Source organism: Burkholderia torrens, from assembly GCF_984668525.1.
Genome location: NZ_OZ480213.1, coordinates 115344 through 171874 on the forward strand (window position 1 = coordinate 115344; position 56531 = coordinate 171874).

Genomic DNA, 56531 nt, shown 5'->3' on the forward strand with positions numbered 1-56531 from the left:
AACAACGTGGTGCGCACCACGATCGAGGCAATGGCGGCCGTGTTCGGCGGCACCCAGTCGCTGCACACCAACTCGCTCGACGAGGCGATCGCGCTGCCGAGCGAGTTTTCGGCGCGCCTCGCGCGCAACACGCAACTGATCATTCGCGAGGAAACGCAGATCCCGAGCGTGGTCGATCCATGGGCCGGATCGTACATGATGGAATCGCTGACCCAGGATATCGTCACCCAGGTGACGCAGGTCATGGACGAGATCGAACAGCTCGGCGGCGTGATCGGCGCGATCGAATCGGGCTGGGCCAAGCGCAAGATTGCCCACGATGCGTCGCGCAAGCAGGCGCGGATCGACGCGAACGTGGATGTGATCGTCGGTGTCAACAAATACCGGTCCGACACCCCGGACTGCGAGACCGAGGTGCGCAGGATCGACAACAGCGCGGTGCGCGGCGAACAGGTCGAACGCTTGCGGCGCCTGAAGGCGACGCGCAGCCAGCGCGATGTCGATGCCGCGCTGGCCGCGTTGCGCGACGCGGCCGCACGCGGACAGGCAGACCGAGGCCGGCGCAACCTGCTCGATGCGGCGATCCAGGCGGCTCGCGTTCGCGCGACGGTCGGTGAAATCTCCGCCGCGATCGAGGCCGTGTGGGGCCGGTATTCGGTTCGGACGGAGGTGCTTGCGGGCGTCTACGAACGTGAGTTCGCGAACGATGCCGGATGGCAACGGCTCGTCGCGGAGATCGCACAGTTCTCGGCCACGCACGGTGGTCCGCCGCGCGTTCTGATGGCCAAGCTCGGCCAGGACGGACATGACCGTGGGATCGGCGTGGTGTCGGGCGCCCTTAAGGATCTGGGCTTTTCCGTCGTGACGGGAACACTGTTCCAGACCGCCGAGGAAGTGGTCCGGATCGCGTCCAGCGAGCAGGTTCACGCGATCGGCGTCTCATCGCTGACGGCAGGGCACGGGGTCTCGATTCCAGCCCTGATGGACGGCATGGACCGGCATCTGCCGTACCGGCTGCCCGTCTTTCTCGGCGGTGTGATTCCCGACTCGGACCACCCGGAACTCCGTCGTCTCGGCGTCGCGGACATCTTCGGCCCGGGAACGCCGATCGTCGATTTCGCTTCGATCATGCTGCGCCGGATCGAAGCCGAACTCGGCGCGCGCATGGCCCCGGACCCGCGCGCGGCCGGCCGGCCCGATTCGCTGCCCGTTACCGACACGATGTCCGGCTGATCCACGGTGGCCTGCCGGTTGCGGCGCCGGCGCCCGATCGATTCGTCATGACATCGGGCGTGGATCGTCGGGCCAGCCGAGGCCCTCCTTATCCCTTTACCACGATACGATGGAAATTCTTCTCTACGACACCTGGGAGCGCTCGCTGCGTCCGTTCAGTCCGATTCATGCGGACTGGGTCGGGTTGTATTGCTGTGGCCCGACCGTCTACGACCATGCCCATATCGGCAATCTGAGAACCTATCTCTTCGAGGATCTGCTGCGCCGGACCCTCGAATTCAACGGCTATACGGTTCGCCATGTCGTCAATATCACCGACGTCGGCCATCTGCTGTCCGACCAGGACGACGGCGAGGACAAGGTCGAGCGTCAGAGCCGGCGCAGCCGCGTGTCGGCCTGGGCCCTCGCTGAACGCTACACCGAGGCGTTCATCACTGATCTCGGTCTGCTCAATATCCAGCTGCCCACGATCTGGTGCAAGGCGACCGACCATATCAAAGAGCAGATCGCACTGATCGAAGCGCTCGACGAGCGCGGGTTTACCTACCGCACGCGGGATGGCGTCTATTTCGACACGTCGCGGCAGGAGGGTTACGGCTATCTCGCCAGACTCGACAAGGCAGGACTCGACGCCGGCGTGCGAGTCTCGATGGGCGAAAAGCGCAGCGCCACCGACTTCGCGCTCTGGAAGTTCAGCCGCGCGGACGAGCAGCGCCAGATGGAATGGGCCAGCCCATGGGGAACCGGGTTTCCCGGATGGCACAGCGAATGTTCGGCGATGTCGTGCAAGTACCTCGGACCATGGTTCGATATCCACTGCGGCGGCGAGGATCACGTTCCCGTCCACCATACGAACGAGATCGCGCAGAACGAGGCCCGTCACGGCACACGGCTCGCGAATTTCTGGTTGCACGGTCATTTCCTGCAGGTCGACAAGACGAAGATGTCGAAATCGAGCGGCGATTTCCTGCGATTGCGATCGCTGATCGACGAGGGCGTCGATCCGCTCGCTTTTCGCTATCTATGCCTGGGCGCGCATTATCGCGGCCACCTGAATTTTTCATGGAGCGCGTTGCAGGGTGCAAGCGCGGCGCTGAACCGGCTCCGTCAAAAGTACGTCGAGCTTCCGGCCGGTGGCGACGTCGATCCCGATTTCATCCGGCGATTCCGGGCAGAGGTGAATCGCGATCTGAGTACGGCAAACGGACTGGCAATGGTGTGGGACTTGTTGAAAGGCACGCTGCCCGATGCGCGCAAGAAGGCCACCCTCGCCGCAGTCGACGCCGTACTGGGCCTGGGCCTCGCGCAATGGAGTCCGGACGACGACAAGGCGCTTGCGGAGCCGATTCGCAAACTGCTGCGTGAACGGACAGCAAGTCGAGCCAGTAGGGACTGGGGACGATCAGACGCCTTGCGGGCGGAAATCGAGGCGCTGGGTTACGCGGTCGAGGATTGTGGGACGGACACTCGGATTCGGCGCCGGTAGACCTCCTCCGGGGCGCAGTCAAAGTCTCCGCCGGTACAGCACGGCCCGGTTACCCGATTCCGCGACTTGCCTGGATATGATGGTTCTTATCCTTTGGAATCCTTGATTTTGCCTATTTAAAATTGCCGTCCGGCCGTGCCTTCGCGACTACGTGCATCAATTCAGATCGTCGACGAGCGTCTCGTTGATGTAAGCGTCTCAGGTCACGGGGCCTACGCGTCGTGCCGTCGCGACGCATTCCTCAGCACGAGCGTCATCAGTTGCCGCCGCGATTCGACGCCGAGCTTCGCGAATGCACGTTTCGCGTACGTATCGACGGTGGACGTCTTGAGCCCCATCGCCTGCGCGATCGCGGCTGACGTCATGCCCTGGATGAACGATGCGCACACATGCATCTCGCGCGCGGTCAGCCGCCCCTGCCATTCGGGCAGCCATTGCGCGACGAGGTCGAGATCGAGCTCGTCGCGCGGCGTGTCGTCGGCGGAGATCGCGCCGAGCAGGCGCTTGTGCGCGGACGCCAGCGGCAGCACGACCTGCGACAGCTGCTTCAGCAGGCTCAGCTCCTTCAGCGAGAACGGCGGCAGCCGCCGCGAGCGCGCGATCGAGATCGAGTAGCGCGTGCCGCCCGTCACGCCCGCGATCACGCATTCGTCGTGAATGTCGCCCGCGTCGAAGAACAGGTGCCGGAGTTCGCTCGCGACGCGCTGCGCGGACACCTGCAGCAGTTGCACGTCGCTTTCGGTTTCGATCGCCGCATACGTCGAATCGTCGCTCGCGTAGCTGCGGTAGTAATGCCGCATCACCTGCGCGACCAGCTCGGGCTCGCGGCCGAAGCTGCCGATCCAGCCGACGTTGCGCCGGCCCGCCGATGCGCCGCGTTCGTAGTCGAGATGCACGGCGTCGAAGTCGACGTAGCGCACGAGCGTGTCGTAGACGGCGCGCATGAACTGCGGCGTCCCGACCGCTTGCGCGATATCGCCCAGCGTTTCGGTGACGAAAGCGACGTGGCTCAGCGGGAGATCTGGGGCGGGAAGCGCAGCGCTCATGGCGTCGGGTGTCGAAGATTTCAGGTGGCGCTACAGGTATCACGAATAATTTCGACTGCCTACGCGGGAATCTACCCAAGCGGCCCGAAACGACGTCGCCGTTTGTCCCGGTTTGCAGGACTGACGGTGCGGGCCGCGATCTCTACATTGCCCCTTGTGCTGAACACCGCTCGACGGCGTTGACGCGAGTCCGGACCCGGACCGGGCGCAACGGCCGATCCCCATCACAAGGAGAATCCCCATGCGTATCCGTATCCGTCGTCATCCGGCCCTGCGCGCCACGCTCGTCGCGTCGGCGGTACTGGCCCTCGCGGCCAGCCTGTCGGCCCATGCGGGCGACACCAACCTGAACGTGTACAACTGGTCGGAGTACGTCGCGAAGGACACGGTGCCCACGTTCGAGAAGCAGTCGGGCATCAAGGTGCGCTACGACAGCTACGACAGCGACGATACGCTGCAGACGAAGCTGCTCGCGGGCAGCTCGGGCTACGACATCGTCGTGCCGACGTCCAACTATCTCGCGCAGCAGATCCAGGCCGGCGTGTACCAGAAGCTCGACAAGTCGAAGCTGCCGAACCTCGCGAACCTGGATCCGGTGCTGATGAAAATGATCGCGAAGGTCGATCCGGGCAACCAGTACGGCGTGCCGTGGGCTTGGGGCACGACCGGCATCGGCTACAACGTCGAGGCCGTGCGCAAGCGGCTCGGCGACAGCGCGCCGATCGACAGCTGGGCGCTGCTGTTCGACCCGGCGAACGCGGCGAAACTGAAAGGCTGCGGCATCTCGCTGCTCGACGCGCCGGACGCCGCGTTCGCCGCGACGTTGCAGTACATGGGCAAGGATCCGAACAGCAAGAACCCGGCCGACTACCAGGCCGCCTACGACGTGCTGAAGAAGGTCCGCCCGTATGTGACGCAGTTCAGCTCGGCCGGCTATTCCGACGATCTCGCGAACAACGACGTGTGCGTCGTGCTCGGCTGGTCGGGCGACGTGAGCATCGCGCGGCGGCGCACGCTGGACGCGAAGCGCTCGTACGAGATCCGCTACGTGAATCCGAAGGAAGGCGGCCTGCTGTGGTTCGACGTGATGGCGATTCCGAAGGATGCGCCGCATCCGGAGGCCGCGCTGAAGTGGATCAACTACATCGAGGATCCGAAGACCAACGCGGCGATCACGAACGAGATCTTCTATCCGAGCGCGAACAAGGCCGCGCGCGCGTTCGTGACACCGGCGATCGTGCAGGATCCGAGCGTCTACCTGTCCGACGCGACGATCGCGAAGACGGCCCTCGCGATGCCCAGAAGCGCCGAGATCGCGCGGATGCAGAACCGTCTCTGGCTGCAACTGAAGTCGGGCGGTTGAGGGAGACGACGATGATCCAGCCACTCCCCGCAGTGCCGGCCGCGGCCGGCGCACGCTTCGGCACGGACGCGTTCGTCCGCATCGAGAACGTCGTGAAGAAGTTCGGCGACAGCACGGCCGTCGACAACGTGAACCTGACGATCGCGAAGAACGAACTGTTCGCACTGCTCGGCAGCTCCGGCTGCGGCAAGTCGACGCTGCTGCGCATGCTCGCCGGGCTCGAAACCGCGACCTCCGGCAGGATCTTCGTCGACGGCGAGGACCTCGCGTCGCTGCCGCCGTACCGCCGCCCCGTGAACATGATGTTCCAGTCGTACGCGCTGTTTCCGCACATGACGGTCGAATCGAACGTCGCGTTCGGCCTGAAGCAGGAAGGCACGCCGAAGCACGAGATCAAGGAGCGCGTGGCCGATGCGCTCGCGCTCGTGCAGATGAGCAAGTACGCGCAGCGCAAGCCGCACCAGCTCTCCGGCGGCCAGCAGCAGCGCGTCGCGCTGGCGCGCTCGCTGGTCAAGCGCCCGAAGCTGCTGCTGCTCGACGAGCCGATGTCCGCGCTCGACAAGAAGATCCGCCAGAAGACCCAGCTCGAGCTCGTGAACATCATCGAGAAGGTCGACGTGACCTGCGTGATGGTCACGCACGACCAGGAAGAGGCGATGACGATGGCCAGCCGCCTCGCGGTGATGAGCGAAGGCAAGATCGTGCAGATCGGCGCGCCCGGCGAGGTATACGAGTTTCCGAACAGCCGCTTCTCCGCCGAATTCATCGGCTCGACCAACCTGTTCGAAGGCCGCGTGGTCGAGGATGAACCCGATCACATCTTCGTCGAGAGCGACGACCTCGAGGCGCGCATGGTCGTGAGCCACGGCGTCACGGGCCCGCTCGGGATGCCGGTCGGCATCTCGGTGCGCCCGGAGCGCATCCACGTGTCGCGCGAGAAACCGGGTTCTAAGCACAACTGGGCGCGCGGCGTCGTGACCGACATCGCGTACATGGGCAGCTACTCGCTGTACCACGTGCGCTTGCCGAGCGGCAAGACGGTCGTGTCGAACCTGTCGAGCTCGCACCTGATGAACGACAACGCACCGGCGTGGAACGACGACGTGTTCGTGTCGTGGTCGCCGGCCAGCGGCGTCGTGCTGACGCAGTGAGGGCGCCATGACGAAACCTTCCGCTTCCTCGCTGTCTCGCTTCCTGCCGTCAGGCCGCGGCGTTGCGATCGGCGTACCGTTCCTGTGGCTCGTGATCTTCTTTGCGCTGCCGTTCGTGCTGGTGCTGAAGATCAGCTTCGCCGACCAGATGCTCGGCATCCCGCCCTACACGGCGCTCGCGCGGCTGGAGGCCGGCACCGTGCAGTTGGTGCTGTCGCTGAAGCATTACGCGCTGCTGCTGCAGGACGACCTGTACCTGAACACGTACGTCAGCTCGCTGAAGATGGCCGCCGCGTCGACGCTGATGTGCCTGCTGGCCGGCTATCCGATCGCGTACTGCATCGCACGCGCGGCGCCGGCGCGCCGCAACCTGCTGATGATGGCCGTGATGCTGCCGTTCTGGACGTCGTTCCTGATTCGCGTCTATGCATGGGTCGGGATCATGAAGGACGACGGGCTGCTGAATCACGCGCTGGCCGCGCTCGGCATGATCGCGACGCCGCTGCGCCTGTATCACACCGACGCGGGCGTCTATATCGGGATGGTCTACTCGTACCTGCCGTTCATGGTGATGCCGCTGTACGCGCACCTCGTGAAGATGGACCTCACGCTGCTCGAGGCCGCGAACGATCTCGGCGCGATACCGTGGTCCGCGTTCTGGCGCATCACGCTGCCGCTGTCGAGGAACGGCATCGTTGCGGGCAGCCTGCTCGTGTTCATCCCGGCCGTCGGCGAATACGTGATTCCCGAACTGCTCGGCGGCGCGAACACGCTGATGCTCGGCCGTGTGATGTGGGACGAGTTCTTCAACAACATGGACTGGCCGATGGCGTCCGCCGTCACGGTGACGATGGTGCTGGTGCTGCTCGTGCCGATGGCGCTGCTCCACTACAGCCAGACCGAAGCGGAGGCACGGCAATGACCCGCGCGAATCGCATCCTGTCCGCGTGCGTGCTGGGCGCGGGCTTCCTGTTCCTGTACGTGCCGATCGTCAGTCTGGTCGTCTATTCGTTCAACGCGTCGAGGCTCGTGACGGTATGGACGGGCTTCTCGCTGAAATGGTACGGCGCGCTGCTGCACGACGACGAACTGCTGACGGCCGCATGGCTGTCGCTGAAGATCGCGCTGCTGACGGCCACCGCGTCGGTCGCGATCGGCACGTGGGCCGGCTTCGTGCTCGCCCGCATGGGGCGCTTTCGCGGCTTCACGCTGTATGCCGCGATGATCAACGCGCCGCTGGTGATTCCCGAAGTGATCCAGGGCATCTCGCTGCTGCTGCTGTTCGTCGCGATGCAGCAGACCTTCGGCTGGCCGGCCGGGCGCGGCTGGCTGACGATCTGGATCGGCCACGTGATGCTGTGCCTGTCGTTCGTCGCGGTGATCGTGCAATCGCGCGTGAAGGAACTCGACCGCTCGATCGAGGAGGCAGCACTCGATCTCGGCGCGCGGCCATGGAAGGTGTTTTTCGTGATCACGTTGCCGCTGATCGCGCAGGCGCTGGTGTCCGGCTGGCTGCTCGCGTTTACGGTGTCGATCGACGACGTGATCCTGTCCGCGTTCCTGTCCGGCCCCGGCTCGACGACACTGCCGCTCGTCGTGTTCTCGCGCGTGCGGCTCGGGTTGAATCCGGAGATGAATGCGCTGGCCACGGTGTTCATCACGGCCGTGACGATCGGTGTCGTCGTCGTGAACCGCGCGATGCTGGCCCGCGAACGGAAGCAGGCGCGCGACGCGCGTGCGTGGCATGCGGCGTCCGCGCCCGATGCGTCGGCTCCGTCTTCCGTCTTGTCGCCTGCGCGCCCGTCGCCCGCGCAGCCCCGGCATACCCCCGCACCGCATCCCGTGAAGTGAATGACGACAAGGAGACTTTCCGTGAAAAAGAAACTGCTTTGCGCGCTGATCGCCGGTGCGCTGCCGGGGCTCGCCGCCGCGAACTCGAGCGCCGACCAGATCAGGGCGCTGCAACAACAGCTCGCGGTGCTGCAGCGGCAGATGAACGCGCTGCAGTCGCAGCTCGCCGCGAAGCCGGCGGCGGCACCGGTCGCGTCGAATGCGATTTCCGCCGCAGCGGCCGCCGACCCGTCGGCGCCGGGCTACGGGCAGGCGCTGGCCGCGCTGACCAACGACGACGTGACGGAAATCCGCCAGCAGGTCGCGAACCAGCAGCTGAAGGTCGATTCGCTGACCGATGCCGCGCGCACGGGACCGATCGCGGGGCTGTCGGTGACGGGCTATCTCGACCCGACCTACGTGTACAACCGCGGCGGCGGCACGTCGTCGTTCCAGTTCGCGAATCATGAGAACGCGTACACCTATTACAACAGCACGTTCGGCGACGTGTTCCTCGACATCAAGAAGACCTTCGGCGTCGGCCCGACCGCGCCGTCCGCGGAAATCACGCTGATGCCGAACCGCGGTGCGGGCCTGTCGATGATGACGGGCAGCGGCGCGAGCGGGCTCGACATCGTGAACACGGCAATCGTCACGGTGCCGTTGTCGGGCACGACCTCGTTCATCGGCGGGCTCGTGCTCGGCTTCGGCGGCTATGAGTACCAGCAGTCGAGCCAGATGCTCACGCTCACGCACAACCTGCTGTACGACTTCTCCGATCCCGGCTCGTCGATCGGCGCCGGCATCAACTACCAGAGTGCGGACGGCCACTGGGCATGGAAGTTCTTCGTCGGCAACGAGCAGTTTCGCAGCGCGGGCGCGGTCACGCAGACGGGCGTCAACGCGCTCGGCGATCCGATCACGACCAGCAACAAGGTGCCGACGTTCACCGCGCGCATCGACTACATGCGCGGCAGCGCGCTCGACCTCGGCGGCTCGATCAACATCGGCCGCCAGACGCTGATGAGCGCCGTCGATCCGGCGACCGGCAACGTGCGCTATGGCGTGGGCGGCAATGCGCCGAGCGCGTACGGCGCGTTCTTCTTCGGTGAAGCCGATGCGACCTACACGGTGGCCGATGCGCAGTACAACGCGGAACTCGACTACGGCCAGCAGCAGCACGGCGCATTCAACGGCGGGCTCGCGCAATGGTTCGGGCTGTCGCTGCTCGCGCATCGCAAGTTCAATGCGCCGGTGGTCGGACGCATGGGTGCGACGTTGCGCTACGACCTGCTCGTGAACCGGAAGAACGGCGGTGGCGGATCGTCGATCGCCCTGAACGGCAACGGGATGGATCCGAACAACGGCTTCGGCATCGACGCGGATTGCCTCGCGCAGTCGAAGGCGAATGGCGGCGTCGGCTTCGAATGCAAGGGCGCGACGCGGCAGGCGGCGGCGTTCGACCTGCTGTTCTACCCGACCCAGCAGGTGACGGTGAAGGTCGAATACCGGCACGACTGGGCGAGCAACAAGGTTTTCCTGCGTCACGACGGGTCGTATGCGAAGTCGAACGACCTGCTCGCGACCCAACTCATCTACGCGTTCTGACGCGACGCCGATCGCGAGTCTTACCTATGCTCAAGTTCAAGAACCAGCAACATGTTCAGTCGTACTATGCAGCGACCGTCAACAACCGCGTGCGAAATCCGGCGCTCGACGGGGCCGTGAGCGCCGATGTATGCGTGATCGGCGGCGGGCTGACGGGCCTGTCGGCGGCGCTCGATCTTGCCGAGCGCGGTCATTCGGTCGTGCTCGTCGAGGCTTCGAAGATCGGCTGGGGCGCAAGCGGGCGCAACGGCGGCCAGTTGATCGCCGGTTACTCGTGCGACATCGATACGTTTTCAGCCCATCTGCGGGAGGACGACGTGCGGCGTATATGGGCGATGGGGCTGGAGTCGGTCGACATCGTCAGGCAGCGGGTCGAACGGCACGGCATCGATTGCGACCTGACCTTCGGCTACCTGACCGCCGCGAACAAGCCGCGCCATCTCGACGCGCTGCGCGCGTGGCGCGACGCCGCGGCGAGCCGCTTCGGCTATCGCGACTGCGACATCGTCGAGCGGGCCGACATGCAGCACTTCGTCGCGTCCGACCGTTACGTCGGCGGCCTGCGTCACGAAGGCAGCGGCCACCTGCATCCGCTGAACTACACGCTCGGCCTCGCGCGCGCGGCACGCGAAGCCGGCGTGACGATCCACGAGGACACGCCCGCGCTCGCGCTCGATCGCGCCGCGCCTTACCACCGCGTCCGGTGCGCGCGCGGGCACGTGGATGCCCGCTATGTCGTGCTGGCCTGCAACGCGTATCTCGGGCAGCTGGCGCCGTCGGTCGCGCGCAAGATCATCCCCGTCGCAACCTACTTGGTTGCCACGGAGCCGCTCGGCGACGCGCGTGCGGCGCAGACGATGCCGGCCGACGCGGCGATCAGCGACTGCAATTCGGCGCTCGACTATTTCCGGCTCACGCGCGACCGCCGGCTGCTGTGGGGCGGCAAGGCCAGCAGCTCGACGAACACGCCGCGCGACCTCGCGGCCGCGATGCGGCGCGACATGCTGAAGACGTTCCCGCAGCTTGCCGACGTGCGGATCGACTACGCGTGGGGCGGCCTGATCGACGCGACGATGAATCGCGCGCCGCATTTCGGCCGGCTCGAACCGACCGTGTATTTCGCGCAGGGCTTCTCCGGGCACGGCGTCAACGTGACGGGCCTGGCCGGCCGGCTGATCGCGGAAGCGATCGATGCGCAGGCCGCGCGCTTCGACCTGTTCGGCCGGATTCGGCATCGCGATTTCCCGGGGGGGCGCGTGCTGCGCACGCCGATGCTGGCGCTCGCGATGACGTGGCACCGGGCCATGGACCTGCTTTGACCCGCGCTGGCCGGCTCGCCAGGTCGCGCGGACCCGCGACGTTTCTGAACACTCACACCCTGGAGGCAACCATGACCGACATCACCCATCTCGTCGACCTGATGCGAGCGCCGGCGAAGCTCACGCAGAGCCGCGTGCCGAGCGGGCTGCTGCTCGACGGCAACCCGATGCAGACGCTGTCGCATCACTACATCAGCCCGTGCGGGCAGTTCAGTTGCGGGATCTGGGCATGCACGCCCGGCCGCTGGACGATCGAATACGACGAGTCGGAGTACTGCGAGATGCTGAGCGGTGTCGCGATCGTGCGCGACGCGGACGGCCGCGAACGCGTGCTGCGCGCCGGCGACCGCTTCGTGATTCCGCCGGGCTTTCGCGGCACGTGGGAAGTCGTCGAAACGTGCCGCAAGATCTACGCATCGCACGCACCCCAGGCTGCGCAGCCGGGCGCGTGACGCGGCCGAGTCAATCCAATCAGCGAGATCAACGAGGAGCAACCCATGACCCAGGAATTGTGGCGTCTCAGCGCAGCAGAAATGGCCGCGCATGTCGCGCGGCGCGACGTGTCGGCAACGGAACTCACACGCAGTTGCCTGCAGCGGCTCGAGCAGGTGAACCCCGTCATCAACGCGATCGTCGACGTGATGGCCGACAGCGCGCTGCAGGCGGCGTCGGAGGCGGATGTCGCGATCGCGCGCGGCGCGCCGCTCGGCCCGCTGCACGGCGTGCCGGTGACCGTGAAGATCAACGTCGATACGGCCGGACACGCGACGACCAACGGCGTGCGCGCGTTCTCCGACCTGATCGCGCAGGAAGACAGCCCGGTGACCGCGAACCTGCGCAAGGCCGGTGCGATCGTGATCGGGCGCAGCAATGCGCCGGCGTTTTCGTACCGCTGGTTCACCGACAACGAATTGCACGGCCGCACGTCGAATCCGTGGGATGCATCGCTGACGCCGGGCGGCTCCAGTGGCGGCGCGGCCGCGGCGGTGGCTGCCGGCATCGGCGCGATCGCGCACGGCAACGACCTCGGCGGCTCGATCCGCTACCCGGCCTACGCGTGCGGTGTCGCGGGGCTGCGGCCGAGTACCGGGCGCGTGCCGGCGTACAACCCGACGCAGTCGAAGGATCGCACGCTCGCGGTGCAACTCGCGTCGGTGCAGGGGCCGCTCGCGCGGACGGTCGGCGATCTGCGTCTTGCGCTCGACGCGATGTCGGCCGGCGACGCACGCGACGCATGGTGGATGCCGGTCGCGCCGGCTGCGCGCGAGGCTGCATTCCCCGCGCGCGTGGCCGTGTGTGCCGAACTGCCCGGCGTGCCGACCGACCCGGCGGTCGTCGACGCGATCCGGCAGGCCGCGCGCTGGCTCGAAGACGCCGGCTGCATCGTCGAGGAAGCGACGCCGCCGCGGTTCGCCGAAGCGTGCGAACTGTGGCTCGACCTGGTGACCAACGAGGCGCGCAGCGGGCTCGGCGACGTGATCATGCAGCACGGCGACGCGGCGATCCGCACCGCGTTCGCGAGCCAGCGCAATCTGGCCGCGCCGCTGGACCTGGCCGGCTACATGAACGGCCTTGCGCGGCGCACCGCGCTGCTGCGCGACTGGCAGCAGTTCTTCGCACGCTATCCGTTGCTCTTGATGCCCGTGTCGTGCGCGCGGCCGTTCGCGATCGACGCCGACTTGCAGGGCGACGCCGCGATGCGCGGGATCGTCGACCGGCAGGGGCCGCTGCTTGCAACCGCGCTGCTCGGCCTGCCGGGCCTGTCGGTGCCGACCGGCATCCGCGACGGCGTGCCGACCGGCGTGCAACTCGTCGCCGGGCGCTTCCAGGAGGCGCTGTGTCTCGCCGCGGGCGAAGCGATCGAGGCGCGCGCGGGCATCTTCACGCCGATCGATCCGGTTCGCGGATCGTGATGCGCCACTTTTCACGGGGAAACGCATGACTCAACCGACATTCGAAGACTGGCAGGCCCGCGCGGCCCTGCTGCGGATCGAAGGGCGCGCATTCATCGACGGCGAGGCGCGCGACGCACATGCCGGCGCGACCTTCGCCTGTGTGAGCCCGATCGACGGGTGCGTGCTCGCGCATGTGGCCGATTGCGGCACCGACGACGTCGACCACGCGGTCGCCGCTGCACGCCGCGCGTTCGATGCGCAGGTGTGGGCCGGCATGAATCCGCGCGCCCGCAAGGCCGTGCTGCAGCGCTGGGCGGCACTGATGCGCGAGCACGCGGACGAGCTCGCATTGCTCGAGACGCTCGACACCGGCAAGCCGGTCGCCGATACCACGGCGATCGACATCCCGGCCGCCGCGCATTGCGTCGACTGGTACGCGGAAGCAATCGACAAGATCGGCGGCGAAGTTGCGCCGGCCGATCACCATCTGCTCGGGCTCGTCACGCGCGAGCCGATTGGCGTCGTCGCAGCGGTCGTGCCGTGGAATTTCCCGCTGCTGATGGCCGCATGGAAGTTCGCGCCGGCGCTCGCGGCAGGCAACAGCGTGGTGCTCAAGCCGTCGGAGAAATCGCCGCTGACCGCGATCCGCGTCGCGCAGCTCGCGAGCGACGCCGGTATGCCGGCGGGCGTATTCAACGTCGTGCCGGGCGGTGCGGAGCCGGGCAGGGCGCTGGCGCTGCATCGCGACGTCGACTGCATCGCGTTCACGGGGTCGACGCGCACCGGGCAGCAGATCATGGCGTGCGCCGCGCAATCGAACCTGAAACGCGTGTGGCTCGAACTCGGCGGCAAGTCGCCGAACATCGTGCTGCCCGATTGTCCCGATCTCGACCGCGCCGCACAGGCGGCCGCCGATGCGATCTTCTTCAACATGGGCGAAGTGTGCACGGCCGGCTCGCGCCTGCTCGTGCATCGCGACATCAACGACGCCTTCGTTGCGAAGCTGGTCGATGCGTCGCGTCGCTTCGCGCCCGGGCATCCGCTCGATCCTGCGGTGACGATGGGCGCGATCGTCGATCGCACGCAGCTCGATCGCGTGATGGGCTACATCGATCTCGGGCGCGACGAAGGCCGCCTCGTGACGGGCGGCGCGCGCGTGCGCGAGGAGACGGGCGGGTTCTATGTCGAGCCGACGGTGTTCGAGGTGAAGCCCGATGCGAAGATTGCGCGGGAGGAGATCTTCGGGCCCGTGCTGTCGGTGATCGCGTTCGACGATGTCGACGAAGCCGTGCGCATTGCCAACGACACCGAGTACGGGCTCGCGGCGGCCGTCTGGTCGGCCGATCTGTCGACCGCGCACGGCGTCGCGCGGCGCTTGCGCGCGGGCACCGTGTGGGTCAACTGCTACGGCGACGGCAGCGACGACATGAACTTTCCGTTCGGCGGTTACAAGCTGTCGGGCAACGGCCGCGACAAGTCGCTGCATGCGCTCGACAAGTACACCGAGCTGAAATCGACGATCGTGCGGCTGTAACGTCGGGCGCGCGGCACGCTTGCACGAAGGTGCCGCGCCTACTGTACCGCTTCCTCGGTTTCGCCGAGGAACCCGCCGCTCTGGTGCGCCCACAGCGCCGCATAGATGCCGCCGGCGTTCAGCAGCTGCTGGTGCGTGCCTTCCTCGACGATGCGCCCTTCGTCGAGCACGATCAGCCGGTCCATCGCGGCGATCGTCGACAGCCGGTGCGCGATCGCGATCACCGTCTTGTCGCGCATCAGCGTGTCGAGGCTGCGCTGGATCGCGACTTCGACTTCGGAATCGAGCGCGCTGGTCGCCTCGTCGAGCACGAGAATCGGTGCGTCCTTGAGCATCACGCGCGCGATCGCGACACGCTGCCGCTGGCCGCCCGACAGCTTCACGCCGCGCTCGCCGACCTCGACGTCGTAGCCGCTGCGCCCGTGGCGGTCGCGCAGCCGGTCGATGAACTCGGTCGCTTCGGCCCGCGCGGCCGCCTCCTGCATCTCGCGCTCGGTCGCGTCGGGCCGCCCGTACAGCAGGTTCTCGCGCATCGTGCGGTGCAGCAGCGACGTGTCCTGCGTGACCATCCCGATCGCGCTGCGCAGGCTGTCCTGCGTCACGTGCGCGATGTCCTGCCCGTCGATCCGGATCGTGCCGCCGTTCACGTCGTAAAAGCGCAGCAGCAGGTTCACGAGCGTCGACTTGCCGGCGCCAGAGCGGCCGATCAGGCCGATCCGCTCGCCCGGCCGGATCGTCAGGTTCAGCCCGTCGAACACCGTGCGGTCGTTGTCCTCGTGTGCGAACTGCACGTTGTCGAACACGATCCCGCCGCGCTGCACGACGAGCGCCTTCGCATCGGGCGCGTCGACCACGCTGCGTACCTTCGTCAGCGTGTTGATGCCGTCCTGGATCGTGCCGACGTTCTCGAACAGCTCGGTCATTTCCCACATGATCCAGTGCGAGTAGCTCGACAGGCGCAGCGCCATCGCGATCACGGCCGCGACGACGCCCGCGGTCGCCTCGCCGTGCATCCACAGATAGAGCGCGAGCCCGGCCGAGCCGACCAGCAGCAGCGTCGACAGCAGGTGGTTGACGATCTCGAACGCGCTGACGAGGCGCATCTGCGCGTCGCCGGTCGCCTTGAACGCTTCCATCGCGCGTCGTGCATGGTCGGCTTCCCGCCGCGTGTGCGAAAACAGCTTGACGGTCGTGATGTTCGAATACGCGTCGGTGATGCGGCCCGTCATCAGCGCGCGTGCGTCGGCCTGCCGGCTGCCGACGGCGCCCAGGCGCGGCACGAAATACGCGCACGCGGCGCCGTAGCCGAGCGCCCACAGCACGAGCGGAATCATCAGCCGCCAGTCGAAGCTTGCCGCCAGCACGAGGATGCCGATCAGGTAGGCGGTGACGCCGATCACGACGTCGACCGACATGAACAGCGCGTCGCGCACCGCGAGTGCGGTCTGCATGATCTTGGTCGTCACGCGGCCCGCGAATTCGTTCGCGTAGAAGGACAGGCTCTGGTCGAGCATCAGCCGGTGAAACAGCCAGCGCAGCCGCATCGGGAAGTTGATCGCGAGCACCTGGTGCTTGACCATCGTGTGCAGCGCGATCAGCAGCGCGCTGCCCGCGAGGATCGCCGCGAAGCCGGCGAGCGTGCCGAAGTGGCGGCCGCCGAATTCCGCCGGCGTCGACGTCGACAGCCAGTCGACCACGTGCCCCATCATCGCGAACAGCGCGGCTTCGTACGCGGCCAGCGCGGCCGACGTCAGCGCGATCAGCAGGATCCAGCCGCGTGCGCCTTTCGTGCATGCCCAGACGAACGAGAAGAATCCCTTCGGCGGCGTGACGGGATCTTCGAGCGGGAAGGTCGGCAGGCGACGTTCGAACCACGAATACATTGAGACTTCTCCTTGGTGCGGCCACGCGGGTTGGCGTGACCGGTATTGCCTGATGCCTGTTTCATGCGCGGCGCCCGCCGAGGCGGCGCCGGGTTGCACACGTATTCACTGCGACCGGATCCACGCTTCGATCGGGCCGAGCGTACCCGGCGCATACGCGTGGCGCCCGAGCGCCATGTACAGCCACGCCTTCCACTTCGGCCAGTCGGACTCGAGCTGGTAGTCGAACCACCCGGCGCGCAGCAATGCATGCGTCGCCGCGGGCACCACGACGACGCGCCGGTCGGGTCGGTTCGCGAACGCTTGCGCGTAGGTGCTCGCTTCGTCGACCGGATCGACATTGCGGTCCAGCGCGCCCCACACGGCCAGCACGGGCCCCTGCATCGTCGCAAGCGCCTGTGACGCGTCTTCCGAGTAGTTGCGCGCGATGAAGCCGAAACGGCGCGGCTCGATGTCCGGGCGGCGGGCCGGATCGGCCGGCACGTCCGCCCGGACGAAGATGGCGTCGTTCTCGCGTCGCTCGGCGGCCAGTGTCGCATCGATTCGATCCGGCTGCAGGCCGGTTGCCAGGAGTTGCTGCCGGGTCAGGTAGGTGCCTTGTCGGCGCCAGCTGACGGCGCCGCCGACGATCACCGAGAACGCCGGCTGGACTGCGTTCGCCACGCGCGGAACGACCCAGCCGCCCTGCGAGAAACCGAGCAGGCCGACCTTGTGTGCGGGGCCGGCGACGGCGCGCACGCGCGCCATCGCGGCGATCGTCTCGTTCGCGCGGTCCTGCATCGATTGCGCGAGCCAGTCGCCGCCGCTGCGGCCGGTGCCTTGCTTGTCCCACGCGAATACGCCGATACCGGCGTCGAGCAGGCTGTTGACGAGGGGCAGCATCGCGTCGTCCGCGAAGCGTGTGCGCGGCCCGTCGCCGTGGACGAGTAGCACGATCGGCGCTTCGGGCGCGTGCGCCGGCAGCGCGAGCGTGCCGACGAGGTCGGCGCCGCCCGCGTGGAACGCGAGCGTCGACACGTTCGCGCCCTTCAGTTCGAAATCGGACAGGCCGCGCAGCGCGAGCGCGCCGGCCGCGACGCATGCGAACAGGACGACTGCGATGCCGGCAACGGCGATGCGCTTCATTGGCCCTCTCTCTGGTTGTCTAAGCGCATGCCGCAGGCGCCCCGTGCATGGGCACGGTGCCTTGACGCCTGTGGTGCATCGCCATGATAATAGATCGACTAATCAGTCTAATAAATATTAGAGCCATCGTCGAGCCCGGAATTCCCGTTGAGAAAGATCGATCCTGAAAGAGTGGAAGCGAAGCGGCGCCAGATCCTGGACGCCGCGATCGGCTGTTTTGCGCGCGACGGCTTCCATGCGACGTCCACGGCCGCGATCTGCAAGGCGGCCGGGATGAGCCCCGGCAACCTGTTTCACTACTTCCCGACGAAGGCGGCGATCATCGAGGCGATCGCGCAGGACGACCAGCGCGAGATGGCCGAATTGTTCGCGCGGCATGCGGACGCCGCCGACGCGCTGGCCGCAATCGAGGAAATCGCGCTGGCGTTGATGGAACGGTCGAGCGATCCCGTCTATGCGCGGATCAGCATCGAGACCGCTGCCGAGGCGACGCGCAATCCCGATGTGGCCGCGCTGTTCGCGGCCAACGAGGCGCAGGTGAAGGGGCGGATGGCCGCGCTGATCAAGCGCGGCGTGACGCAGGGGACGATCGACGGAAGCCTGAAGCCGGATCTCGTCGCGACGTGGGTGCTCGCGCTGGCGGAAGGGGCGGTTTGCCGCGTCGTGTTCGAGCCGGGGTTCAAGCCGCGCGCGCATCGCGCGATGCTGCGGACAATCATTCAGCGGATGTTGCGGCCCCAGTGAGGATGGGGGCCGTGGATTCGTTTAGGCCGATGGATGCGGTTGAGTCCCGGGTTCCTGCTTCAATGCCGCGGCAATTTCCAGCGCCGTTTTCTGCAACTCGGGCACATAACGGCGCGTGGCGTCTGCGAGACTGACCGCGCGTGACAGGAAGACAATATTGAGGCTCGCGATCACGCGCTCGTCCGCGTTGATCGCGACCGCCACCGCACCGATTTTCGCCTGCGCGGCCCAGTCGCCGTGATTCGATCCGAAACCATCCTCGCGCACCCGCCGGATCAGCTTGCGCACGAGCGCATCGTTTCGCGCGAACGCCTGTTGCTCCTCGCCGCCCGCGCCGGAGCGCAACAGTTCCAGAATGTCCTCGCGCTCCTCGTCGGGGCACATTGCGAAGTAGGCGCGGCCCGCCGCCGTCAGCAAGATCGGCAAACGCCGCCCGACCATCGCGCGATGAAACGACAGTCGGCTGAAGCGATGCGTCGTCTCGCGGATGATCATCGCGTCGCCATCGGGCGTCGTCAGATCGGATGGCCACGCCACGCGCTGCAGTAGCTGCCCCATGATCGGCGGCGCCACGGTCGCGATGCGCTCGGTATCGGTGAATCCCTCGCTCAACGCACGCACGGCGAGCGTCAGCCGGAAGCTGTCGTCCGATGGGCTGCGGCGCACGAACCCTTCCTCCATCAACGTTTCGAGCAGACGGCGCACCGTGGTGCGATGCAGGCCGGTCAGATCGGCGATCTGTTGACTCGTTGCGCGTCCGTCTTCCATCGCATTCAGCGCGCGCAACACCTGAAGGCCGCGCGCCAGTCCACGCACGTTCGTGTAGGTCGTCACGTCGAAAATCCCATTGAAATCAATCATGTGCATTCTATGCACATTCTGGAGATTTTGTTGAGGGCGTTTTCGGCGGTCCATAAACTGCATTCATAAGCTGAACGACCGGGAGCCAGGTGCCTCGCCGGTTCAGCACATCGGACAAGCCCAGTCAGGAGACAAGCATGCGCCCCGCCTTTGAACCGGCGGCCGGCAACGGCCGCGCTCATCCTCACGAAACGACACATCGTTCGATCGACGCCGATGTCGCCATCATCGGCGCAGGCCCGGTCGGCCTGATGATCGCGAACATGCTCGGTCTGCAGGGCGTGCGCGTTGTCGTGATCGAGAAGCTCGCGCAGATCATCGACTATCCGCGCGCCATCGGCCTCGACGACGAAGCACTGCGGGTGTTCCAGTCGGTCGGCCTGGTCGACGCGCTGCTGCCGCACACCACGCCGAATCACTGGATGCGCTTCACGCTGAAAGGGAAGTGCTTCGCGTCGATCGAGCCGCGCACCGACGAGTTCGGCTGGCCGCGCCGCAATGCGTTCATCCAGCCGCTCGCCGATCAGATCCTGTACCGCGGTCTCGCGCGTTTCGACCATGTGTCGACGCTGCTTGGCCACGGCGTCGACAGCTTCGCGCAGGACGAGGAGGGGGTGACGATCGACGCGACCGACGCGCACGGTGTGAAGACGACGATCCGCGCCGCGTACATGGTCGGCGCGGACGGCGGCAACAGCCTGGTGCGCCGCACGCTCGACGTGCCGTTCGAAGGCCGCACGAAGCCGAATCAATGGATCGTGATCGACGTGCGCAACGATCCGATCGGCTCTCCGCATATCTATCTGCATTGCGACGCGCGTCGTCCCTACGTGTCGGCGGCGCTGCCGCACGGCATCCGGCGCTTCGAATTCATGGTGATGCCCGGCGAGACGGAGGCGGAACTGTCGAAGCCGGAGAACATGGCGGCGTTGGTGCGCGGGGTCGTCGACGATCCCGACAAGGTCGACTACATTCGTCAGCGGGTCTATACGCACAACGCGCGGCTCGCGCGCACGTTCCGCGTGAAGCGCATCCTGCTCGCGGGGGACGCCGCGCACATCATGCCGGTGTGGCAGGGGCAGGGTTACAACAGCGGCATTCGCGACGCGAGCAATCTCGGCTGGAAGCTCGCGATGGTCGTGAAAGGCACGGCGCACGACGCGCTGCTCGATACCTACACGATTGAGCGGCGCGCCCACGCGCGCTCGATGATCCACCTCTCGGAAGTCGCAGGCGATATCTTCGCGCCGACGAGCTTCTTCGGATCGAAAGTGCGCGACGCGTTTGTGCGCTGTTTCGACATGCTGCCTTCCTTGAAGCGCTACTTCGTCGAAATGCGCTTCAAGCCGATGCCACGCTATGAAGAAGGCGTCGTGCTGCTGGCGCGACGCGCGCGGTCCGACGGCCTGCTCGCGCGCCTGATCGCGAAGCGCGGGCACGGCGCGTTCGGGCGGCTGGTCGGCCTGATGAGCGAGAAGCGCGAATCCCTGATCGGGCGGCTGGTGCATGGCCGTGATGCGCAGGCGGGCACCCCCGTCGGCCGCATGTTCATCCAGCCGCGCGCGCGTCTCGCGGACGGCAGCATCGTCCGGCTCGACGATGCGATCGGCAACCGCTTCGCGATCGTGGGCTGGGGCACGGACCCGACCTTCGGCCTGACGCCCGAGGCGCGCCGCATCTGGCGCGCGCTGGGCGGATGCTTCGTGCTCGCGAAGCCCGACCCGCAACTCGCCTTCCACGATGACGTGCCCGACGACGTGATCGCCATCGGCGATGTCGATTCGCGCCTGCGCGACTGGTTCGCGCGCGTGCCGGAATCGGTCGTGCTATTGCGGCCGGACCGTTTCGTGGCGGGCATGTGCTCGCCGCAATGCGTGTCGGATTGTGTGTCGCAGCTCGCACAAAAGCTGTCGCTTCCGATGACCACGGATGCGACGACCCACGACGCGACATTCGCGCATGCCGCCGACCTGGTAGGGGCCTGAGATGCCGATCCATCTCGAATGCATGTCGCACACGCCGCTGCGCGGCTATTTCGATCCCGAGCCGGCCGTCGTCGCGGAAGTCGAAAAGGTGCAGCGCGCGGCGCGCGAGCGGGTCGACGCGTTCGATCCGGAGCTGGTGATTGTGTTCGCGCCGGATCACTACAACGGATTTTTCTACGACGTGATGCCGCAGTTCTGCATCGGCGTGGGGGCGACGGCCATCGGCGATTTCGGCAGCGCGGCCGGCCCGTTGCCCGTTGCGCGCGAGGTGGCGCTCGCGCTCGCCGATGCCACGCTCGCAAGTGATGTCGACGTCGCCGTGTCGTATCGCATGCAGGTCGATCACGGCTGCGCGCAGGCGCTCGAGGTACTCACCGGCGGTATCGACCGCTATCCGGTGGTGCCGGTCTTCATCAACTCGGTTGCGCCGCCGATGGCGTCGTGCCGCCGCGCGCGACTGCTCGGCGATGCGATGGGCCGTGCCGTCGCGCGCCTGAACCGGCGCGTGTTGCTGATCGGCTCGGGCGGTATCTCGCATGAGCCGCCGGTGCCGGAAATCGCGGGCGCGGACGATGTCGTCGCGGAACGGTTGATCGCGGGCCGCGACCCGTCGCCGGCGTCGCGCGATGCGCGGCAATCCCGCACCGTCGCGGCGGCCAGGGCATTCGCGGCGGGCGACAGCCGCCTGCATCCGCTCAATCCAGCATGGGACCGCATGTTCCTCGAACTGCTCGAGCGCGGTGAACTTACCGCCGCCGATGGCCTCACGAACGAAGCAATCACGCGTGAGGCGGGCAAGTCCGCGCACGAGATCCGCACGTGGATCGCCGCATTCGGTGCGCTCGCAGCGAGCGGCCCTTACGCGGCATCGATCGATTACTACCGCGCGATTCCGGAATGGATCGCGGGCTTCGGCGCGATGCACGCGCGAGAACGGGCCCTTTCCAGGAGATAAAACCATGTCGGATGACAGCAGCATTGTTTCGATGGCCGCGCGCCTGCGTGAAGCGCAGGCCTCGCGCCGGACGATCGCGCCATTGCGCGAGACGTGTCCCGAAGGCGACGCGACGCTCGCCTACGCGATCCAGCAGATCAACAACGACTTGCGCATGACGAACGGCGAGCGGGTCGTCGGCAGGAAGATCGGCCTGACCTCGCCCGCGGTGCAGAAGCAACTTGGCGTCGATCAGCCGGACTTCGGCGCGTTGTTTGCGTCGATGGCTTACGGCGACAGCCAGCCGATGCCGCTCGCGTCGTTGATCCAGCCGAAGGTCGAAGCGGAGATCGCGCTGGTGCTCGAACGCGACCTGACCGCCGAGAAACACACGTTCGCGGATCTGATCTCCGCGATCGCGTATGCGGTGGCCGCGATCGAGGTCGTCGACAGTCGCATCCGCGATTGGGACATCCGGTTTTTCGACACCGTTGCGGACAACGCGTCGAGCGCGCTGTTCGTGCTCGGCAGCCGCCCGGTCCTGCTGCGCGATATCGACCTGGCCGCGTGCGCGATGACGCTCACGCAGGACGGCGAAGTCCTGTCACGCGGCAATGGCGGCGCGTGCCTCGGCAATCCGCTGAATGCGGCGGCGTGGCTCGCGGACCGGATGGTTCGACTCGGCACGCCGCTGCGCGCGGGCGACATCGTGCTGACGGGCGCGCTTGGCCCGATGGTCGCGGTGAAGGCGGCCGGCATCTATACGGCGCACATCGAAGGGCTCGGCAGTGTGCGCGCCAGTTTCAGCGAATGACGGACGGAGACATTTCCATGGCAACAGACAACACCCGGTGCAAAGTCGCGATCATCGGATCCGGCAACATCGGCACCGACCTGATGATCAAGATCATGCGTCGGAGCAAGCATCTCGAGGTCGCGGCGATGGTTGGCATCGACCCGGCCTCGGACGGCCTCGCGCGGGCCGTGAGGCTCGGCGTGGCGACCACGCATGAAGGCGTGGAAGGGCTCGCGCGCCTGCCCGTGTTCGACGAAATCGACTTCGTGTTCGACGCGACGTCCGCCGGCGCGCATGTGAAGAACGACGCGTTCCTGCGCACGCTCAAGCCCGGCATCCGCATGATCGACCTGACGCCCGCTGCCATCGGCCCGTACTGCGTGCCGGTGGTGAACCTCGACGCGCATCTCGATGCGCCGAACGTGAACATGGTCACGTGCGGCGGACAGGCGACGATCCCGATGGTCGCCGCCGTGTCGCGGGTCGCAAAGGTGCATTACGCGGAGATCGTCGCATCGATCAGCAGCAAGTCGGCGGGGCCCGGCACGCGCGCCAACATCGACGAATTCACGGAGACGACGTCGAAGGCGATTGAAGCGGTCGGCGGCGCCGGCAAGGGCAAGGCAATCATCGTGCTCAATCCGGCCGAGCCGCCGCTCATGATGCGCGACACGGTCTATGTGCTGTCCGAAGCGGCAGACCGTTCGCTGATCGAAACGTCGGTCAGCCAGATGGCCGCTGCGGTCCAGGCCTATGTGCCCGGCTATCGCTTGAAGCAATCCGTGCAGTTCGACGACATCCACGCCGCTGCGCCATTGCATATCCCCGGACTCGGCCATTTCAGCGGACTCAAGACCTCGATCTTCATCGAAGTGGAAGGCGCGGCACATTACTTGCCGGCCTACGCGGGCAATCTCGACATCATGACGTCCGCCGCGCTGGCAACGGCCGAGCGCATGGCCGCGTCGTTCGTGAACGCCTGACGCAAGGAGCACCCGATCATGGACAAGAAACTCTATATCTCCGACGTGACGCTGCGCGACGGCATGCACGCGATCCGTCATCAGTATTCGATTCAGAACGTGCAGGACATCGCCCGTGCGCTGGACGAGGCGAAGGTCGACAGTATCGAGGTCGCGCATGGCGATGGCCTGCAGGGTTCGAGCTTCAACTACGGCTTCGGCGCGCACAGCGACCTGGAATGGATCGAGGCGGTCGCCGACGTGGTGAAGCACGCAACAATCGCGACGCTGCTGTTGCCCGGCATCGGCACGATTCATGATCTGAAGGCCGCGTACGACGCGGGGGCGCGTGTCGTCCGTGTCGCGACCCATTGCACGGAAGCGGACATTTCGAAGCAGCACATCGAGTATGCGCGCAGCCTCGGCATGGACACTGTCGGCTTTCTGATGATGAGCCACATGACCACGCCCGACAACCTCGCGATCGAAGCGAAGAAGATGGAAAGCTACGGCGCGACCTGCGTGTACGTGGTCGATTCCGGCGGCGCGATGAACATGAACGACATCCGTGCGCGCTTCCGGGCGCTCAAGGCGGTGCTGCGCCCCGAGACTCAAACCGGCATGCACGCCCATCACAACCTGAGCTTGGGCGTAGCCAACTCGATCGTTGCGGTCGAGGCGGGATGCGACCGCATCGATGCGAGTCTGGCGGGCATGGGGGCGGGCGCGGGCAATGCCCCGCTCGAAGTGTTCATCGCGGCGGCCGAGCGTCTTGGCTGGCATCACGGCACCGATCTCCATCGCCTGCTCGATGCGGCCGACGATATCGTGCGCCCGTTGCAGGACCGGCCGGTGCGCGTGGACCGCGAAACGCTCGCGCTCGGCTATGCGGGCGTGTATTCGAGCTTCCTGCGGCATGCCGAAATCGCGGCGAACAAGTACGGCCTGAAAGCCGTCGACATTCTCGTCGAGCTGGGCAAGCGACGCATGGTGGGCGGTCAGGAAGACATGATCGTCGACGTCGCGCTCGATCTGAAGAAGCGCGAAGCACGCGCCTGAACCATCAGTCATGCCACGCGCCATGAAGAGCGCTGCATCGTTCAACCTGGAGACATCAATGAAAACGTCAACGGCTTCCCCTCCGCGCGCAGGCGGTGCCATCACCATCGGCCTGTGCCTCGCAGTTGCGCTCCTCGAAGGGCTCGACCTGCAATCCACCGGCATTGCCGCGCCGCGCATGGCACGCGAGTTTCATCTCGCGGTCGCGCAGCTCGGCTGGGCATTCGGCATCGGCGCGCTCGGCCTGTTGCCGGGCGCGGCGATCGGCGGCAGGCTCGCGGACCGCATCGGCCGCAAGCGCGTGCTGATGATGTCGGTCGCGCTGTTCGGGCTATTTTCGACTGCAACAACCCAGGTGTGGGGCCTGCAGAGCCTGCTCGTCGCGCGCTTTCTCACGGGCCTCGGTCTCGGCGCGGCGATGCCGAACCTGATCGCGCTGTGCGCGGAAGCGGCAGCGCCCGGACACCGCAGCACGGCGGTCGGCGCGATGTATTGCGGCATGCCGTTCGGTGCGGCGCTCGCGGCCGTGATCGGCATCGTCAGCCCGGGCGCCGAGGGCTGGCGGCACATCTTCTATGTCGGCGGGATCGGGCCGCTGCTGACCTTGCCGCTGCTGGCGCTGTTCCTGAAGGAGTCGACGCACTTCGTCGCGGCGAGCCTGGGTGCGGCCCGGGAGTCGAAGGACGGCATCGTGCGCGCGCTGTTCAGCGACGGACGTGCGGTGACGACCATCGCGCTGTGGATCAGCTACCTGGGAACGCTGATCGTGCTGTATTTCCTGATGAACTGGTTGCCGTCGATGGTGCTCTCGCGCGGCCTCACGCCGGTACAGGCCAGCATCGTGCAGATGATGTTCAACATCGGCGGCGGCGTCGGCGCGATCGTGATCGCAGGGCTGATGGATCGCATTGGCAAGCGGCCGGTCGTGGTCGGCATGTATGCGGGCATCGCCGCTGCGTTGCTGGCGCTCGCCAGCGCGACGGGCAGCGTGTCGATGGCATGGGGCGGCCTGCTGGCGGGGTTGTTTCTCGTCGGCGCGCAATCGGTGCTGTATGCGCTCGCCGGTGCAACGTATCCGACGCGCATGCGCGGCACGGGCGTCGGCGCGGCGGTGGCCGTCGGCCGTGTGGGTTCGATGGTCGGCCCGCTGATCGCCGGGCAAATGCTTGCGTTGGGCCAGAGCGCGTCGATGCTCGTGATCTCGAGCATTCCGCTCATCGTGATCGCGGCGCTCGGCGCGCTCGCCGTGGTCGCGAAATCTCCGCGCGAGCCGGCCAACGGCTCGCACTCACTTGGAACCGAATCGATCTGACGAAGGACATCGACATGACTGACAACGTGATTCATACAGAAGCCGCAACCAGCAAGTTCGTGAACGTGATGGAAGGCGGCACGGAACTGCGGGTGCACTACAACGACACCGGCGCAGGGTCGGAAACGCTGGTGCTGCTGCACGGTTCCGGCCCGGGCGCGAGCGGCTGGGCCAACTTCTATCGCAACGTGGACGCGTTCGCTGACGCGGGCTACCGCGTGATCCTCGTCGACTGCCCCGGCTGGGGCAAGAGCGATTCGATCGTCTGTACCGGCTCGCGCTCCGACCTCAACGCGCGCGTGCTGAAGGGCGTACTGGATACGCTCGGCATCGAACGCGCACATCTCGTCGGCAATTCGATGGGCGGGCATAGCGCGGTGGCATTCGCGCTGTCGTTTCCGGAGCGCGTCGGCAAGCTGGTGCTGATGGGCGGCGGCACGGGCGGGCCGAGCCAGTTCGTGCCGATGCCGACCGAAGGCATCAAGCTGCTGCAGGGGCTGTATCGCGAGCCAACGCTCGAGAACCTGCAGAAGATGCTCAACGTCTTCGTCTACGATGCGAGCACGATGACGGAAGAGCTGATGCAGACGCGGCTCGAGAACATGCTTGCGCGGCGGGACCATCTCGAGAACTTCGTGAAAAGCCTGGCGGCCAATCCGAAGCAGTTCCCGGACTATGGTCACCGGTTGAACGAGATCAAGTCGCCGGCGCTCGTGATCTGGGGGCGCGACGATCGTTTCGTGCCGATGGATGTGGGCCTGCGGCTCGTGTGGGGCATGCCGAATGCTCACCTGCATGTATTCGGGCGATGCGGGCACTGGGCGCAGTGGGAGCATGCGGACGCATTCAATCGCATGGTGCTCGACTTTCTGCAAAATTAAGCGGCAGGCACTCGCGGTTGTCGCGGGTGCCACGCCTCTTTCCTGCAAGCGGGGCAGTGGGCTCGGCACGTTCGGGGAAGACGGGTTCATCGAGTTGCTCGAGTCGCGGAATGCGTATGTTCCGTTCGGTCTCTGACGGCTTGCGCCCAACAGAACCGGTAGGGCACGGATGTCCAGTCCGGTGCGCATGAGCATACGTCAAGTCTTGTTACTGGCGGTTGATCACAGTGTTGCCGCCATCGTTTGCACAATCGAACGCCGCCTGCTTGCCTTCGTATTTGCCTGTTATCCGGCGTATCCGGCCAAATGGCCGCGCGCCGGCAACCCCATCGAGCGTCACAAGGAGTCGGACATGAGCGCAGCACCCGGAGAGGGCGGAGGTGCCGGTGGACCCAGCAAGCTGCAACTCGCCACCATCGTTGCCGGGGCCGCAATCGGCATGGCTTTGGGTTATGCCCCGGTATTCAATGCGACTGCCGGCGTATTTGCGCCCGTCGTGCTGCGTGAATTCCATTGGACGCGGGAACAGGCGGCCATGTCCTACGCGGCGTCAATGGGCGGGCTCGCCGCGGCGAGCCCGTTCATCGGCATGCTGATGGATCGTTTCGGCGTGCGCCGCGTGATTCTCGTCTCGGCAATCGCGTTCTGTCTTGCGGTGGCATGCATGGGGCTGCAGAGCGGCGCCATTGGCGCCTGGATTGCGCTATCGCTGGTGATCGGTGTGTCGGGTGCCGCCACGTCGGTACTCGGCTACCTTGCGATCCTTCCGCAGTGGTTCGACCGGCGCCTCGGGCTCGCGACGGGGTGCGCCATGGTCGGACTCGGTGTGGGCACGGCAGCCGCGCCCACGGTCACCCAGCACCTCATCGCCGCATTCCACTGGCGCCACGCGTACCAGATCAGCGCGTGCGTGTCGCTCGCGGGCTCGCTCGTTGCCTATGCGCTGATCAGGGAACGAAAGGTGGCGCCGCGGCCACCAAGGGACGATCGCTTTGGCGACATCACCGGCGCAGAGCAGACCTTCTCGGCGGTCAAGCTTGGCACGATCGTCGTGGTCGCTTTTCTCGCGTCGAGTGCGACGCTCTCGCTCAATCCGCATTTGCCGGTGCTGTTGGCGGATCGCGGCTTGTCACCCGTGGCTGCGGCGAACTGCGCGTCGCTGATCGGCGTCGGAATACTCATCGGGCGCCTGATTTCCGGTGTCCTGATCGATTACCTTCATGCGCCGCTGGTCGGCGCAGGCTTCCTGCTCGCCGGCGCGCTGGGGTACCTGCTGCTCATGAACGCGTCGTCCCTGCCATCCGTGCTGCTCGCGTGCGCCTGCATCGGCCTCGCGATAGGAGCAGAGGGGGACCTGCTGTCCTATCTGGTCCGGGCCTATCTGGGGCTGAAACGTTTTGGCCTCCACTATGGCATCGCGTTCGCGGGCTACGGTGTCGGCGCAGTCGTGGGCCCCCTCGCGGCTGGCCGCTACTTCGACCTGTATCGCAGCTATGCGTTACCGCTCCGGCTCGCGCCGATCGTGCTGGTCATCGCCAGCGCGCTGCTCGTCTCGCTCGGCAAATATCGCACGTTGCGATCAGGTCAACCGAAGGGCAGGTTCGTGAGCGCCGACACCTGAATGGCAGGAACGGCAGCGGAGAAGAACCCGCTGCTGACTCAAAGTGGACGCGCACGAGAAAGCAGGGGGGCACCGGCATCCGGTGCCCCCTGCTTTTTCTTACCCCGCCACCAGTCGCGGGAACAGACGTTCCGCGTTACCGCGATAAATCGCGTGTCGCTGCGCGTCCGTCAGCGGAAACGTTTCGAGCATCCGGGTGAAATCGACCGACCGGTCCTTGTTGGCATACGGCCAATCGCTCCCGAACGTGATCCGGGACGGATCGGCGAACGCCAGCAACGCCGGCAACGCGTAGGGGCTGCTCGAGAGCGCCGTGTCGAAGTAAAAGCGCCTGAGTCGCGCCAGGCCGTCCTCGGTGCTGTTGTCGGGCGACACGACACGCGCAATGCGCTGTGCTGCGTAGGGGACAAACCCGCCTGCGTGCGACAGGATGAATTTCACGTCAGGAAAGCGCTCGAGCCAGCCGGCTTTCGCAATGTTGATCGCCGCGCGCGTCGTGTCGAGCAGAAAGTCTGCCGCATACGGGGGGATCCCGGGCACCGGCTCGCAGGGCAGATCGCCCGGGTGAATGAACACGACGGCCTGACGGCGGTTCAACTCGTCGAACAGCGGTGCCCAGGATTCGTCACCCAGGTACGTGCCTCGTACGCTACTGATCAGCACCACGCCGTCCGCACGGAGCGTATCCATGGCATAGGTCGCCTCCGCGATCGCGCCTTCGACATCCGGTAGCGTCAGCGTCGCGAAGAACCCGAAGCGGCCGGGGTGTCGCGAGACGACGGCGGCAGTGAATTCGTTGACCTCCCGTGCTTTCTCGCGCGCCTCGATGTCATCGCCCAGATGAACCCCCGGCGTCGATACGGAGAAAATGCCCGTTGCCGTGCCCTCCGCTTCCATCAGAGCGAGCGCCCCTTCTTCGCTCCAGTGCGGGATCGGAAGACCCCCCGCCGTGATGCCGCGACTTTCCAGCCATGCTGCATAGGATGGCGGGACGATGTGATGGTGTGTATCGATTTTCGTGAGCATTTCGCATCTCCTGTTCGTGTGGCGCGACGCGAGGTCTTCGCGCGCTCCGTGAATCCTCCACATCAGTCTAAGGACGCCAGCAGGCGCATCAAATATTTCTCCGGCGTGTGCGAGGAGTGCACCGACAAACCGCTTTCGGTGTCGTTCGGTGAAAGCGACGGAGGGGGGCGATGGGGGTACCGAGGCGGGGAAATCGACTTGATGGCGGCATGGGAGCGGTGAAGTCATGCCCGATTCCGGGAACCGCATGGTCTTCGCCGAAGTTTCATCCCGGGGCGAATACGCAATGACCGAATTCGGACGAACGCTCGCCACGGTGATCGAGGCGATAACGCAACGGGCGACGCTTGTATCGACCGACTGACGCAACACGTGTGACGCGGGCCGTGCTCGATCTGCTTGCCGCAGGTCAACCGAGTGGGCCTGTCGTCGTTTGCGTCAGGTCCAACCGCTCTTGGTTCGATTTGAGCTACGTACTACGGGCGGGTGGATCCGTCCGGACGAGCGGGGAAGGCCACTGATGCGCGAAGCAATGGGCGTCCGCGAATGGTGGCGTATGGATGGCACGGTGGGTGGCGCTGTTTAATACGAACAATCCGCCTGCTCGAAACGATCGCGTCGAATTCGGGCAACGTGTTCATGCTCGCCGGCCGGTGTCGCCTCGATCGGCTGCTCCGCGTGATGGCGTGCCGCGAGGCGATCGATCATGAGCAGGCGTCGGGTTGCTTCGCCGCACGCACACGCCCTCGTTCCAGCAGGGACGTTTCAGGCGGCATGACCAGCGTCAGTTCGTCGAGCACGAGTCGCTGCGCTTCGTCTCCATCGACGCCCAGGCCGCGCAGAATCGCGGCAACGATCTGTTCGGGCGATTCGGCCACCTTAGCTTGTTCGGTGAGTCGATGAATCGTAGTGAGGGCAGTTCCGGCAATCATGTCGAGCGCCAGATCAACCGTCACGCCCTGAAACCGGCCGGTCGCCAGCCCTTGCTGGATGTGGACCGGCAGGTACACGTAGATCAGGCTGCTCGGGCCGACGGCATGGACGCCAGCCGCTGAAATGAAGCGCGCAAGCAACGGATAGGCACGTGCGGCATACAGGAACATCCGGACGCCGCACGCAATTCTTCGCGCCGGATCTTCGTACGCGCCCACGACCGTTTCGATCAGGCGGAGCAACTCGTCGTTGAGCTCCTGCGTCACCGCCTCGAGCAGTTCCTCATTGGTGCGGAAGTAGTTGTAGAAGGTGCCTTGCGACACATCGGCTGCTGCAATGACGTCCTGGATGACACTGGCGCCAATCCCTTTCTCGGCAAAAACGAGCATCGCGCTTTCGATCAGCCGCGCGCGCATCCGTTCGCGGCGCTGCGCGGCAACACGGGTCCGATGATCAATGGTCGTGGATTCACTCATGTGCCGATTATACGGTGCGGCCGACGGGCGCCCGACCGCGCGCTAGGTAAAAACGAGAGTATTGTCATAATGACATCAATCTCATTACAATGAATCACACCTCGCGAAATCAGGAGCAGTCGACGCCATGGACACCCCCTCCATCACACACGCAATGCGCCAACGCACCGTCAGGGTCGGCACGCGGCAAGTTTTTCTATCGGAAGCAGGCGAAGGGCCTGCCGTACTGATGCTGCATGGCGGTGGGCCGGGCGCATCGGGCCTGTCGAACTACGCGCGGAACATCGACGCGCTCGCGCGCCATTTCCGGGTGCTGGTGCCCGACATGCCCGGGTTCGGCCAGTCCACGAAAGGCGTCGACCGCAACGATCCGTTCGGAGATCTCGCGGAAGGCATGCTCGGCATGCTGGACGCGCTCGGAATCCCGAGTGCGCACGCAATCGGGAATTCACTCGGCGGCGCCTGTGCCCTTCGCATGGCGCTGGAGAGTCCTCAAGCGGTGGGCCGGCTCGTGTTGATGGGCCCCGGCGGCGTCAATACGACGCGTCAGGTGCCCACGCCCGGCCTCAAGCGCTTGCTGAACTACTACAAGGGCAATGGCCCGAGTCTCGAGAAGCTCACCACGTTCATTCGCGGCGATCTCGTGTTCGACGGCAGCCTCGTGCCGCAATCGATGATCGAGGAACGCTTTCGGGCCAGCACCGACCCGGCCGTCGTCGCGAGCCCGCCTTTGCTGGGCCCCAAGGGCATCCCGAAGTTCAGCCATCTCGACTTCACGCGGGATGCGCGACTGGCATCCGTGCGCAATCCGACGCTGGTGTTGTGGGGCGTGGATGACAAGGTCAATCGGGCCAGCGGCGCGTACGCACTCCAGAAGCGCATGCAGAACTGCGATGTCTACCTGTTCAGCAATACCGGACACTGGGTGCAGTGGGAGCGGTCGAACGAATTCAACGCCGCCGTGCTGGCCTTCCTTGCGCAGGGCGATGCGGCAGCACGCGTCGTCGCTGCCCGTTGATCGAGGGGGATGTCATGCCGACAATCGCTAGCGCGCGGTTATCCACCAGCAGCTTGTTTGGCCGTGTGCGGATGGGCTACCTGCTGGCCGAATCGGCCCGGCTGCGCGAATGGACGAAATTCGCGTCGGAAGGCCTGGGGCTTCACGTCGATACCCCCGATCCACATCTGGTCGCATGCCGCATCGACTCGCACGAGCGGCGTTTGATCATTCGCGATGGCACGGCCGAAGACGTCATTGCAATCGGATGGCAGCTCGACGACCGCGAGGCGCTTGAGCTTGCCGTCGCACGAATTTCCGCACGCGGGGTGCGTATAGAGGAAGGAAGCAAGGAAGAAGCGGCCATGCGCGGCGTGAAGCGATTCTGGTTCTTCGCCGGGCCGAAGAAACTGCGCACGGAATTGTTCACGGAACCGGTCATCAGCGAGCTTCCGCTGCGCATGAGTGCGACCGGCTTCGTGACAGGCGCGTCGGGGATGGGGCATGTCGCCGTCACGACCCGACAACCGGAAGTGATGCAGCAGTTTTGGAAAGACGTGTTCGATGCGCGCCTGTCCGACGAAATCGAAGACAGGATGCAAGGTCTGAATCTCGACTTCGCGTTCCTCCGGTTCAACGAGCGACATCATTCGTTCGCGACCGCGTCGACACGCGGGATCCGCCTGAATCCGCTGCGCACGCAGATTCACCACATGAATCTTCAATGCGCATCCCTCGACGACGTGACGCAAGCCTATCTCAGGTGTCGTGCGATGGGCTATCCGATCGCGAATGCAATCGGCCAGCATCCCAATGATCGTGAACTCTCGTTCTACGTTCAGACGCCATCGGGCTTCGAGATCGAGCTCGGCTGGAACCCGATCGTGGTCGACGAACAAACATGGCATCCGGCGCTTTATCAAGGCATCAGTCTATGGGGCCATCGTCCCGAAAACCTGAGCCTTGGCGTGCGGTTGGCGCGCGTGCGTCACGCGCTTGCATCGCTGACGCGTCCGGAATTTTCTGTACAAGGAGAGCGGTCATGAACGGAGCACATCCGAATGATGCGTGCGATGTCGCGATCGTCGGATTGGGGCCGACCGGCCTCATTCTCGCGCACATGCTCGGCCAGGCTGGCCACCAGGTCGTCGTGCTGGAGCGCGAACCCGTGTTCTACGGTAACGCGCGAGCGGTCTACACCGACGACGAGTGCATGCGGATTTTCCAGCATCTCGACGTGGCCGACGAGGTCCAGTCGCGGATGATGATGGAGACGCCCGTCCAGCTCGTGCGGCGCGACGGCACGCCGATCACCCAATATATGCCGCGCAAGCGTCCGTTCGGCTGGCCGGTGATCAACTTCTTCTACCAGCCGTACCTGGAAACGACGCTGGCCGAGACGCTCGCGCGCTATCCCGACGTCGACGTGCGACGGGGCCGCGAAGTCGTCGACTTCGCCCAGGACGCGGACGGCGTGAACGTCACGCATCAGGCGACGCGCGAAGCGCGGTTCAGCGACAGTCACGATGCGCGCGAGCGCGTGGAAGGCGATCCCGATATCAGAACCCTGCGGGCGCGCTATCTGATCGGCGCCGACGGTGGCCGGAGCATCGTGCGCACGAAGCTCGGGATCGAGATGTCCGGCAAGAGCTTTCCCGAGCCGTGGCTCGTCGTGGACCTCGAACGCAAGCCCGGGACCGACGCGTTGCGTCATCTGCCGTACTTCAATTTCGTCGTCGACCCGAAGCTGCCGGTCGTGAGCTGCGTTCAGCCCGCACAATTCCATCGCTTCGAATTCATGTTGATGCCGGGCGAAACGAAGGAAAACATGGAGCGGCCGGAGACGGTCCGGCAGTATCTGTCGCGGTTCGTCGACCCCGATCAGTTCGTGATCAAGCGCAAGCTCGTCTATACGTTCAACGCGCTGATTGCGTCGAAGTGGCGGGTCGGACGCGTGCTGCTCGGCGGCGACGCCGCTCACATGACGCCGCAGTTCATGGGGCAGGGTGCGAGTTCCGGCGTGCGCGACGCGTACAACCTCGGCTGGAAGCTCGATCTCGTGTTGCGCGGCCTCGCGGCCGACACGCTGCTGGACACGTACCAGTCGGAACGGCATGCGCACGCGAAGGCGATGATCGACACGTCCGTCCTGCTCAAGAACGTCGTGTCGGCACGCAGCCTGTCCGCCACGCTGGTGCGGGACATGTCCCTCGGCATCATCCGGGCCATCCCGCCGCTCAGGCGCTGGCTCGAGGGGGGCGGCTTCAAGCCGATGCCCGTCTATCGCAAGAACGCCTACCTGGGTTTGCCGCGCCGTCGCCGGCGCGGCCCGGAGGGCGCGTTGACTCCGCAACCTGAGGTGCGTCTTTTCAACGGTGACCGGAAAAAACTCGACGACCTGCTCGGCCACGGCTTTTCGCTGATCGGATTGAACGTCGATCCTTCTCGCTGCATGGATGAGGTGTCGCGGGCAACGCTCGGCGCACTGTCGGTACGCAGCGTGACGATGTACGCGTATGGCGGCCGCCCGCAAGGGCTCGAAGGCGTCAATCGGGACAACGTGATCGAGGTCGCCGAAGTCGAGGATATCGGTGGCGAGATGATCGCATGGTTCAACAAGGCGGGGTTCAAGACGCAGGCCGTTGCGGTACTGAGACCCGACCGCTTCGCCTTCGCCGTCGTTCCCGTCGGCGAGCTCGACAGGACCATTCGCCAACTGCGGGAGCGGCTCGGATTCGGGGCCCGCTCAGGCGACGGACTCGCCCGCCTGTCAAAGACCGCACCGGCTGTCGCGCAAGCGGCCTGATCCACGATTTCACATTCTTCCGCCATGTCTCATTCATTCGACCCGGCAGCCGTTCAGGCGGCTGCAAAAGCATTACGTGATGCACGTGACTCACGTACGCCGATCGACCCGATCGCCACGCGGTTCGGCATTGCCGGTCTCGACGCGGCGTATGCCGTGTCGGCACTCAACACCGCTGCCCGGATCGCCGACGGCCGACGCATCGTCGGCAAGAAGATCGGCCTGACGTCGGTTGCGGTTCAGCAGCAGTTGCGCGTCGACCAGCCCGATTTCGGCGTGCTGTTCGACGACATGGAATATCACGATGGCGACGAGGTGCCGCTGAGCCGCCTGATGCAGCCGAAGATCGAGGCGGAAGTGGCGTTCGTCGTTGGATGCGACATGGCCCATGAAGCGCCGAGCTATGGACAGGTACTGTCGGCGCTCGACTATGCGCTGCCGGCACTCGAGATCGTCGACAGCGCGATCTCGGACTGGCGCATCGCGCTCGAGGATACGGTGGCCGACAACGCATCCTGCGGACTCTATGTGCTCGGCAATCAACCGGTGTCGCTCGGTGGAATTTCCATCGGGGAACTGGGTATGTCGATGACGCGCGACGGAACGACCGTGTCGACCGGAACGGGTGCCGCATGTCTCGGCCATCCGCTGCGGGCCGTGTACTGGCTGGCCCGCACGATGGCGCGGCGCGGGCAGATGTTGCGTGAGGGCGACGTGATCCTGTCGGGAGCGCTGGGTCCGATGATGCCGGTCGGCGCTGGCGACACGATTCATGCGCAGATCGGTGCGCTCGGCAGCGTCAGCTGCCGTATCGGATGAGGGCGAGACCGATGAGCACGAAACGGAAAGTCGCCATCATCGGCAGCGGGAATATCGGTACCGACCTGATGATCAAGATTCTGCGCCACGGCGAGCATCTCGAGATGGGCGCGATGGTGGGGATCGACGCGGCGTCGGACGGGTTGCAGCGCGCGGCGCGCCTGGGTGTGGCGACGACGCATGAAGGTGTCGAGGGCCTGGCCCGCATGCCGGTGTTCGACGAGATCGACATCGTGTTCGATGCGACGTCGGCCGCGGCGCATACGCGGAACGATGCGTTCCTGCGCACCGTCAAGCCGGGCATGCGCGTCGTGGACCTGACGCCGGCCGCGATCGGACCGTATTGCATTCCGGTCGTGAACGGCGAGGATCATCTCGACGCGTTGAATATCAACATGGTGACGTGTGGCGGCCAGGCCACGATTCCGATGATCGCGGCGGTATCGCGGGTCGCGAAAGTGCACTACGGCGAGATCGTCGCGTCCATCGCAAGCAGGAGTGCCGGGCCCGGCACGCGCGCCAGCATCGACGAGTTCACCGAGACGACATCACGGGCGATCGAAGCAGTCGGCGGTGCCGTGAAGGGGAAGGCGATCATTGTGCTCAATCCCGCCGAGCCGCCGCTGATGATGCGCGATACGGTGTACACGCTGAGCGACTTCGCCGATGAACGCGAGATCGAGGCATCGGTCGCCGGGATGGTGGACGCCGTCCGGACGTACGTGCCCGGGTATCGACTGAAACAACGGGTTCAGTTCGATCGTATCGAGGCTGGGCGGCCAATCCGGATCCCGGGCGTCGGCGAGCGGATGATCGGCCTCAAGACCTCGATCCTGCTCGAAGTCGAAGGCGCCGCGCACTACCTGCCGTCTTATGCCGGCAACCTCGACATCATGACGAGTGCAGCCAAGGCCGCGGCAGAACGGCTCGCGGCCCGTCTCGCGGCCCATCAACAGTGAGTGCCTGCCCGATGGACAAGAAGCTCTATCTCTCCGACGTGACGTTGCGCGACGGCAGTCATGCCATCCGTCATCAGTACAGCCTCGCGCAAGTGAGCGAGATCGCCGCCGCACTCGATGCCGCCGGGGTCGATTCGATCGAAGTCGCGCATGGCGACGGATTGCAAGGCAGCAGCTTCAACTACGGATTCGGCGCACATACGGACGTCGAGTGGATCGAGGCCGTGGCGAGTGTCGTCACGCATGCGAAGGTCGCGACGCTGCTGCTGCCGGGGATTGGCACCATCCATGACCTGAGGGCCGCCTACGACGCCGGTGCACGGATCGTACGTGTCGCGACCCACTGCAGCGAAGCCGATATTGCCCGCCAGCACATCGAGTACGCGCGGGAACTCGGGATGGACGCAGTGGGCTTCCTGATGATGAGCCACATGCAGACGCCGCGAGGATTGGCAGAGCAGGCCAGGTTGATGGAGGGCTACGGCGCCACTTGCTGCTACGTGGTGGATTCGGGCGGCGCGATGAACATGAACGACATCCGCGACCGGATGCGGGCGTTCAAGGACACGCTGAAGCCCGAAACACAGACGGGCATCCATGCGCATCACAACTTGAGCCTGGGTGTGGCGAATTCGATCGTCGCGGTTGAAGAGGGCTGCGACCGGATCGACGCCAGTCTTGCCGGCATGGGCGCAGGCGCCGGCAACGCACCGCTCGAGGTGTTCGTCGCGGCAGCCGATCGCCTCGGCTGGCGGCACGGTACCGATCTCTACCGCCTGATGGATGCCGCCGACGACATTGTGCGCCCGCTCCAGGATCGCCCGGTGCGGGTCGACCGCGAGACACTCGCGTTGGGTTACGCCGGCGTGTATTCGAGCTTCCTGCATCACGCGGAGCGGGCCGCCGCGAAGTACGGGCTCAAGTCCCTGGACATTCTGGTGGAGCTGGGCCGGCGCGGCATGGTTGGCGGACAGGAGGACATGATCGTCGACGTCGCGCTGGATCTTCTGAGCGTGCCAGGAGCGACGCGCGGCGCGTCAGCCGCCGCGATCTAGGAGCCCAGCATTCATTCGGCTTGACGAAGCGAACGGGATCATTCCATTTGGTTCGTACTAGATATTGTTTTCAATTCATATTGGAGAGTAGGGTGAGCCGTATCGACGTTCATCATCACTTTGTTCCACCCGTATATCGCACTGCCATGTCCAGGCACGGCCTGACAAAGGTTGCGGGCGCCGATCTCCCCGCCTGGACCGAGGCAGAATCGCTGGCGGTGATGGATGCGAATGCCATTCGCGTCGCGTTGCTGTCGATCTCGGCGCCGGGCGTGTATTTCGGCAATCTCGATGAGGCGTGTGCGCTTGCACGAGGATGCAACGAGTACGCCGCCGAACTGCGTCAGCGACACCCCGATCGTTTCGGATCGTTTGCGGTCTTGCCCATGCCGTTTACCGATCACGCGTGCAAGGAAGCGATCCATGCACTGGATGTGCTTGGCGCGGACGGTATCGTGCTGTTGGGGAGTACCGAGGGGCGCTTTCTCGGCTCGCCGGAATTCGACGAGCTGATGGCCGAGCTGGACAGGCGCCAGGCGGTTGTGTTCGTGCATCCGAACCTGCACCGGTCAAGCGAAGAACTCGGGTTGATCGCGCCGGGCTTTCTGATCGAGTTCCTGTGCGATACGACGCGTGCCGCGCTGAACCTCGTCCTGACCGGCACGATGGAGCGCTACCACAATATCCGCTGGATCCTGGCGCATGCGGGCGGCTTCGTTCCCTATGTCGCGTGGCGCCTGTCACTTGCCAATCTTTTCCCCGAGTTCGTATCCAGCATGCCGGCAGGCATGCTGACGTACATCCGGAGATTCCACTTCGACACTGCGCTTTCTCCGGCTGACTTTCCACAGGCGGCGCTGCGCGAACTGGTCGATCCGTCGCAGGTGCTGTTCGGTAGTGATTTCCCGTTCGCGCCTGCCCCGGTGACAGCCATGCAATGCGACACGCTGGAGCATTCGAAGATCTGGGATGCCAATGCGCGCGCGGGGATCGAGTCGGGCAATGCTCTGCGGCTGTTTCCCCGCCTGGGGGGCTTACCCATGGAAGCGCCCCTGAATCGTGCCGATCCGTTGACGTCCCTGAAGCGGGCTGCTGCCGTGGCAAGCGTTCGCGTGATCAGCAAGCTCAGAAATCGTTGACCGATATTCCGATCTGTCTCGCGACGGAATATTCGTGAACGGGCGGGTTACCCACCCGTTCACGAATGACGAATCCTGCACCACAAGCAATACTTTTATAACAACCTCTGGAGGCCATATGAAGCACACGAGCGCGGCAATTCTCTTGTCGGTATCCGCCGTTTCGTCCGTTTACGCACAATCTGCAGGACAACTGATGATCAACGCCGGGTGGCTGCACATGGCGCCTCAGGATTCCAGCGAACCGCTGACGGTCAACGCCCTCGGCCGATCGACCACGGTGGCCGGAAGCGGAGCGACCATCCCGGATGCCGATACGGTTGCGTTCACGGCGACCTACTTCGTGACCGACCATATTGCCGTGGAGACGATCGCGGGTGTTCCACCGAAACTCCATCTCACCGGCACGGGGACGCTTGCGGGGCTGGGGGAGTTGGGCACGGCGCGAGCCTGGAGCCCCGCGATCATCGCGCAGTACCATTTCGGCGCGCCGTCGGCACGTTTGCGGCCGTATGTGGGGGCTGGAATCTCGTATGTTTGGTTCAATAGCATTGACCTCAGCAATCCGGTTGCGTCCGGCAAGTTCCTCTATTCGCCTTCCGTTGGCGCGCGCCTTGAAGGGCCCACATCGGTCTCGCTGAGCAAGTCCTTTGCCCCGATTCTCAACGCAGGCCTCACCTACAATATGGACACTCACTGGTCCATTGGCGCTTCGTTTGCGTACGCGTGGTTGTCCACGAAGGCGACACTCACGACGCGTGCGCCGGTCGGGACCGTAACCAGCACGACACGGCTGAAGATCAATCCGATCATGACCTTTGTGTCGCTCGGCTATCGCTTCTGATCGGGCGCGACACAAGCGCCGGTCATCCGCGCCTCGTTCACCTGGGCGCGGATTCGAGTGCGACGTTCGGCCGTGGCCGGGTCGCGATGCCGGCAGACTCGTCAAGCGACATGCAGAGTGGCGGCCGGACAGCCGAGCGACGGCTCGTACGCCACATCATCGCGCCCCAAAAAAAGTCCTTGACTGTCTATCTATGAGTAGATAAAGTTTGGTCCATGGAAACGAAACCGACCGTCCGCGAACAGATTCTCGACCACGCGATCACGCTGATGATGCAGCGCGGTTACAACGGCTTCAGCTACCGAGACCTGTCCGACCTGGTGGGCGTGAAGACGTCGAGCATCCACTACTACTTCCCGTCGAAGGACGACCTCGTGCTGGAAGCGGTGGCGGTATACAGCGACGAAGTTCTCGCGGCCATGCGGGCGATCGATCCGGCGTTGCCGGCCGACGTGAAGCTGAGCCTGTACACGAAGATGTTCGGCCGCACGTTGGGTGACGGCAACCTGATCTGCCTGTGCGGGATGCTCGCGTCCGACATCGAGACGTTGCCGGAGAACGTGCGGCAGGCCGTGCAGGCGTTCTTCAAGGCCAACGAAAGCTGGCTGGCGGAACTGCTGGCGCAGGGCGCGCAGGAAGGCACGCTGCAGTTCAGCGGCGAGCCCGACACGGCGGCGCGCACGTTGTACGCGGCGTTCCAGGGCAGCGTGCTGGCCAGCCGGTTGTTTCACACACGGGCGCGTCTCGAGGATGTCGAGGCCGTCTGGAAAGCGCGGTCCTGACGGGCGGCGCAAGCAGCGAGGCGGTTCGCCGCCTTTTTATTGGATCTTGTTATCTATCTTTTGATAGATAGATGAGTGGCGCAGATGGGGCGACCCTCTGCATTTTTTGGGAATGTTTATCTATCTATTGGTAGATAAACAAACGTGATGCGGGCGGCGAGGCTGCCGGCACGCGGTCCCCGGTTCGAAGGCTGTTTCATTCATTTGCTGAAAAGGAGTCTGTCATGTCGATCGAAAAAGTGTTGTACCGCGCCCATGCAAAAGCCACCGGCGGCCGTGACGGCCGTGCGACGGTGCCCGAAAGCGGCCTCGACCTGAAGCTGACCACGCCGCGCGAGCTCGGCGGCGCGGGCGGTGCAGGCGCGAACCCCGAGCAACTGTTCGCCGCCGGCTACAGCGCGTGCTTCATCGGTGCGATGAAGTTCGTCGCGGCCCGCGACAAGATCGCGATGCCCGCGGACGCGTCCATCGAAGGCAGCGTCGGCATCGGCGCGATCCCGAACGGCTTCGGCATCGAAGTCGAACTGAAGATCTCGCTGCCGGGCCTCGATCGCGACGTTGCGCAAACGCTGATCGACCGCGCACACCTCGTGTGCCCGTACTCGAATGCGACGCGCGGCAACATCGACGTCACGCTCACGCTTGCCTGATCGATCGCATTACGAACCATCCATCGTCATTGACCTGTTGAAGCCAAGGAACACCATCATGAAGATCGTCAAGCCGCTGCTGATCGCCGCCGCCGTTGCCGCCGCGCTGTCCACCGCTCCCGCCGCATTCGCGGCGAGTGGCGACGCCGTCCGTCCCGATACGAAGACGAGCGCGTTCCTCGCCGTGCTGAACGGCCAGAAGGGCCCGGGCCTCGAAACGCTGAGCCCCGCGAAGGCACGCCAGGTGCTGGTCGACGCGCAGAACGGCGCGAAGGTCGATCTGTCCGGCATCGACGTGTCGAACCGCACGATCGACCAGGACGGGCTGTCGGTGCCGGTCACGGTCGTCCGCCCGCAAGGCGCGACGGGTACGCTGCCGGTATTCGTGTTCATCCACGGCGGCGGCTGGGTGCTCGGCGACTTCCCGACGCACGAGCGTCTCGTGCGCGATCTCGTCGTACAGTCGGGCGCCGTCGCGGTGTTCGTGAACTACACGCCGTCGCCGGAAGCGCATTACCCGGTCGCGATCAACCAGGCGTATGCGGCAACGAAGTGGGTGGCCGCGCATGGCGCCGAGATCGGCGTCGACGGCAGCCGCCTCGCGGTGGTCGGCAACAGCGTCGGCGGGAACATGGCGGCCGTGGTCGCGCTGATGGCGAAGGACAAGGGCGGCCCCGCGATCCGCTTCCAGGGCCTGATGTGGCCGGTCACGGACCACAACTTCAACACGGGTTCGTACAACGCCTACCAGCAGGGTCACTTCCTGACGCGGCCGATGATGAAGTGGTTCTGGGACGCCTATACGAAGAACGAAGCGCAACGCAACGAGATCTACGCGTCGCCGCTGCGCGCGAGCGTCGCGCAGTTGAAGGGCCTGCCGCCCGCGCTGATCCAGGTCGCGCAGTTCGACGTGCTGCGTGACGAGGGTGAGGCGTACGGCCGCAAGCTCGACGCGGCCGGCGTCGATGCGACGACCACGCGCTACGACGGCACGATCCATGATTTCGGCCTGTTGAACGCGCTGGCCGACGATGCGCCGACGAAGGCCGCGACGAAGGCGATGGCGAATGAAATCGCGACGCGGTTGAAGTAACGCGATCGGTGGTCGTTCGAACGTGAACGGCAGAAACGGCGGGCACGTGCCCGCCGTTTCCGCGTATTGGCAACGTGAAATCGGCAATGTGAAATTTGGGGGGCTGCGCGTTCGGACCGATGCGTTGTCGCTCCTTCGTCGTACCTGAGCGGCGTGCGGTTCATGCCGGGTAGCATGTGGGGCGACTCGTCCATTGCGGCAGCCTGTTTTCCACGATCGCGTGCCGGGTTCACCCGGACCGAATCGGCTGAACGGGGATCGCGCCGTCGCGACCGGCCGCGGGCATTGTTGGTACGATCGCGCGTAGGTTCATGCCGGCGCCGCAAGCCGCCGGCTCATCGGCCGCGCGCCAGCGCGGCCACGTTCGGGAGAAGCGGTTCATGTTGCAGGCGTTCGCGGTCTTGCTGATCTTCCAGTGTCTCGGGGAAGGCGTGTCCTATCTGTTCGGCCTGCCGGTGCCGGGCCCCGTGATCGGCATGCTGCTGCTGTTCGGCTTCGTGATGCTGCGCCCGCAGGCCGCCGATGCGATCGAGCCGACCGCGCTCGAACTGCTGCGCCACCTGTCGCTGCTGTTCGTGCCGGCCGGCGTCGGCATCATGGTGTCGGCCGACCGCGTGCGCGGCGACGCGGTCGCGGTCGTCGTCGCGCTGGCGGTCAGCACCACGCTGGCGATCGCGGTGACGGCGCTCGTCACGCGCGCGCTGCTGCGGCGCCAGCGCCGCGCGGGCGGCAACGCGGAGGGCGTGCAATGACGGCCTTCCCGAAACTCGGTGCGATCTGGGTCTATCTCGCCGCGAGCCCGTTGCTCGGCCTGACCATCACGCTGGTCGCGTATCTGTTCGCGCAGGCCGTCTATGCGCGGGCGCGCTTCAACCCGCTCGCGAATCCGGTGCTGATCGCGGTCGCGCTGATCGTCGGTCTGCTGACGATCACGCATACGCCGTATCCGACGTATTTCGAAGGCGCGCAGTTCGTCCACTTCCTGCTCGGCCCGGCGACCGTCGCGCTCGCGCTGCCGCTGTACCGCCAGTGGTCGAAGCTGCGGCGCACCGCGCTGCCGCTGCTCGTCGGCCTGCTCGCGGGCTCGCTGACGGCGATCGTGTCGGCGGTCGGCATCGCCGCGCTGTTGGGGGCGTCGAGCCAGACGATCGCGTCGCTCGCGCCGAAATCGGCGACGACGCCGATCGCGATGGCGGTGGCCGCGGAGATCGGCGGCATTCCGTCGCTCACGGCCGTGCTCGTGATCTCGACCGGGATCTTCGGTGCGGTCTGCGCACGCGGGATCCTCAATCTGCTGCGGGTCGACGAGCCGGCCGTGCGCGGTTTCGCGCTCGGCGTCGCGTCGCACGGGATCGGCACCGCGCGCGCGTTCCAGGTCAGCGAGGAGGCCGGCGCGTTCGCGGGGCTCGGGATGGGGCTGAACGGCGTGCTGACGGCATTCGTCGTGCCGATCCTGCTGCCGATGCTGTCGCGCTGGATCTGAGCGGGCGCCGCCCTCGGGCTATCGGTTTCCCTGATGGCGCGGACGATTTGCCGAAAGGACGGCGCACACGGCGCGCACGTATCGTGGCCGTTATCAGGAGAATTCAGGAACGCACACGGACATTTGTGTATTGATCGGCTAACGTTGCATCGGCGCCGTTGTCGCAAGCCGTCGCGTGCGCGCAGGTGTCCGACCCACAATCAACAATCAACAACCGACAAGGAGATTCGGCCATGAAGCAGTCTCGCGTGGTTTCGGTGGCAGTAGCGGTAACGGCGTCGTTCGGTCTGTTGTTGACCGCCGTGCCGGCGGCATACGCGCAGGACCCGGCGTCCGCGCCGGCGCAGAAGCAGCTCGACAAGGCGCAGAAGAAGGCGGCGCGCAAGGCGGCCCGCGCGCGGCACGCGTCGGACCTGAAGGCGATCGGCACCGGCAGCGGCTACCGGTTGACCGGCGACCAGAGCAACTATCCGCAGAACGCCGTGCAAACGGCGCCCGCGACGAAGGCGGCGCCGGCCGCACCGGCGTCGGGCCAGTAACGGCCGCCAGCCGTGTACAGGACGAACGGCGCCGGTTCAATCGGCGCCGTTTTTCATGGCCGCAACTGCGGGACCGCGGGGCGCGAGGCCGCCGCGTTACGACGCGAGCTTGCTCGCGATTTCCGCGACGTGCTTGCCCTGGTAGCGTGCAATGTCGAGCTCGTTCGCGCTCGGCTGGCGGCTGCCGTCCGCGCCCGCCAGCGTCGTCGCGCCGTACGGCGTGCCGCCGGTGATTTCGCTCATGTTGACGAGCCCGCTGCAGGCGTACGGCACACCCACGATCACCATCCCGTGGTGCAGCAGTGTCGTGTGGAACGACGTGATCGTCGTTTCCTGGCCGCCGTGCTGCGTGCCGGTCGACGCGAACACGCTGCCGATCTTGCCGACGAGCGCGCCCTTCATCCACAGGCCGCCGGTCTGGTCGAGGAACGTGCGCATCTGGCCGGCCATGTTGCCGAAGCGGGTCGGCGTGCCGAAGATGATCGCATCGTAGTCGGCGAGTTCGTCCACCGTGGCGACCGGCGCGGCCTGGTCGACCTTCACGCCGATCGCGCGGGCCTGGTCGACGGGAATCGTTTCCGGCACGCGCTTGAGCGTGACCTCGACGCCGGGCACCGATTTCGCGCCTTCCGCGATGTGCTGCGCCATCGTTTCGACGTGCCCGTAGGACGAGTAGTAAAGAACCAGAACCTTGGCCATGTTGCGAATCTCCGATTAAAAGGGCCCCGCGTTCAGCGGGGCCCGGTTTCCCGAACGGGCGTCATGCCCACTCGGCCGTCACTTCGACCGGACGCAGGTCGAACACCAGCACTTCGGCATCCTTGCCGTCGGCGATCGTCAGCGCCTGTTCGCCGCGGATGCGCGCGCCGTCGCCTTCGCCGAGCGTCACGCCGTTGACCGTCACGCTGCCGCGTGCCACGTGCACGTAAGCAAAGCGGCTCGGGTCAAGTTCCAGCGTAGTGCTTTCATCGCCGTCGAACAGGCCCGCGTAAATCCGGGTGTCCTGCCGGATCTTCAGCGAACCGGCGTCGCCGTTCGGCGACACGACGAGGGCGAGCTTGCCGCGCTTGTCGTCGGCTGCGACATTCGTCTGCTGATAACGCGGCTCGGCACCCTTTTCGGCCGGCCCGACCCAGATCTGCAGGAAGTGGACCGGCGTGTCCTGCGAGTGGTTGAACTCGCTATGGCGCACGCCCGTGCCCGCGCTCATCAACTGCACGTCGCCCGGCACGATCACCGAGCCGGTGCCCATCGAGTCCTTGTGTTCCAGCGCGCCGTCGAGCACGTACGACAGGATTTCCATGTCGCGGTGCGGGTGCGTGCCGAAGCCGCGGCCCGGCGCGACGCGGTCGTCGTTGATCACGAGCAGGTCGGAGAAGCCGACTTGCTTCGGATCGTAGTAATTCGCGAACGAAAACGTATGACGGGAGCTGAGCCAGCCATGCTCCGCACGGCCACGTTGGTTTGCTGCACGGATTTCGATCATGATTTTTTTCCTTCAAGTCGCCGGTCCTCGGAAGTGGGCCCGGCGGTTCGTTGAGAGGCATCTTAGGTCAATCGATTTGACAAATAAATGGCTGTAGAGATAATGACTGTCGCTATGGAGTGGACAATATGGAACTCAACGACCTGAGGATCTTCGTCGCGACCGTCGATGCGGGCAGCTTCACGGCGGCGGCCGACCAGCTGATGCTGTCCAAGCAGTTCGTCAGCCGGCGCACGATGGCGCTGGAGGCGTCGCTCGGCGTGCGGCTCCTGCACCGCAATACGCGCAATCTCGCGGTGACCGAATCGGGGCAGGAGTTTTATGCGCGCGCGCAGCGCATCCTTGCCGAGATCGCCGACGCCGAGCAGGCGATGTCGGTGCGCAGCACCGAGCTGCACGGCTCGCTGAAGATCAGCGCGCCGCTGTCGTTCGGGATCACGCACGTGTCGCCGCTGATCGCCGAATTCCTGTCCGCGCATCCGGCCGTGCGGCTGAACCTCGACCTGACCGACCGGCGCGTCGACCTGATCGGCGAGGGTTTCGACCTCGTGCTGCGGATCGGCACGCTCGAGGATTCGACGTTGATCGCGCGCCCGCTCGGCGCATGGCGGATGATCGCGTGTGCGAGCCCCGCGTACCTGAAGCGGCAGGGCACGCCGCAGGCGCCGGCCGATCTCGCCGGCCACACGTGCCTGCTGTACGGGCGCGAGCGGCGCGTCGGCTGGGAATTCCGCGTCGACGGCGCGTTGCGCACGTTCGACGTGCAGGGGCCGCTCGTCGTGAACAACGGCGAAGTGGTGCGCGATGCGGCGATCGCGGGGCTCGGTGTCGCGCTGCTGCCGCACTTCATCGTCGGCGCGGCGCTCGACAGCGGCGCGCTCGTGCCGGTGCTCGACGCGTATGTGCCGCCGCCGATCACGCTCAATGCGGTGTTTCCGCAGCATCGGGAAGGGTTCGTCACGCTGCGCACGTTCATCGGGTTTCTGGCCGAGCGGCTCGGCGACGCGCCGCCGCCCGGGAAGCGCGGCGCGGGCCGGGCGCGGTAGCGGGCCGGCATGCGGCGAATAGGGTGAGTATTCTCCGCATATTTTGCGGAGAATATTGAGCCATGCGGCGAATCGGTGGGATAATCTCCGCATCATGAGCGGAGATTACACTTTTATCTGGGAGTCGGCCGACTGGCCGGCGTGGCGCTTCGACTTGCCGGCACTCGCCACGCCGCTGGCCGACGTCAGCCGTGCGCAAGGCATGCTGGCCGGGCGGCTGGCGGATATCGGCCTGGCGCTGCGCGACGAGGCCAGCCTGGCCGCGCTGACGGAGGACGTCGTCAAGACCAGCGCGATCGAGGGCGAAACGCTGAACGTCGCGTCGGTCCGCTCGTCGATCGCGCGCCGGCTCGGCGTCGACATCGGCGCGCTGGCGCCGGTCGATCGCCACGTCGAGGGCGTCGTCGACATGGTGCTGGACGCGACGAGCCACGCGGCGGCGCCGGTCACCGAAGCGCGCCTCTTCGGGTGGCATGCGGCGCTGTTCCCGACCGGCTATTCGGGATTGATGCGTATCACGGTCGGCGGATGGCGTACGGACGCGAGCGGGCCGATGCAGGTGGTGTCCGGGCCGATCGGCCGGCAGCGCGTGCATTTCGAGGCGCCGCCGGCCGCACGACTGACGCACGAGGTCGCGCGCTTTCTCGCATGGCTCAATGCCGAACCGGCGGAGCCGTTGCTGATCCGGGCCGGCCTGGCCCACCTGTGGTTCGTCACGCTCCACCCGTTCGACGACGGCAACGGCCGGATCGCGCGTGCGCTCGGCGATCTGGTGCTGGCGCGTGCCGACCGGAGTCCGCAGCGCTTCTACAGCCTGTCGGCGCAGATCCAGCGCGAGCGAAACGCGTACTACGACGTGCTGGAGCGCACGCAGCGCGGTTCGCTCGACGTCACGGAATGGCTCGCGTGGTTTCTGGATACGCTCGGCAGGGCCATCGATCACGCTCACACGACGCTCGACGCGGTGCTGGTCAAGGCACGCTTCTGGCAGCGCTGTGCGGGCTTCGCGATGAACGCACGCCAGGTCAAGGTAATGAACCGGCTGCTCGACGGCTTCGAAGGGAAACTGACGACGACCAAATGGGCGGCCCTCGCGAAGTGCTCGCCGGACACCGCGCTGCGCGACATCACGGAGCTCGTCGGGCATGGCATGCTGCGCCGTTCGTCGTCCGGCGGCCGGAGCACGAGCTACGAGCTGGTGCCGTTCGACGGCTGACGTCATTGCCGGCTCGTCTCGTCCTGCGCGCGAAAGGCATCGTGTGCGCTGCCGATGCAGAAAGTGAAATTGCCGCGCGCGTGTTGCGGGTCGCGGCGCGTCCGGTTCTCGTCGATGGAAGACGAACGGTCGACCGAACGGGACGGCGATCGCGTGATCGTGTTCATCGGGATCACCCATCGCGCGGCGAAAGCCGCGTTGCGTGACGGCATCGTGCATTGCGCTGCGGCATGTTCGCCGACATGGTTGCGGCAACATCGAACGTCGATTGCTCGGCGTCGCGCATTCGGGTTACGCTCCCGCGGGCGGCGGCATGCGTCGCATGCCGGGCCGGGCGTTTTTACCTCGAATGTCGCGTGCAGGTAGCTTCTACAGGCGCGCGACCCAGCGACGATCAAGCCAATGACCATCCAGAACCGATCGAATACGCGCGAACATGCCGCGATTTCCGCATCTGACGCGCGGCACACGCATCTGCCACGCCTCGCGGCGGCCGCGCTGCTGACGCTGCTGCCGGTTGCCGCGCATGCGGCCGGCTTCGACTGCACGAAGGCCGCTTCACCGACCGAGAAGACGATCTGTACGGATACCGCACTGTCGAAGCTCGACGGCGACCTGTCGGCCGCGTGGAAGAAGGCGCTCGCGAAGGGCGGCGATGCGGCCGCGCTGAAGGCCGCGCAATTGAAGTGGCTGAAGCAGCGCGACCAGTGCGGCAGCGACGCGCCGTGCCTCGGCGACCGCTACCGCGAACGGCTCGCGAGCCTGAACGGCACGCCGCTCGCCGCCGACCGCTGGCAGCAGACGTGGTATCGCGACAGTGACAATCCGTCGTTCGGCGGCGTGCTGACGTTCACCGGCACGGCACCGCGCCTGCATTTCGAACTGGGCGGCAACAACGGCGCGAATGATGGCGGCCTCGACGGCGACATCGTGCTGCACGGCGACAGCGGTACCTACCGCAAGGACAATTGTCGGCTCGATTTCGACCGCAAGGGCGGCCGCATCCGCGTCACGCAGCAGGGCGCGGATTTCGATTGCGGCGCAGGCGCGGGTGTCGTCTATGCGGGCGACTATGTGACTGCGTCGCAGTTTCAGGCCAAGCCGCAGGCCGATCTGCTGAGCCTCAAGGTCGTGACCGACGCGGCGCAGAACGCGACCGCGCACAAGCTGCTCGGCGCCGACTATCAGACGCTCGTCGACATGGTCAACTACAGCGCGGACCAGAAGGACATCGACGGGCTCAACGCCCACGTGACGTCATATTGGGTGCGCGGCATCGCGACGACGAACGCGGCGATCGTGATGCGCCGCGGGTCCGATCTGTGGATCGGGCTGCTCGTGTTCGATGCGAAGAACAACGTCCGGATGCGCTATTACTCGAACGTGCCGGCGTGGAAGAAAACCGTGCCGAAGACGATCAACGCGTGGCGCGACAATCTCGACAAGACGCTGCCGGTCGACGTGATGCAGTAAGCCGGCGCCGCACGGCGCATGTTCATTTCCTGCGCGCCACGCGCGCCTTCGTCTGCGCCGGCGGCGCGGCCGATTCCCGCATGCGCAACTCGGGCAGGACGGCACTCCCGGGCCCCGTGGCGCCGTTCTCGAGCGCGTCGAGCAACGCGTGCGCGGCCTGGCGCCCGATCGCGTCGGTGTCAACCCACATCGTCGTCAGCGGCGGCTGGATCTCGCGCGCGAGCGCGATGTCGTCGAACCCGGTGATCGACAATTGAGCGGGCACGTCGATGCCGAGCGCCTGCGCTTCGAGCAATGCCCCGAGCGCGAGCGCGTCGTTGCCGCAGATGACGGCCGTCGGCCGCGTCGCCGCATCGCTCTCCGCGATGGCACGCAGGCTCGCGCGCCCGAACGCGATCGTGGCCGCACCTTCGTGCTGGTGCACGGGGCGCACCGCGAGCCCGTGCGCGGCCAGCGTGTCGTGAATGCCGCGCAGGCGAGCCTGGACACGATCGTTGTCCGCCGACGGCTGCATGATGATCGCGAAGTCGCGGTGGCCAAGGTCGAGCAAGTGCGTGGTGAGCCGCGCGAACGCCGCGCGGTTGTCGAAGCCGATGCAGCAGTGCGGGCTGTCGTCGCGATACGCATAGGTGACGACGTACGGCACGCGGTGCATCGCCAGGAGTTCGAACAGTTCCGGCGAATACGCTTCACCGACCAGCGACACGGCTTCCACGCCGCGTGACAGCATCGCGCGCACCTGCGCCAGCGCCTGCGCGGGATCGTAGTTCGAGCAGCCCAGGAACAGCGTGATGCCGTGCTCGGCCATGACCGCCTGCATGCCCGCGACTTGCGACGCGAACACCTGGTCGTCGAGCGTCGGAATGATCGCGCCGGTGATGTGCGTGCGCGTCGACGCGAGCGCGCGGCCGGCCGCATTCGGAATCCAGTTCAAGGTGCGCGCCGCGTCGCGCACGCGCTGCTGTACGTCGGCCGACACCTTGCCGGGGTCGTTGTACACGCGCGAGACGGTCGCGGTCGACACGCCGGCCAGTTTCGCGACATCGCCGAGCACCGAGCGGCCGCTGCCGCGGCGCGCCCGCGTCGCGCCAGCGCGGGACGGGGGCGTGCTCATCGGCTGTCTCCCGGCAGGGTGGGCCTGCCTGCGCCGAGCGTTGCCAGTCGCGTCATTGTTTACCCTCGATTCATGGTGGTCCCGCTTGCATCCTCATTCGATCCTGTGAGAATGTAAGCGCTATCTTCCTGCTGCTTCGTATTATGTCAGACATGGATTTCACTCGCATCGCGAAATTTTCCGAGACGACGGCCTTTCCGGCCATTTTGTCGGTCTCAAATGTAAGCGGTTACATTCGAACATGAGCGGCACCACTGCACCTCGTATCGCTGTCGTTGGCAGCGTCAACATCGACCTCGTCACGCGCGCGCCGCGCCTGCCGGTGCCGGGCGAAACGCTGCTCGGCACGGCATTCCAGACCGTTCACGGCGGCAAGGGGGCGAACCAGGCGGTCGCGGCCGCGCGCCTGGGCGCATCGGTCGCGATGATCGGCTGCGTCGGCGACGACGCGTTCGGTGAACGCCTGTACGGCGCGCTGGCGGCCGAGCGCATCGACGTGACGCATCTGAGCCGGATCGGCGGCACGGCGACGGGCGTCGCGACGATCACGGTCGACGACGGCGGCGCGAACAGCATCGTCGTCGTGCCCGGTGCGAATGCGTGCCTCGATGCCGACCGGATCGACGCGGCGCGCGAAGCGATCGCGGGGGCGGCGCTGCTCGTGTGCCAGCTCGAAGTGCCGGTTGCCACCGTCGCGTGCGCGATCGCTTGTGCCAGCGAGCGCCGCACACCGGTGCTGCTCAATCCGGCACCCGCGCAGCCGCTGTCCGATGCATTGCTGGCACGGGTCGACTACCTCGTCGTCAACGAGACCGAAGCCGAGTCGCTGACAGGCATCGCCGTCGGCGACGACGCGTCGGCCGTGCGCGCCGCCGACGCGCTGTGCGCGAAGGGCGTCGCCAACGTGCTGGTCACGCTCGGTGCGCGCGGCGTCTGCTGGCGCGGCGGCGCGGGGAACGGCCGTCATCGGGCGATGACGGTGGTGGCTGTCGATACGACAGCTGCCGGCGACACGTTCGTCGGCGGGTTCGCGGCCGCCCGCGCAGGCGGTGCGTCGATGGACGACGCGATCGGCTTCGGCCAGCGTGCGGCCGCAATCAGTGTCACGCGCTACGGCGCACAGACCTCGATCCCGACGCGTGACGAAGTCAACCGTATGGATAACTGAATTCCGCACACGACGGAATGGCCGGAATTGGCCGATACCCGTGAAATGGAGACAACCGACATGAACGAAAACCAACCTGTTCCGCCCGCGCCGCCACGCATCCGGCGCGGACAACGCATCGCGCTCGCGCTGTTGATGGCGAGCGGGATCGTCAACTACCTCGATCGCGGCACGCTGGCCGTCGCGAGTTCGGCGATCCGCGGCGATCTCGGCCTGTCGCTCGGGCAGATGGGGCTGTTGCTGTCCGCGTTCTCGTGGAGCTATGCGCTGTGCCAGTTCCCGGTCGGCGGCCTCGTCGACCGCATCGGCCCGCGCCGGCTGCTCGGCATCGGGCTGATCGTCTGGTCGATCGCGCAGGCGGCTGGCGGCATCGTGTCGACCTTCGGCTGGTTCATCGTCGCGCGCATCGTGCTCGGCATCGGCGAGGCGCCGCAGTTCCCGTCGGCCGCGCGCGTGGTCAGCAACTGGTTTCCGCTGCGCGCGCGCGGCGTGCCGACCGGCATTTTCAACGCGGCATCGCCGCTCGGCACCGCGCTCGCGCCGTTGCTGCTGTCGATTCTCGTTGCGTCGTTCGACTGGCGCTGGGCATTCGTCGCGACGGGGGCGCTCGGCCTCGTCGTCGCCGTCGTCTGGTTCGCGCTGTATCGAGATCCGGTGCGCGCGCAACTGTCCACCGCCGAGCGCAGCTATCTCGATGCCGACGCGCAAAGCATCGCCGCGGTACCGAAACTGACGTTCGCCGAGTGGCGCAGCCTGTTCTCGCACGGCACGACCTGGGGGATGCTGATCGGCTTCTTCGGCTCCGTGTACCTGAACTGGGTCTACCTGACCTGGCTGCCGGGCTACCTGACGATGGAGCGGCACATGAGCCTCATCCGTACCGGATTCGCCGCGTCGGTGCCGTTCCTGTGCGGGTTCGTCGGTTCGCTGGTCGCCGGCTGGCTGTCGGACGTGGTCACGCGCCGCAGCCGTTCGCCGGTCGTGAGCCGCCGTAACGCGGTGGTGGTCGCGATGCTCGGAATGGTCGCCTTCACGATTCCGGCCGCGCTGGTGCAGAGCAACGCGGTTGCGCTCGCCTGCATTTCGGTCGTGATCTTTCTCGCGAACGCGGCGTCGGCCTGCTCGTGGGCGCTCGCGACGGCGGCCGCGCCGCCGAGCCGTGTCGCATCGCTCGGCGCGATCCAGAATTTCGGCGGCTTCATCGGCGGCGCGCTTGCGCCGATCCTGACAGGCATCATTGCGCAGAAGTGGTCGTTCGTGCCGGCGCTGCTGACGGCCGCGGCGATCGCGTTCGCCGGTGCGATGGCGTATCTGCTGCTGGTGCGCAAGCCGATTCCCGAGCAGGCCGCGAACGCCGCGCCCGGACCGTTGCCGGCATGAGCCCGCGGTCCGCCCACCGTATTCATTGAAGCAAGGAGAAGCAGATGCAACACCCGCAGCAATCGAACGTGACCATCGAGGGGATCGTGCCGGTGATGCTGACGCCGTTCGACGACGCCGGTGCGATCGACTACGCCGGGCTCGAGCGGCTCATCGAATGGTATCTGGCGCATGGCTCGGATGCGTTGTTCGCGGTCGCGCAATCGAGCGAGATGCAGTTCCTGAGTCTTGCCGAACGCGCGGAACTCGCGCGCTTCGTGGTCGATCGGGTGGCCGGACGCGTGCCCGTCGTCGCCTCCGGGCACGTCAGCGACGATCTCGATGCGCAGGCCGCCGAGCTGTGCGCGGCGGCCGAATCGGGCGCGCAGGGCGTCGTGCTCGTGACCAACCGCCTCGATCCGCAGCGCAAGGGTACTGCCGCATTGCTCGACCATCTGCACCGGCTGCTCGCGCGCCTGCCGTCGGATCTCCCGCTCGGCCTGTACGAATGTCCCGCCCCATACCGGCGGCTTCTTTCGGATGACGAACTGCGCGCGTGTATCGACACGGGCCGGTTCGTGATGTTGAAGGACGTGAGCTGCGATCTCGACACGGTGAAGCGGCGTGTCGCGCTCGCCGCTGGATCGCCGCTGAAGATCCTGAACGCGAACGCCGCGATTGCGTGGGACGCGATGAAGGCCGGGTCCGCCGGCTTCAATGGCGTGTTCACCAACTTCCACCCGGATCTCTACCGGTGGTTGCGCACGCAAGGCGACACGAATCCGGCGCTGGCCGATGAATTGTCGACGTTCCTGGTCGTGTCGGCGGTGTCGGAGGCACTCGGCTATCCGGCACTCGCGAAGATTTACCATCAGCGGATCGGCACGTTCGGGTCGATCAAGTGCCGCGCGATCGACTACGACGTGCGGGAACGATTCTGGGCGCTCGACGCCGTGCTCGACAAGATCGTCGCGGGGACCGAGCATTTCCGTCGGCGGATCGCGGCGTAATGACGATACCGGCGTGTCGTGCGGTGTCGACGGCGTGCCGGCATCGTCGTGAAGGACAGACGCCGGGCGCAACTCGGCGTCATAGCCTGTCGTTACGCACGCCACGTGCGTGTTTGGAAACAAAACCAGGATCTCGACTTGCTTGTGGTCATTTGACGTTGTCGGAATGGGGAGGCGTTCGAGGATTTTCGGGGGCGCCAGAATTGACGCGTAACATAGGGGATCGGCTTTGCTTGGACGATCGTCCGAGCGCGATTTCGCTTTGCCGGCGTTCCGCTCAATTCCCCAGATACCAACATGCGTATCCCACCGCTCAAGGCAATCATTGCGTTTGAAAGCGTTGCCCGGACCAAAAGCGTCAACCGCGCGGCGGAAGAACTCAGCCTGACCGCGTCCGCCGTGAGTCATCAGCTCAGCAATCTCGAATCGCAGATCGGTCAGCCGCTGTTTCAGCGCTCGGGGCGCGGCCTCGTCCTCACGCCGACCGGCGAGCGCTATCTGGCCGACGTCACCGGCTCGCTGGCCGACCTGAGCCGTGCGACCGAGCGCGCGTCGAGTCGCACCGAGGTCGATATCCTGCGCGTGCATTCGAGTCCGAGCTTCGGGCTGATGTGGCTGCTGCCGCGGCTGTCGTCGTTTCAGGAGGCGAACGGCGATATCCAGCTGAACCTCGCATGCTCTTACGAAAACGTGTCGTTCTCGAACGGCTTCTACGATATCGATGTCCGGCACGGCTACGGTAACTGGGACAACTTCGAGGTCCGCACCGTGCGCGGCGAGTTCATCGCGCCGCTCGCGTCGCCGCGCTATCTCGAACGGCATCCGGTGAACGCGCCGGAAGACCTGCTCGCGCATCGACTGATCTATTCCGAAACGCCGCTGGTCCAGTGGAAGCAGTGGTTTGGCCGCTCGGGCGTGCCGCTTGCCGCGCAGAAGACATTCGACTTCTCGTTCGACCGTTCGTACATGTCGCTCGAAACCGCCGCGCTCGGCCTCGGCATCGCGCTAGAAAGCCTGCTGCTTGCATCGGTGAAGATCCGCGAAGGGCTGCTGGTGCCGGTGTTCGACGCCGCCCATGCGGTGGAAGTCAGCGCGCATCACCTCGTTTACCCGCGGCAGAACGCGGAACTGCCGCGCGTGAAGCGCTTCCTCGCGTGGATCGAGCGCGAGGTCGCCACGCAGGGCGGGGCAAGCTGAACGTCGCGCATCCCGCGCGCGCGATATTGCGTTGCAGCACGCCGCGGCGGATCGCGCGGCGACATCTGAAATTTTTTCAACTATGGCTGAGCGTTTCCGCGTTGATGCGGGTGTCGGGCGAGCCGACACTCTGTACACACACATCAATACAGGAGACGAACGATGTTGCTCGACCACAAGACCATCATCGTGACCGGCGCCGCGTCGCCGCGCGGAATCGGCAAGGCCACGGCTCGCGCACTGGCGGCCCACGGCGCACGCATTGCGATCCTCGACCTGCGCCGGGAAGACGCGGAGGCCGCCGCCGCAGATCTCGGCCCGGGCCACCTCGGCCTGGCCTGCGACGTGACCGACCGCGACGCGTGCGTGGCGGCAGCCCGGGCAACGCTGGAGCGCTTCGGCCGCATCGACGGCCTCGTGAACAACGCCGGCATCACGCAACCCGTGCGGACACTGGACATTGCCGCGCGCGACTTCGATGCGATCGTCGACGTGAACCTGCGCGGCACGCTGTACATGTCGCAGGCGGTGCTGCCAGCGATGAAGGAGCAGCGCGGCGGCAGCATCGTCTGCATGTCGTCGGTATCCGCGCAGCGCGGCGGCGGTATCTTCGGCGGCCCGCACTACAGCGCCGCGAAGGCGGGCGTGCTCGGCCTCGCGAAGGCGATGGCGCGCGAATTCGGCGCCGACCATATCCGCATCAATTCGATCACGCCGGGCCTGATCCAGACCGACATCACCGGCGACAAGCTGACGCCCGCGACGCGCGAGGACATCATCAAGGGCATTCCGCTCGGACGCCTCGGCGATGCCGACGACGTTGCCAATGCGTGCCTGTTCCTGCTGAGCGATCTGTCGAGCTATCTGACCGGCATCACGCTCGACGTCAATGGCGGAATGCTGATCCACTGAAAACGGCGCCGCCACGCGTGCGGCGCCGCCCATCATGCACCCGGGACAACCCGGGGCCGTGGCAGGAGACAAACATGAGAGCAAAGTATCCCGCATCGCCGGTTCAGCCCGAGATGCTGCAACGGGACGATGCGCAGACGTTCGAAGCGGCGACCTATGCGAAGGTCGCGCGCCGGCTGATCCCGTTCCTGATGTTGTGCTATCTCGGCGCCTATCTCGACCGCGTCAACGTTGGATTCGCGAAGCTGCAGATGCTGAGCGACCTGCGTTTCAGCGAGACGGTGTACGGGATGGGCGCGGGCATCTTCTTTCTAGGCTACT

53 protein-coding genes (2 of these 53 cut by a window edge) are annotated in these 56531 nt (G+C 65.9%); 43 read left to right on the forward strand and 10 right to left on the reverse strand.

All coding sequences use genetic code 11. The features are described 5' to 3' along the window. Together scpA and cysS are read left to right on the forward strand one after the other, a co-directional pair. Window positions 1-1233, forward strand: partial view of a methylmalonyl-CoA mutase gene (gene scpA, locus AC5LXX_RS30970; RefSeq protein WP_493413942.1) — the 3' portion only. 972 nt of this gene lie to the left of the window's left edge; 1233 of the gene's 2205 nt are visible here — the last part of the coding sequence; its start codon lies beyond the left edge, outside the window; its stop codon occupies window positions 1231-1233. Window positions 1234-1342: 109 nt separating this feature from the next. Beyond that, a complete protein-coding gene (gene cysS / locus AC5LXX_RS30975; RefSeq protein WP_493413943.1) occupies window positions 1343-2719 on the forward strand; it encodes a cysteine--tRNA ligase in 1377 nt (458 codons plus the stop codon). Window positions 2720-2931: 212 nt separating this feature from the next. On the opposite strand, the gene AC5LXX_RS30980 is transcribed toward cysS, so the two are convergent. Further along, window positions 2932-3765: a helix-turn-helix transcriptional regulator gene (locus AC5LXX_RS30980; RefSeq protein ID WP_493413944.1), complete on the reverse strand. Its 834-nt coding sequence runs from the start codon at window positions 3763-3765 to the stop codon at window positions 2932-2934. A gap of 241 nt (window positions 3766-4006) precedes the next feature. Between AC5LXX_RS30980 and AC5LXX_RS30985 the strand changes: the two genes are divergently transcribed. The 9 genes from AC5LXX_RS30985 (at window position 4007) to AC5LXX_RS31025 (ending at window position 14465) form a co-directional block, all read left to right on the forward strand. Then, on the forward strand, window positions 4007-5128 hold the full coding sequence (locus tag AC5LXX_RS30985) for a polyamine ABC transporter substrate-binding protein (protein WP_493413945.1): 1122 nt from the start codon (window positions 4007-4009) through the stop codon (window positions 5126-5128). A gap of 11 nt (window positions 5129-5139) precedes the next feature. Then, a complete protein-coding gene (locus AC5LXX_RS30990) occupies window positions 5140-6279 on the forward strand; it encodes an ABC transporter ATP-binding protein (protein WP_493413946.1) in 1140 nt (379 codons plus the stop codon). Window positions 6280-6286: 7 nt separating this feature from the next. After that, window positions 6287-7201, forward strand: coding sequence for an ABC transporter permease subunit (locus AC5LXX_RS30995; RefSeq protein ID WP_493413947.1), 915 nt, complete (start codon window positions 6287-6289; stop codon window positions 7199-7201). Beyond that, complete coding sequence (locus tag AC5LXX_RS31000) at window positions 7198-8130, forward strand: ABC transporter permease subunit (RefSeq protein ID WP_493413948.1); 933 nt, start codon at window positions 7198-7200, stop codon at window positions 8128-8130. The genes AC5LXX_RS30995 and AC5LXX_RS31000 overlap by 4 nt, the downstream gene beginning before the upstream one ends. A 21-nt stretch (window positions 8131-8151) precedes the next feature. Continuing rightward, the gene (locus AC5LXX_RS31005) at window positions 8152-9717 is read left to right on the forward strand and encodes a DUF3138 family protein (protein WP_493413949.1); all 1566 of its coding nucleotides are present in this window, start codon (window positions 8152-8154) and stop codon (window positions 9715-9717) included. Between the two features lie 26 nt (window positions 9718-9743). Continuing rightward, entirely contained in the window at window positions 9744-11036 is a 1293-nt protein-coding gene (locus tag AC5LXX_RS31010; RefSeq protein ID WP_493413950.1) for an NAD(P)/FAD-dependent oxidoreductase, read from the forward strand. A 71-nt stretch (window positions 11037-11107) separates the two neighbouring features. After that, complete coding sequence (locus AC5LXX_RS31015) at window positions 11108-11488, forward strand: cupin domain-containing protein (protein WP_493413951.1); 381 nt, start codon at window positions 11108-11110, stop codon at window positions 11486-11488. Between the two features lie 45 nt (window positions 11489-11533). Next, window positions 11534-12949, forward strand: coding sequence for an amidase family protein (locus tag AC5LXX_RS31020; RefSeq protein WP_493413952.1), 1416 nt, complete (start codon window positions 11534-11536; stop codon window positions 12947-12949). Window positions 12950-12974: 25 nt separating this feature from the next. After that, window positions 12975-14465: an aldehyde dehydrogenase gene (locus tag AC5LXX_RS31025; protein ID WP_493413953.1), complete on the forward strand. Its 1491-nt coding sequence runs from the start codon at window positions 12975-12977 to the stop codon at window positions 14463-14465. Between the two features lie 38 nt (window positions 14466-14503). Here the strand turns inward: AC5LXX_RS31025 and AC5LXX_RS31030 are convergent, their stop codons facing one another. Both AC5LXX_RS31030 and AC5LXX_RS31035 read right to left on the reverse strand, forming a co-directional pair. Next, window positions 14504-16348, reverse strand: coding sequence for an ABC transporter ATP-binding protein (locus tag AC5LXX_RS31030; protein WP_493413954.1), 1845 nt, complete (start codon window positions 16346-16348; stop codon window positions 14504-14506). A 105-nt stretch (window positions 16349-16453) separates the two neighbouring features. Then, a complete protein-coding gene (locus AC5LXX_RS31035; RefSeq protein ID WP_493413955.1) occupies window positions 16454-17473 on the reverse strand; it encodes an alpha/beta hydrolase family protein in 1020 nt (339 codons plus the stop codon). Window positions 17474-17620: 147 nt separating this feature from the next. Between AC5LXX_RS31035 and AC5LXX_RS31040 the strand changes: the two genes are divergently transcribed. After that, entirely contained in the window at window positions 17621-18217 is a 597-nt protein-coding gene (locus tag AC5LXX_RS31040; RefSeq protein WP_493413956.1) for a TetR/AcrR family transcriptional regulator, read from the forward strand. A 21-nt stretch (window positions 18218-18238) separates the two neighbouring features. Here AC5LXX_RS31040 and AC5LXX_RS31045 read toward each other — a convergent pair whose 3' ends face one another. Continuing rightward, the gene (locus AC5LXX_RS31045) at window positions 18239-19051 is read right to left on the reverse strand and encodes a DNA-binding transcriptional regulator (RefSeq protein WP_493414315.1); all 813 of its coding nucleotides are present in this window, start codon (window positions 19049-19051) and stop codon (window positions 18239-18241) included. A gap of 164 nt (window positions 19052-19215) precedes the next feature. On the opposite strand from AC5LXX_RS31045, the gene AC5LXX_RS31050 reads away from it, so the two are divergent. The 8 genes from AC5LXX_RS31050 to AC5LXX_RS31085 all read left to right on the forward strand — a co-directional run bounded on the left by AC5LXX_RS31050 (window position 19216) and on the right by AC5LXX_RS31085 (window position 28628). Further along, complete coding sequence (locus AC5LXX_RS31050; RefSeq protein ID WP_493413957.1) at window positions 19216-21063, forward strand: bifunctional 3-(3-hydroxy-phenyl)propionate/3-hydroxycinnamic acid hydroxylase; 1848 nt, start codon at window positions 19216-19218, stop codon at window positions 21061-21063. Between the two features lies 1 nt (window position 21064). Beyond that, window positions 21065-22018 (forward strand): 3-carboxyethylcatechol 2,3-dioxygenase, encoded by a 954-nt coding sequence (locus AC5LXX_RS31055; RefSeq protein ID WP_493413958.1) that lies wholly within the window; start codon window positions 21065-21067, stop codon window positions 22016-22018. Window positions 22019-22022: 4 nt separating this feature from the next. Further along, on the forward strand, window positions 22023-22811 hold the full coding sequence (gene mhpD / locus AC5LXX_RS31060; protein ID WP_493413959.1) for a 2-keto-4-pentenoate hydratase: 789 nt from the start codon (window positions 22023-22025) through the stop codon (window positions 22809-22811). A 17-nt stretch (window positions 22812-22828) separates the two neighbouring features. After that, the gene (locus AC5LXX_RS31065; protein WP_493413960.1) at window positions 22829-23776 is read left to right on the forward strand and encodes an acetaldehyde dehydrogenase (acetylating); all 948 of its coding nucleotides are present in this window, start codon (window positions 22829-22831) and stop codon (window positions 23774-23776) included. Between the two features lie 15 nt (window positions 23777-23791). Continuing rightward, window positions 23792-24814 (forward strand): 4-hydroxy-2-oxovalerate aldolase, encoded by a 1023-nt coding sequence (gene dmpG, locus AC5LXX_RS31070; RefSeq protein ID WP_493414316.1) that lies wholly within the window; start codon window positions 23792-23794, stop codon window positions 24812-24814. 58 nt (window positions 24815-24872) lie between these two features. Then, complete coding sequence (gene mhpT, locus AC5LXX_RS31075) at window positions 24873-26126, forward strand: 3-(3-hydroxy-phenyl)propionate transporter MhpT (protein ID WP_493413961.1); 1254 nt, start codon at window positions 24873-24875, stop codon at window positions 26124-26126. A 14-nt stretch (window positions 26127-26140) separates the two neighbouring features. Then, window positions 26141-27007 (forward strand): alpha/beta fold hydrolase, encoded by an 867-nt coding sequence (locus AC5LXX_RS31080; RefSeq protein WP_493413962.1) that lies wholly within the window; start codon window positions 26141-26143, stop codon window positions 27005-27007. A gap of 187 nt (window positions 27008-27194) precedes the next feature. Further along, window positions 27195-28628 (forward strand): MFS transporter, encoded by a 1434-nt coding sequence (locus AC5LXX_RS31085; protein WP_493413963.1) that lies wholly within the window; start codon window positions 27195-27197, stop codon window positions 28626-28628. A 99-nt stretch (window positions 28629-28727) separates the two neighbouring features. Here the strand turns inward: AC5LXX_RS31085 and AC5LXX_RS31090 are convergent, their stop codons facing one another. Together AC5LXX_RS31090 and AC5LXX_RS31095 are read right to left on the reverse strand one after the other, a co-directional pair. Next, a complete protein-coding gene (locus AC5LXX_RS31090; protein WP_493413964.1) occupies window positions 28728-29654 on the reverse strand; it encodes an amidohydrolase family protein in 927 nt (308 codons plus the stop codon). Window positions 29655-30358: 704 nt separating this feature from the next. Beyond that, window positions 30359-31063: a TetR/AcrR family transcriptional regulator gene (locus AC5LXX_RS31095; RefSeq protein ID WP_493413965.1), complete on the reverse strand. Its 705-nt coding sequence runs from the start codon at window positions 31061-31063 to the stop codon at window positions 30359-30361. 127 nt (window positions 31064-31190) lie between these two features. On the opposite strand from AC5LXX_RS31095, the gene AC5LXX_RS31100 reads away from it, so the two are divergent. From AC5LXX_RS31100 to AC5LXX_RS31165, 14 genes are all read left to right on the forward strand, one after another. Beyond that, window positions 31191-32081, forward strand: coding sequence for an alpha/beta fold hydrolase (locus tag AC5LXX_RS31100; RefSeq protein WP_493413966.1), 891 nt, complete (start codon window positions 31191-31193; stop codon window positions 32079-32081). 71 nt (window positions 32082-32152) lie between these two features. Then, entirely contained in the window at window positions 32153-33106 is a 954-nt protein-coding gene (locus AC5LXX_RS31105; RefSeq protein ID WP_493413967.1) for a VOC family protein, read from the forward strand. Continuing rightward, window positions 33103-34866, forward strand: a complete 1764-nt coding sequence (locus tag AC5LXX_RS31110; protein WP_493413968.1) for a bifunctional 3-(3-hydroxy-phenyl)propionate/3-hydroxycinnamic acid hydroxylase — start codon at window positions 33103-33105, stop codon at window positions 34864-34866. Before AC5LXX_RS31105 ends, AC5LXX_RS31110 begins: the two co-directional genes overlap by 4 nt. A 24-nt stretch (window positions 34867-34890) precedes the next feature. Beyond that, the gene (locus AC5LXX_RS31115; protein ID WP_493413969.1) at window positions 34891-35685 is read left to right on the forward strand and encodes a 2-keto-4-pentenoate hydratase; all 795 of its coding nucleotides are present in this window, start codon (window positions 34891-34893) and stop codon (window positions 35683-35685) included. Between the two features lie 11 nt (window positions 35686-35696). Continuing rightward, a complete protein-coding gene (locus tag AC5LXX_RS31120; RefSeq protein ID WP_493413970.1) occupies window positions 35697-36644 on the forward strand; it encodes an acetaldehyde dehydrogenase (acetylating) in 948 nt (315 codons plus the stop codon). An 11-nt stretch (window positions 36645-36655) separates the two neighbouring features. After that, window positions 36656-37699: a 4-hydroxy-2-oxovalerate aldolase gene (dmpG, locus tag AC5LXX_RS31125; protein ID WP_493413971.1), complete on the forward strand. Its 1044-nt coding sequence runs from the start codon at window positions 36656-36658 to the stop codon at window positions 37697-37699. Window positions 37700-37791: 92 nt separating this feature from the next. Next, window positions 37792-38838 (forward strand): amidohydrolase family protein, encoded by a 1047-nt coding sequence (locus AC5LXX_RS31130; RefSeq protein ID WP_493413972.1) that lies wholly within the window; start codon window positions 37792-37794, stop codon window positions 38836-38838. 118 nt (window positions 38839-38956) lie between these two features. Next, window positions 38957-39682 carry an OmpW/AlkL family protein gene (locus tag AC5LXX_RS31135; RefSeq protein WP_493413973.1) on the forward strand — a complete coding sequence of 242 codons (726 nt, stop codon included), beginning with the start codon at window positions 38957-38959 and terminating at the stop codon, window positions 39680-39682. Window positions 39683-39897: 215 nt separating this feature from the next. Beyond that, complete coding sequence (locus AC5LXX_RS31140; RefSeq protein WP_493413974.1) at window positions 39898-40464, forward strand: TetR/AcrR family transcriptional regulator; 567 nt, start codon at window positions 39898-39900, stop codon at window positions 40462-40464. A 224-nt stretch (window positions 40465-40688) separates the two neighbouring features. Then, complete coding sequence (locus AC5LXX_RS31145) at window positions 40689-41114, forward strand: organic hydroperoxide resistance protein (RefSeq protein ID WP_124448805.1); 426 nt, start codon at window positions 40689-40691, stop codon at window positions 41112-41114. Between the two features lie 58 nt (window positions 41115-41172). Next, window positions 41173-42207 carry an alpha/beta hydrolase gene (locus tag AC5LXX_RS31150; protein WP_493413975.1) on the forward strand — a complete coding sequence of 345 codons (1035 nt, stop codon included), beginning with the start codon at window positions 41173-41175 and terminating at the stop codon, window positions 42205-42207. 380 nt (window positions 42208-42587) lie between these two features. Next, window positions 42588-42959 carry a CidA/LrgA family protein gene (locus AC5LXX_RS31155; RefSeq protein WP_124448801.1) on the forward strand — a complete coding sequence of 124 codons (372 nt, stop codon included), beginning with the start codon at window positions 42588-42590 and terminating at the stop codon, window positions 42957-42959. Then, on the forward strand, window positions 42956-43690 hold the full coding sequence (locus tag AC5LXX_RS31160) for an LrgB family protein (RefSeq protein ID WP_124448799.1): 735 nt from the start codon (window positions 42956-42958) through the stop codon (window positions 43688-43690). The genes AC5LXX_RS31155 and AC5LXX_RS31160 overlap by 4 nt, the downstream gene beginning before the upstream one ends. Before the next feature lie 233 nt (window positions 43691-43923). Next, a complete protein-coding gene (locus tag AC5LXX_RS31165) occupies window positions 43924-44229 on the forward strand; it encodes a hypothetical protein (protein WP_493413976.1) in 306 nt (101 codons plus the stop codon). 96 nt (window positions 44230-44325) lie between these two features. Here the strand turns inward: AC5LXX_RS31165 and wrbA are convergent, their stop codons facing one another. Together wrbA and AC5LXX_RS31175 are read right to left on the reverse strand one after the other, a co-directional pair. Then, window positions 44326-44928, reverse strand: coding sequence for an NAD(P)H:quinone oxidoreductase (wrbA, locus tag AC5LXX_RS31170; RefSeq protein WP_124448795.1), 603 nt, complete (start codon window positions 44926-44928; stop codon window positions 44326-44328). A gap of 61 nt (window positions 44929-44989) precedes the next feature. After that, complete coding sequence (locus tag AC5LXX_RS31175; RefSeq protein ID WP_493413977.1) at window positions 44990-45715, reverse strand: pirin family protein; 726 nt, start codon at window positions 45713-45715, stop codon at window positions 44990-44992. 128 nt (window positions 45716-45843) lie between these two features. Here AC5LXX_RS31175 and AC5LXX_RS31180 point away from each other — a divergent pair, with 128 nt between their 5' ends. Both AC5LXX_RS31180 and AC5LXX_RS31185 read left to right on the forward strand, forming a co-directional pair. Then, window positions 45844-46761: a LysR family transcriptional regulator gene (locus AC5LXX_RS31180; RefSeq protein WP_493413978.1), complete on the forward strand. Its 918-nt coding sequence runs from the start codon at window positions 45844-45846 to the stop codon at window positions 46759-46761. A gap of 94 nt (window positions 46762-46855) precedes the next feature. Further along, on the forward strand, window positions 46856-47977 hold the full coding sequence (locus AC5LXX_RS31185; RefSeq protein WP_493413979.1) for a Fic family protein: 1122 nt from the start codon (window positions 46856-46858) through the stop codon (window positions 47975-47977). Between the two features lie 2 nt (window positions 47978-47979). Here AC5LXX_RS31185 and AC5LXX_RS31190 read toward each other — a convergent pair whose 3' ends face one another. Continuing rightward, a complete protein-coding gene (locus AC5LXX_RS31190; protein ID WP_493413980.1) occupies window positions 47980-48387 on the reverse strand; it encodes a hypothetical protein in 408 nt (135 codons plus the stop codon). On the opposite strand from AC5LXX_RS31190, the gene AC5LXX_RS31195 reads away from it, so the two are divergent. Continuing rightward, window positions 48380-49450, forward strand: a complete 1071-nt coding sequence (locus AC5LXX_RS31195) for a lysozyme inhibitor LprI family protein (protein ID WP_493413981.1) — start codon at window positions 48380-48382, stop codon at window positions 49448-49450. The two genes, AC5LXX_RS31190 and AC5LXX_RS31195, sit on opposite strands and share 8 nt — an antisense overlap. Before the next feature lie 22 nt (window positions 49451-49472). Here AC5LXX_RS31195 and AC5LXX_RS31200 read toward each other — a convergent pair whose 3' ends face one another. After that, the gene (locus tag AC5LXX_RS31200; protein WP_493413982.1) at window positions 49473-50564 is read right to left on the reverse strand and encodes a LacI family DNA-binding transcriptional regulator; all 1092 of its coding nucleotides are present in this window, start codon (window positions 50562-50564) and stop codon (window positions 49473-49475) included. 241 nt (window positions 50565-50805) lie between these two features. Between AC5LXX_RS31200 and rbsK the strand changes: the two genes are divergently transcribed. The 6 genes from rbsK to AC5LXX_RS31230 all read left to right on the forward strand — a co-directional run. After that, window positions 50806-51732: a ribokinase gene (gene rbsK / locus AC5LXX_RS31205; RefSeq protein ID WP_493413983.1), complete on the forward strand. Its 927-nt coding sequence runs from the start codon at window positions 50806-50808 to the stop codon at window positions 51730-51732. A gap of 60 nt (window positions 51733-51792) precedes the next feature. Beyond that, window positions 51793-53112 carry an MFS transporter gene (locus AC5LXX_RS31210; RefSeq protein WP_493413984.1) on the forward strand — a complete coding sequence of 440 codons (1320 nt, stop codon included), beginning with the start codon at window positions 51793-51795 and terminating at the stop codon, window positions 53110-53112. Between the two features lie 44 nt (window positions 53113-53156). After that, window positions 53157-54101: a dihydrodipicolinate synthase family protein gene (locus AC5LXX_RS31215; RefSeq protein ID WP_493413985.1), complete on the forward strand. Its 945-nt coding sequence runs from the start codon at window positions 53157-53159 to the stop codon at window positions 54099-54101. A 297-nt stretch (window positions 54102-54398) separates the two neighbouring features. Further along, the gene (locus AC5LXX_RS31220; RefSeq protein WP_493413986.1) at window positions 54399-55298 is read left to right on the forward strand and encodes a LysR substrate-binding domain-containing protein; all 900 of its coding nucleotides are present in this window, start codon (window positions 54399-54401) and stop codon (window positions 55296-55298) included. Between the two features lie 162 nt (window positions 55299-55460). Beyond that, window positions 55461-56210: an SDR family NAD(P)-dependent oxidoreductase gene (locus AC5LXX_RS31225; RefSeq protein WP_493413987.1), complete on the forward strand. Its 750-nt coding sequence runs from the start codon at window positions 55461-55463 to the stop codon at window positions 56208-56210. Window positions 56211-56284: 74 nt separating this feature from the next. Further along, window positions 56285-56531: the beginning of an MFS transporter gene (locus tag AC5LXX_RS31230; protein WP_493413988.1), read on the forward strand. 1079 nt of this gene lie beyond the right edge of the window; 247 of the gene's 1326 nt are visible here — the first part of the coding sequence; its start codon is at window positions 56285-56287; the stop codon falls past the right edge of the window.

Excerpts from the sequence above, each read along its gene's own strand:
- AC5LXX_RS31220 (WP_493413986.1), top strand. The coding sequence starts at position 54,399 with ATGCGTATCCCACCGCTCAAGGCAATCATTGCGTTTGAAAGCGTTGCC.
- AC5LXX_RS31055 (WP_493413958.1), top strand. The coding sequence starts at position 21,065 with ATGCCGATCCATCTCGAATGCATGTCGCACACGCCGCTGCGCGGCTAT.
- AC5LXX_RS31015 (WP_493413951.1), top strand. The coding sequence starts at position 11,108 with ATGACCGACATCACCCATCTCGTCGACCTGATGCGAGCGCCGGCGAAG.
- AC5LXX_RS31215 (WP_493413985.1), top strand. The coding sequence starts at position 53,157 with ATGCAACACCCGCAGCAATCGAACGTGACCATCGAGGGGATCGTGCCG.
- AC5LXX_RS31080 (WP_493413962.1), top strand. The coding sequence starts at position 26,141 with ATGACTGACAACGTGATTCATACAGAAGCCGCAACCAGCAAGTTCGTG.
- rbsK (WP_493413983.1), top strand. The coding sequence starts at position 50,806 with ATGAGCGGCACCACTGCACCTCGTATCGCTGTCGTTGGCAGCGTCAAC.
- AC5LXX_RS31185 (WP_493413979.1), top strand. The coding sequence starts at position 46,856 with ATGAGCGGAGATTACACTTTTATCTGGGAGTCGGCCGACTGGCCGGCG.
- AC5LXX_RS30985 (WP_493413945.1), top strand. The coding sequence starts at position 4,007 with ATGCGTATCCGTATCCGTCGTCATCCGGCCCTGCGCGCCACGCTCGTC.
- AC5LXX_RS31150 (WP_493413975.1), top strand. The coding sequence starts at position 41,173 with ATGAAGATCGTCAAGCCGCTGCTGATCGCCGCCGCCGTTGCCGCCGCG.
- AC5LXX_RS31120 (WP_493413970.1), top strand. The coding sequence starts at position 35,697 with ATGAGCACGAAACGGAAAGTCGCCATCATCGGCAGCGGGAATATCGGT.
- AC5LXX_RS31065 (WP_493413960.1), top strand. The coding sequence starts at position 22,829 with ATGGCAACAGACAACACCCGGTGCAAAGTCGCGATCATCGGATCCGGC.
- AC5LXX_RS30990 (WP_493413946.1), top strand. The coding sequence starts at position 5,140 with ATGATCCAGCCACTCCCCGCAGTGCCGGCCGCGGCCGGCGCACGCTTC.
- AC5LXX_RS31110 (WP_493413968.1), top strand. The coding sequence starts at position 33,103 with ATGAACGGAGCACATCCGAATGATGCGTGCGATGTCGCGATCGTCGGA.
- AC5LXX_RS31175 (WP_493413977.1), bottom strand. The coding sequence starts at position 45,715 with ATGATCGAAATCCGTGCAGCAAACCAACGTGGCCGTGCGGAGCATGGC.
- wrbA (WP_124448795.1), bottom strand. The coding sequence starts at position 44,928 with ATGGCCAAGGTTCTGGTTCTTTACTACTCGTCCTACGGGCACGTCGAA.
- AC5LXX_RS31165 (WP_493413976.1), top strand. The coding sequence starts at position 43,924 with ATGAAGCAGTCTCGCGTGGTTTCGGTGGCAGTAGCGGTAACGGCGTCG.
- AC5LXX_RS31195 (WP_493413981.1), top strand. The coding sequence starts at position 48,380 with ATGACCATCCAGAACCGATCGAATACGCGCGAACATGCCGCGATTTCC.
- AC5LXX_RS31225 (WP_493413987.1), top strand. The coding sequence starts at position 55,461 with ATGTTGCTCGACCACAAGACCATCATCGTGACCGGCGCCGCGTCGCCG.
- mhpT (WP_493413961.1), top strand. The coding sequence starts at position 24,873 with ATGAAAACGTCAACGGCTTCCCCTCCGCGCGCAGGCGGTGCCATCACC.
- AC5LXX_RS31020 (WP_493413952.1), top strand. The coding sequence starts at position 11,534 with ATGACCCAGGAATTGTGGCGTCTCAGCGCAGCAGAAATGGCCGCGCAT.
- AC5LXX_RS31090 (WP_493413964.1), bottom strand. The coding sequence starts at position 29,654 with ATGCTCACGAAAATCGATACACACCATCACATCGTCCCGCCATCCTAT.
- dmpG (WP_493413971.1), top strand. The coding sequence starts at position 36,656 with ATGGACAAGAAGCTCTATCTCTCCGACGTGACGTTGCGCGACGGCAGT.
- AC5LXX_RS31140 (WP_493413974.1), top strand. The coding sequence starts at position 39,898 with ATGGAAACGAAACCGACCGTCCGCGAACAGATTCTCGACCACGCGATC.
- AC5LXX_RS31000 (WP_493413948.1), top strand. The coding sequence starts at position 7,198 with ATGACCCGCGCGAATCGCATCCTGTCCGCGTGCGTGCTGGGCGCGGGC.
- AC5LXX_RS31210 (WP_493413984.1), top strand. The coding sequence starts at position 51,793 with ATGAACGAAAACCAACCTGTTCCGCCCGCGCCGCCACGCATCCGGCGC.
- AC5LXX_RS31115 (WP_493413969.1), top strand. The coding sequence starts at position 34,891 with ATGTCTCATTCATTCGACCCGGCAGCCGTTCAGGCGGCTGCAAAAGCA.
- AC5LXX_RS30995 (WP_493413947.1), top strand. The coding sequence starts at position 6,287 with ATGACGAAACCTTCCGCTTCCTCGCTGTCTCGCTTCCTGCCGTCAGGC.
- AC5LXX_RS31085 (WP_493413963.1), top strand. The coding sequence starts at position 27,195 with ATGAGCATACGTCAAGTCTTGTTACTGGCGGTTGATCACAGTGTTGCC.
- cysS (WP_493413943.1), top strand. The coding sequence starts at position 1,343 with ATGGAAATTCTTCTCTACGACACCTGGGAGCGCTCGCTGCGTCCGTTC.
- AC5LXX_RS30980 (WP_493413944.1), bottom strand. The coding sequence starts at position 3,765 with ATGAGCGCTGCGCTTCCCGCCCCAGATCTCCCGCTGAGCCACGTCGCT.
- AC5LXX_RS31035 (WP_493413955.1), bottom strand. The coding sequence starts at position 17,473 with ATGAAGCGCATCGCCGTTGCCGGCATCGCAGTCGTCCTGTTCGCATGC.
- AC5LXX_RS31095 (WP_493413965.1), bottom strand. The coding sequence starts at position 31,063 with ATGAGTGAATCCACGACCATTGATCATCGGACCCGTGTTGCCGCGCAG.
- AC5LXX_RS31100 (WP_493413966.1), top strand. The coding sequence starts at position 31,191 with ATGGACACCCCCTCCATCACACACGCAATGCGCCAACGCACCGTCAGG.
- AC5LXX_RS31200 (WP_493413982.1), bottom strand. The coding sequence starts at position 50,564 with ATGAGCACGCCCCCGTCCCGCGCTGGCGCGACGCGGGCGCGCCGCGGC.
- AC5LXX_RS31030 (WP_493413954.1), bottom strand. The coding sequence starts at position 16,348 with ATGTATTCGTGGTTCGAACGTCGCCTGCCGACCTTCCCGCTCGAAGAT.
- AC5LXX_RS31050 (WP_493413957.1), top strand. The coding sequence starts at position 19,216 with ATGCGCCCCGCCTTTGAACCGGCGGCCGGCAACGGCCGCGCTCATCCT.
- mhpD (WP_493413959.1), top strand. The coding sequence starts at position 22,023 with ATGTCGGATGACAGCAGCATTGTTTCGATGGCCGCGCGCCTGCGTGAA.
- AC5LXX_RS31160 (WP_124448799.1), top strand. The coding sequence starts at position 42,956 with ATGACGGCCTTCCCGAAACTCGGTGCGATCTGGGTCTATCTCGCCGCG.
- AC5LXX_RS31105 (WP_493413967.1), top strand. The coding sequence starts at position 32,153 with ATGGGCTACCTGCTGGCCGAATCGGCCCGGCTGCGCGAATGGACGAAA.
- AC5LXX_RS31180 (WP_493413978.1), top strand. The coding sequence starts at position 45,844 with ATGGAACTCAACGACCTGAGGATCTTCGTCGCGACCGTCGATGCGGGC.
- AC5LXX_RS31190 (WP_493413980.1), bottom strand. The coding sequence starts at position 48,387 with ATGGTCATTGGCTTGATCGTCGCTGGGTCGCGCGCCTGTAGAAGCTAC.
- AC5LXX_RS31135 (WP_493413973.1), top strand. The coding sequence starts at position 38,957 with ATGAAGCACACGAGCGCGGCAATTCTCTTGTCGGTATCCGCCGTTTCG.
- AC5LXX_RS31155 (WP_124448801.1), top strand. The coding sequence starts at position 42,588 with ATGTTGCAGGCGTTCGCGGTCTTGCTGATCTTCCAGTGTCTCGGGGAA.
- AC5LXX_RS31145 (WP_124448805.1), top strand. The coding sequence starts at position 40,689 with ATGTCGATCGAAAAAGTGTTGTACCGCGCCCATGCAAAAGCCACCGGC.
- AC5LXX_RS31025 (WP_493413953.1), top strand. The coding sequence starts at position 12,975 with ATGACTCAACCGACATTCGAAGACTGGCAGGCCCGCGCGGCCCTGCTG.
- AC5LXX_RS31010 (WP_493413950.1), top strand. The coding sequence starts at position 9,744 with ATGCTCAAGTTCAAGAACCAGCAACATGTTCAGTCGTACTATGCAGCG.